Source organism: Halomonas sp. AOP25-F1-15 (assembly GCF_052378675.1).
In the GTDB taxonomy this organism is placed as follows: domain Bacteria; phylum Pseudomonadota; class Gammaproteobacteria; order Pseudomonadales; family Halomonadaceae; genus Vreelandella; species Vreelandella casei.
Map to the genome: position 1 here is coordinate 115343 of NZ_JBQSXV010000004.1, position 57671 is coordinate 173013.

Annotated in this window: 50 protein-coding genes, 3 tRNA genes and 1 pseudogene (2 of these 54 running past the window's edge); 15 read left to right on the forward strand and 39 right to left on the reverse strand. The window is 54.1% G+C overall.

Going from position 1 to position 57671, the window contains the following annotated elements:
- A protein-coding gene (locus ACT3TF_RS08885; protein ID WP_442347253.1) for a GFA family protein crosses the window boundary here: on the forward strand, window positions 1-219 show its 3' portion. Its footprint begins 42 nt before the window's first position; the window shows 219 of its 261 coding nt (coding positions 43-261); the start codon falls outside the window, past its left edge; the stop codon is at window positions 217-219.
- Here ACT3TF_RS08885 and ACT3TF_RS08890 read toward each other — a convergent pair.
- Window positions 103-987, reverse strand: a complete 885-nt coding sequence (locus tag ACT3TF_RS08890) for a LysR family transcriptional regulator (protein ID WP_444672054.1) — start codon at window positions 985-987, stop codon at window positions 103-105. The genes ACT3TF_RS08885 and ACT3TF_RS08890 overlap by 117 nt on opposite strands.
- A 108-nt stretch (window positions 988-1095) precedes the next feature.
- Here ACT3TF_RS08890 and ACT3TF_RS08895 point away from each other — a divergent pair, with 108 nt between their 5' ends.
- The gene (locus ACT3TF_RS08895; RefSeq protein WP_444672055.1) at window positions 1096-1935 is read left to right on the forward strand and encodes an SDR family oxidoreductase; all 840 of its coding nucleotides are present in this window, start codon (window positions 1096-1098) and stop codon (window positions 1933-1935) included.
- 144 nt (window positions 1936-2079) lie between these two features.
- Window positions 2080-2385, forward strand: a complete 306-nt coding sequence (locus tag ACT3TF_RS08900; RefSeq protein WP_444672056.1) for a hypothetical protein — start codon at window positions 2080-2082, stop codon at window positions 2383-2385.
- 318 nt (window positions 2386-2703) lie between these two features.
- Here the strand turns inward: ACT3TF_RS08900 and ACT3TF_RS08905 are convergent, their stop codons facing one another.
- Complete coding sequence (locus ACT3TF_RS08905) at window positions 2704-3285, reverse strand: DedA family protein (RefSeq protein ID WP_444672057.1); 582 nt, start codon at window positions 3283-3285, stop codon at window positions 2704-2706.
- 250 nt (window positions 3286-3535) lie between these two features.
- Between ACT3TF_RS08905 and ACT3TF_RS08910 the strand changes: the two genes are divergently transcribed.
- On the forward strand, window positions 3536-3829 hold the full coding sequence (locus ACT3TF_RS08910; protein ID WP_444672058.1) for a hypothetical protein: 294 nt from the start codon (window positions 3536-3538) through the stop codon (window positions 3827-3829).
- 48 nt (window positions 3830-3877) lie between these two features.
- Here the strand turns inward: ACT3TF_RS08910 and ACT3TF_RS08915 are convergent, their stop codons facing one another.
- The 4 genes from ACT3TF_RS08915 to guaB all read right to left on the reverse strand — a co-directional run bounded on the left by ACT3TF_RS08915 (window position 3878) and on the right by guaB (window position 11462).
- On the reverse strand, window positions 3878-4990 hold the full coding sequence (locus ACT3TF_RS08915) for a Fic family protein (RefSeq protein WP_444672059.1): 1113 nt from the start codon (window positions 4988-4990) through the stop codon (window positions 3878-3880).
- Between the two features lie 521 nt (window positions 4991-5511).
- Window positions 5512-8187, reverse strand: a complete 2676-nt coding sequence (locus tag ACT3TF_RS08920; protein ID WP_444672060.1) for an NACHT domain-containing protein — start codon at window positions 8185-8187, stop codon at window positions 5512-5514.
- A gap of 131 nt (window positions 8188-8318) precedes the next feature.
- Window positions 8319-9896, reverse strand: a complete 1578-nt coding sequence (gene guaA / locus ACT3TF_RS08925) for a glutamine-hydrolyzing GMP synthase (protein WP_444624493.1) — start codon at window positions 9894-9896, stop codon at window positions 8319-8321.
- A gap of 96 nt (window positions 9897-9992) precedes the next feature.
- On the reverse strand, window positions 9993-11462 hold the full coding sequence (gene guaB, locus ACT3TF_RS08930; protein ID WP_096281950.1) for an IMP dehydrogenase: 1470 nt from the start codon (window positions 11460-11462) through the stop codon (window positions 9993-9995).
- Between the two features lie 196 nt (window positions 11463-11658).
- On the opposite strand from guaB, the gene xseA reads away from it, so the two are divergent.
- The gene (gene xseA, locus ACT3TF_RS08935) at window positions 11659-12999 is read left to right on the forward strand and encodes an exodeoxyribonuclease VII large subunit (protein ID WP_444672061.1); all 1341 of its coding nucleotides are present in this window, start codon (window positions 11659-11661) and stop codon (window positions 12997-12999) included.
- Between the two features lie 9 nt (window positions 13000-13008).
- On the opposite strand, the gene ACT3TF_RS08940 is transcribed toward xseA, so the two are convergent.
- Window positions 13009-13926, reverse strand: coding sequence for a LysR substrate-binding domain-containing protein (locus tag ACT3TF_RS08940; RefSeq protein ID WP_441686355.1), 918 nt, complete (start codon window positions 13924-13926; stop codon window positions 13009-13011).
- 99 nt (window positions 13927-14025) lie between these two features.
- Between ACT3TF_RS08940 and ACT3TF_RS08945 the strand changes: the two genes are divergently transcribed.
- Window positions 14026-15018 (forward strand): YeiH family protein, encoded by a 993-nt coding sequence (locus ACT3TF_RS08945; protein ID WP_444672062.1) that lies wholly within the window; start codon window positions 14026-14028, stop codon window positions 15016-15018.
- On the opposite strand, the gene argA is transcribed toward ACT3TF_RS08945, so the two are convergent.
- The 3 genes from argA to ACT3TF_RS08960 form a co-directional block, all read right to left on the reverse strand.
- Window positions 15015-16328: an amino-acid N-acetyltransferase gene (gene argA / locus ACT3TF_RS08950; protein WP_444672063.1), complete on the reverse strand. Its 1314-nt coding sequence runs from the start codon at window positions 16326-16328 to the stop codon at window positions 15015-15017. The two genes, ACT3TF_RS08945 and argA, sit on opposite strands and share 4 nt — an antisense overlap.
- Before the next feature lie 222 nt (window positions 16329-16550).
- Window positions 16551-17816: an inorganic phosphate transporter gene (locus tag ACT3TF_RS08955; protein ID WP_096281955.1), complete on the reverse strand. Its 1266-nt coding sequence runs from the start codon at window positions 17814-17816 to the stop codon at window positions 16551-16553.
- A 10-nt stretch (window positions 17817-17826) separates the two neighbouring features.
- Window positions 17827-18507 (reverse strand): TIGR00153 family protein, encoded by a 681-nt coding sequence (locus ACT3TF_RS08960; RefSeq protein WP_096281956.1) that lies wholly within the window; start codon window positions 18505-18507, stop codon window positions 17827-17829.
- Window positions 18508-18644: 137 nt separating this feature from the next.
- On the opposite strand from ACT3TF_RS08960, the gene ACT3TF_RS08965 reads away from it, so the two are divergent.
- Entirely contained in the window at window positions 18645-19559 is a 915-nt protein-coding gene (locus tag ACT3TF_RS08965; RefSeq protein WP_444672064.1) for a CYTH domain-containing protein, read from the forward strand.
- 32 nt (window positions 19560-19591) lie between these two features.
- A complete protein-coding gene (locus ACT3TF_RS08970; protein ID WP_444672065.1) occupies window positions 19592-20488 on the forward strand; it encodes an ion transporter in 897 nt (298 codons plus the stop codon).
- A gap of 85 nt (window positions 20489-20573) precedes the next feature.
- Here ACT3TF_RS08970 and ACT3TF_RS08975 read toward each other — a convergent pair whose 3' ends face one another.
- The 3 genes from ACT3TF_RS08975 to ACT3TF_RS08985 all read right to left on the reverse strand — a co-directional run bounded on the left by ACT3TF_RS08975 (window position 20574) and on the right by ACT3TF_RS08985 (window position 23235).
- Window positions 20574-21350: a 5'-nucleotidase, lipoprotein e(P4) family gene (locus ACT3TF_RS08975; RefSeq protein ID WP_096281959.1), complete on the reverse strand. Its 777-nt coding sequence runs from the start codon at window positions 21348-21350 to the stop codon at window positions 20574-20576.
- Window positions 21351-21539: 189 nt separating this feature from the next.
- A complete protein-coding gene (locus tag ACT3TF_RS08980) occupies window positions 21540-22163 on the reverse strand; it encodes an L-threonylcarbamoyladenylate synthase (RefSeq protein ID WP_096281960.1) in 624 nt (207 codons plus the stop codon).
- 157 nt (window positions 22164-22320) lie between these two features.
- Window positions 22321-23235, reverse strand: coding sequence for a PHP domain-containing protein (locus ACT3TF_RS08985; protein WP_444672066.1), 915 nt, complete (start codon window positions 23233-23235; stop codon window positions 22321-22323).
- A 207-nt stretch (window positions 23236-23442) separates the two neighbouring features.
- Here ACT3TF_RS08985 and ACT3TF_RS08990 point away from each other — a divergent pair, with 207 nt between their 5' ends.
- Together ACT3TF_RS08990 and mnmC are read left to right on the forward strand one after the other, a co-directional pair.
- On the forward strand, window positions 23443-23742 hold the full coding sequence (locus ACT3TF_RS08990) for a YciI family protein (protein WP_444672067.1): 300 nt from the start codon (window positions 23443-23445) through the stop codon (window positions 23740-23742).
- A gap of 242 nt (window positions 23743-23984) precedes the next feature.
- Entirely contained in the window at window positions 23985-26024 is a 2040-nt protein-coding gene (gene mnmC, locus ACT3TF_RS08995) for a bifunctional tRNA (5-methylaminomethyl-2-thiouridine)(34)-methyltransferase MnmD/FAD-dependent 5-carboxymethylaminomethyl-2-thiouridine(34) oxidoreductase MnmC (protein WP_444672068.1), read from the forward strand.
- Here the strand turns inward: mnmC and ACT3TF_RS09000 are convergent.
- The 4 genes from ACT3TF_RS09000 to ACT3TF_RS09015 all read right to left on the reverse strand — a co-directional run bounded on the left by ACT3TF_RS09000 (window position 26018) and on the right by ACT3TF_RS09015 (window position 31645).
- On the reverse strand, window positions 26018-26293 hold the full coding sequence (locus ACT3TF_RS09000; RefSeq protein ID WP_193062733.1) for a YheU family protein: 276 nt from the start codon (window positions 26291-26293) through the stop codon (window positions 26018-26020). The genes mnmC and ACT3TF_RS09000 overlap by 7 nt on opposite strands.
- The gene (gene ligA / locus ACT3TF_RS09005) at window positions 26293-28338 is read right to left on the reverse strand and encodes an NAD-dependent DNA ligase LigA (RefSeq protein ID WP_444672069.1); all 2046 of its coding nucleotides are present in this window, start codon (window positions 28336-28338) and stop codon (window positions 26293-26295) included. Before ligA ends, ACT3TF_RS09000 begins: the two co-directional genes overlap by 1 nt.
- 143 nt (window positions 28339-28481) lie before the next feature.
- Window positions 28482-30275, reverse strand: coding sequence for a cell division protein ZipA C-terminal FtsZ-binding domain-containing protein (locus ACT3TF_RS09010; RefSeq protein WP_444672071.1), 1794 nt, complete (start codon window positions 30273-30275; stop codon window positions 28482-28484).
- Window positions 30276-30775: 500 nt separating this feature from the next.
- Window positions 30776-31645 (reverse strand): LysR family transcriptional regulator, encoded by an 870-nt coding sequence (locus ACT3TF_RS09015; protein WP_441686623.1) that lies wholly within the window; start codon window positions 31643-31645, stop codon window positions 30776-30778.
- A 99-nt stretch (window positions 31646-31744) separates the two neighbouring features.
- Between ACT3TF_RS09015 and ACT3TF_RS09020 the strand changes: the two genes are divergently transcribed.
- A complete protein-coding gene (locus ACT3TF_RS09020) occupies window positions 31745-32914 on the forward strand; it encodes a mandelate racemase/muconate lactonizing enzyme family protein (protein ID WP_193062741.1) in 1170 nt (389 codons plus the stop codon).
- A 25-nt stretch (window positions 32915-32939) separates the two neighbouring features.
- Here ACT3TF_RS09020 and smc read toward each other — a convergent pair whose 3' ends face one another.
- The 10 genes and pseudogenes from smc to ccmA all read right to left on the reverse strand — a co-directional run bounded on the left by smc (window position 32940) and on the right by ccmA (window position 43321).
- Entirely contained in the window at window positions 32940-36434 is a 3495-nt protein-coding gene (gene smc, locus ACT3TF_RS09025; RefSeq protein WP_444672072.1) for a chromosome segregation protein SMC, read from the reverse strand.
- Window positions 36435-36524: 90 nt separating this feature from the next.
- Window positions 36525-37400, reverse strand: a pseudogene (gene ccmI / locus ACT3TF_RS09030) (c-type cytochrome biogenesis protein CcmI); the annotation flags it as partial.
- A complete protein-coding gene (locus tag ACT3TF_RS09035) occupies window positions 37397-37867 on the reverse strand; it encodes a cytochrome c-type biogenesis protein (RefSeq protein WP_096281971.1) in 471 nt (156 codons plus the stop codon). The pseudogene ccmI and the gene ACT3TF_RS09035, both read right to left, overlap by 4 nt.
- A complete protein-coding gene (locus ACT3TF_RS09040) occupies window positions 37858-38385 on the reverse strand; it encodes a DsbE family thiol:disulfide interchange protein (protein WP_096281972.1) in 528 nt (175 codons plus the stop codon). The genes ACT3TF_RS09035 and ACT3TF_RS09040 overlap by 10 nt, the downstream gene beginning before the upstream one ends.
- A complete protein-coding gene (locus ACT3TF_RS09045; protein ID WP_444672073.1) occupies window positions 38382-40391 on the reverse strand; it encodes a heme lyase CcmF/NrfE family subunit in 2010 nt (669 codons plus the stop codon). The genes ACT3TF_RS09040 and ACT3TF_RS09045 overlap by 4 nt, the downstream gene beginning before the upstream one ends.
- 51 nt (window positions 40392-40442) lie before the next feature.
- A complete protein-coding gene (gene ccmE / locus ACT3TF_RS09050) occupies window positions 40443-40907 on the reverse strand; it encodes a cytochrome c maturation protein CcmE (protein ID WP_096281974.1) in 465 nt (154 codons plus the stop codon).
- Window positions 40897-41085 (reverse strand): heme exporter protein CcmD, encoded by a 189-nt coding sequence (gene ccmD / locus ACT3TF_RS09055; protein ID WP_444672074.1) that lies wholly within the window; start codon window positions 41083-41085, stop codon window positions 40897-40899. The genes ccmE and ccmD overlap by 11 nt, the downstream gene beginning before the upstream one ends.
- Window positions 41085-41852: a heme ABC transporter permease gene (locus ACT3TF_RS09060; RefSeq protein ID WP_096281976.1), complete on the reverse strand. Its 768-nt coding sequence runs from the start codon at window positions 41850-41852 to the stop codon at window positions 41085-41087. The genes ccmD and ACT3TF_RS09060 overlap by 1 nt, the downstream gene beginning before the upstream one ends.
- 14 nt (window positions 41853-41866) lie before the next feature.
- Window positions 41867-42535, reverse strand: coding sequence for a heme exporter protein CcmB (gene ccmB / locus ACT3TF_RS09065; RefSeq protein WP_444672193.1), 669 nt, complete (start codon window positions 42533-42535; stop codon window positions 41867-41869).
- Window positions 42536-42700: 165 nt separating this feature from the next.
- A complete protein-coding gene (gene ccmA, locus ACT3TF_RS09070; RefSeq protein ID WP_096281977.1) occupies window positions 42701-43321 on the reverse strand; it encodes a cytochrome c biogenesis heme-transporting ATPase CcmA in 621 nt (206 codons plus the stop codon).
- A gap of 308 nt (window positions 43322-43629) precedes the next feature.
- Between ccmA and ACT3TF_RS09075 the strand changes: the two genes are divergently transcribed.
- Complete coding sequence (locus ACT3TF_RS09075) at window positions 43630-44019, forward strand: LexA family protein (RefSeq protein ID WP_225734309.1); 390 nt, start codon at window positions 43630-43632, stop codon at window positions 44017-44019.
- On the forward strand, window positions 44019-44642 hold the full coding sequence (locus ACT3TF_RS09080; RefSeq protein ID WP_444672075.1) for an IMPACT family protein: 624 nt from the start codon (window positions 44019-44021) through the stop codon (window positions 44640-44642). The genes ACT3TF_RS09075 and ACT3TF_RS09080 overlap by 1 nt, the downstream gene beginning before the upstream one ends.
- 104 nt (window positions 44643-44746) lie before the next feature.
- Here the strand turns inward: ACT3TF_RS09080 and ACT3TF_RS09085 are convergent, their stop codons facing one another.
- The 3 genes from ACT3TF_RS09085 to ACT3TF_RS09095 all read right to left on the reverse strand — a co-directional run bounded on the left by ACT3TF_RS09085 (window position 44747) and on the right by ACT3TF_RS09095 (window position 48245).
- Entirely contained in the window at window positions 44747-46069 is a 1323-nt protein-coding gene (locus tag ACT3TF_RS09085) for a sodium ion-translocating decarboxylase subunit beta (protein WP_096281979.1), read from the reverse strand.
- A gap of 12 nt (window positions 46070-46081) precedes the next feature.
- Window positions 46082-47896, reverse strand: a complete 1815-nt coding sequence (oadA, locus tag ACT3TF_RS09090) for a sodium-extruding oxaloacetate decarboxylase subunit alpha (protein ID WP_441684401.1) — start codon at window positions 47894-47896, stop codon at window positions 46082-46084.
- 91 nt (window positions 47897-47987) lie between these two features.
- Window positions 47988-48245, reverse strand: a complete 258-nt coding sequence (locus ACT3TF_RS09095) for an OadG family protein (protein WP_444672076.1) — start codon at window positions 48243-48245, stop codon at window positions 47988-47990.
- A 139-nt stretch (window positions 48246-48384) separates the two neighbouring features.
- Between ACT3TF_RS09095 and ACT3TF_RS09100 the strand changes: the two genes are divergently transcribed.
- Complete coding sequence (locus ACT3TF_RS09100; protein ID WP_441684399.1) at window positions 48385-49362, forward strand: tRNA dihydrouridine synthase; 978 nt, start codon at window positions 48385-48387, stop codon at window positions 49360-49362.
- 149 nt (window positions 49363-49511) lie between these two features.
- Here ACT3TF_RS09100 and ACT3TF_RS09105 read toward each other — a convergent pair.
- The 9 genes from ACT3TF_RS09105 to ACT3TF_RS09145 form a co-directional block, all read right to left on the reverse strand.
- Window positions 49512-49588 (reverse strand) — tRNA-Arg (locus ACT3TF_RS09105).
- Between the two features lie 44 nt (window positions 49589-49632).
- Window positions 49633-49709, reverse strand: a tRNA-Arg gene (locus ACT3TF_RS09110).
- A 15-nt stretch (window positions 49710-49724) separates the two neighbouring features.
- Window positions 49725-49817 (reverse strand) — tRNA-Ser (locus ACT3TF_RS09115).
- 122 nt (window positions 49818-49939) lie between these two features.
- Window positions 49940-50128, reverse strand: coding sequence for a carbon storage regulator CsrA (gene csrA, locus ACT3TF_RS09120; RefSeq protein ID WP_096281982.1), 189 nt, complete (start codon window positions 50126-50128; stop codon window positions 49940-49942).
- Between the two features lie 188 nt (window positions 50129-50316).
- Complete coding sequence (locus ACT3TF_RS09125; RefSeq protein WP_096281983.1) at window positions 50317-51567, reverse strand: aspartate kinase; 1251 nt, start codon at window positions 51565-51567, stop codon at window positions 50317-50319.
- Window positions 51568-51664: 97 nt separating this feature from the next.
- The gene (gene alaS / locus ACT3TF_RS09130; protein WP_444672077.1) at window positions 51665-54274 is read right to left on the reverse strand and encodes an alanine--tRNA ligase; all 2610 of its coding nucleotides are present in this window, start codon (window positions 54272-54274) and stop codon (window positions 51665-51667) included.
- A 224-nt stretch (window positions 54275-54498) separates the two neighbouring features.
- Window positions 54499-54963 (reverse strand): regulatory protein RecX, encoded by a 465-nt coding sequence (locus tag ACT3TF_RS09135; RefSeq protein ID WP_193062764.1) that lies wholly within the window; start codon window positions 54961-54963, stop codon window positions 54499-54501.
- A gap of 9 nt (window positions 54964-54972) precedes the next feature.
- Entirely contained in the window at window positions 54973-56046 is a 1074-nt protein-coding gene (gene recA, locus ACT3TF_RS09140) for a recombinase RecA (protein ID WP_193062766.1), read from the reverse strand.
- 90 nt (window positions 56047-56136) lie between these two features.
- Window positions 56137-56670: a CinA family protein gene (locus ACT3TF_RS09145; protein ID WP_096281987.1), complete on the reverse strand. Its 534-nt coding sequence runs from the start codon at window positions 56668-56670 to the stop codon at window positions 56137-56139.
- 136 nt (window positions 56671-56806) lie between these two features.
- On the opposite strand from ACT3TF_RS09145, the gene mutS reads away from it, so the two are divergent.
- Window positions 56807-57671, forward strand: partial view of a DNA mismatch repair protein MutS gene (gene mutS, locus ACT3TF_RS09150; protein ID WP_444672078.1) — the start only. 1697 nt of this gene lie beyond the right edge of the window; the window shows 865 of its 2562 coding nt (coding positions 1-865); it begins with the start codon at window positions 56807-56809; the stop codon falls past the right edge of the window.

The following is a 57671-nucleotide window of genomic DNA, read 5'->3' on the forward strand; positions in this document are numbered from 1 at the left end:
ATCGTGGCCAATGGCGAGCCGCTCCGGGTAGGTATTTGCCACTGTATGGATTGCCGCAAGCATCACGGGGCGCTTTTGTATGCGGCCACCGCTTGCAGTAGGTCACTCTCGCAACAGATCAATAAAGGCCCGCAAGCTGGGCGGTACATGGCGGTTATTGGGGTAGTAAAGATACAGGCCAGCTATGTAAGGGCACCAATCCTCAAGCACCGTTACTAACGTCTCATCGCGAAGCGCTACGTGTGCATAAGGTTCAGGCACATAAGCGATGCCCAACCCCGCCACGGCCGCCTCTACCATCAGCTGGCTGCTATCCAGCGTCATGGCTCCCGGCACATCGACCACCACCTCTTGGCCGTGCTGCTGGAATTCCCAGCGGTAACGTTTGCCACTGGGCAGCCTCTGCCTGATGCATTGATGCAGGGCGAGCTGATCGGGCGTCTTAGGTATCGGCTTGCCCTGTAAATAACCAGGCGAGGCAACGGCAAGAAACCGCAGCTCTCCGCCGACAGGCACGGCAATCATATCCTTGGGAACAGCTTCCCTTAGCCTTATCCCGGCATCGAACCCTTCCTCGACAATATCGACCAGCCGCCCTTCTGCCACCAGATCAAGCTCGACATCCTGGTAAAGCGTTAGGAAGCGGGGCACGACACGCTCAAGCAACAGGCGAATCGCCGCTTCGCTAGCGTTAATCCTTAACCTCCCCGTGACCTTACCTTCAAGGCTTGAGGCTTCTTCCAGCAGAGTGTCCAGCTCGCCCAAGAGCGGGCCCAAACGCAAGAGTAAACGCTCACCACTCTCGGTCAACGAGACACTCCGCGTAGTTCGATGTAGTAGCCGCGTACCCAATCTGCGCTCAAGGGTTCGCAGGGTATGGCTTAGCGACGACCGACTAACGCCCATTAGATCAGCCGCACGGCGAAAGCTCTGGTGTTCAGCCACCGCTTTAAACGCCTTAAGGTCCGCTAACGTCGGCTTGCTCATTGGTGAACACCCCTCACTAACTTGTCTCAATTGTTGAGTATTCTATTAACAGTAATACTGGCCTAGCCTATCTCTCGCAACACTTAATCACTTCACGGGAGATAATAAATGGCTAAAACCTGGCTGATTACAGGCACCTCGACCGGCCTTGGCCGCCTGCTTACCGAACGCCTGCTCGAACGCGGCGACCGCGTGGTCGCCACGCTACGCCGACACGGTTCGCTGGACGACCTGCTGGCCAAGCATGGGGAGCGCCTTTACGTGGTGAACTTCGACGTGACCGATACGCAGGCAATGAGAAAGGGCGTAGCGCAAGCCTTTGCCGCCTTCGGTCGAATCGATGTGGTGGTCAGCAACGCAGGCTATGGCGTGTTTGGCGCCGCCGAAGAAGCCACGGATGAACAGATTGAGCGGCAGATAGCGACCAATCTCACCGGCTCGATTCAATTGATTCGGGCGGTGCTACCCCACCTGCGCGAGCAAGGAGGTGGGCGTATCGTGCAGGTATCGTCGGAAGGCGGTCAAATCGCCTACCCGTGTTTCAGCCTTTACCACGCCAGCAAATGGGGTATCGAAGGGTTCGTCGAGTCGGTCGCGCAAGAAGTCGCACCCTTTGGAATCGACTTCATCCTTGCCGAACCCGGCCCCACCGCCACCCAGTTCGGCGAGGCGCTGGACCGCACGCACCCCATGCCCGTGTATGAAGAAACACCCGCGGGCGAAACGCGCCGTGCGTTGGCGTCGGGGGCTTTCGCCATTAAAGGCGATGCGATTAAAACCGTGAACCGCCTCATCGACACCGCCGACCTACCCTCTGCCCCGTTTAGGCTGGCATTGGGCAGCACGGCCTATCACTCCATTAGCCAAGCGCTGACGCAAAGGAAGAATGAACTGGAGGCAAACAAACCGCTGACGCTGGCGGTCGATAAAGATGCGTTCATCGAATAGAGCGTGCCCTACACAGCGGAGAAAATGAGCCGATTAAGGTTGATAGTCAGCTCATGGACGATGGTATGGGCAAAAAGTTATTATCCAGCTAAATACTTTTCTTGCCGACTTCATGCACTTTCATCTTCTCTGACTGGACACGCTATGCATAATCTATGGATTCCCGTCGTCGCCATTTTCGCCGTTGCTGCCCTGGTATTCGGTAGCCAGGCCTACTCCGAGGCCCAGCGTGATGCCCACATCGCCGCGATCATAACGGAACGCCTCGACAGCCAGGCACCGACCGAGATCTTGAACCTGAAGCGAGTCAACAAGGGCTATGGGGTGTGCGGCGACTACGAGCTCTCAGGCGCCGAGTCCGGTCACTTCTACTACAACAGCGCCACCAAACGCCTAGCGCTGGGCACCGATGACCCGCTGTATCAAGACAACTGCGGGGGGCGTCTCTGAGGGTCTCTTAGAACCTTTTCACGATCTTTTGAGCGGTAAACGTCGCGCCATAATGGCCGCGCTTAGGGAATAGAACCGCACTGATTGCCGCTCTGACTGAGCCAGCGCGAATCAGCCCATCCAGTCTCTGTGGTGGTTGGTTAAACCACGCAGTTCAGCTTCCAACTGTTCACGGGGCGGCGCTTCAAAATGGACAGTAGGCCGATCAAGCCGCCCCGACACCACTTGCACCGAGTGAACGCCTCGCAGCTCGCCTGTCTATCTCGTGCTGAGGCGCAAACGATAGAGTAATGTCGCGCTCTTGTGGATGCAGCGAGTTCAATCGCGCGTCGTCAAGCGTTGAGCTCGTCTCCGCCGGGCAGCCACCACGGCCACTACCGCGACGCAAAGGATGGCGGCAACACCCGCCAGCACAAAATGGGAAAGACTGCTCAGCCGCTCAAAAAGTGGCGCGACTGCCTGACCACACACATAACCGAGCGTGACCCAGGCCGTTGACCAGATCAACGCCGAAAGAGCATTGAGTAGGATAAATCGTGGCCAAGGAAAGTTGGTCGTGCCGATGGTCACCGCACCGGCCATGCGTAGTCCGTAAAGGAATCGCAAGGAGAAAGCGAAAACGTTCGGGTTGGCGTTGAACGTCGTCAGTACACGCCCACCTGCTGCGCTACCCTGAACCGAACGAACGATAGCGCTATTGCGCCACCCATGTCCCAGCAGGAAGAATAGTTGATCCGCAAGGAAAGAGCCCAACGCAAGGGAGATGATAGCGGGCCAAAATCCGATCAGGTGCTGATGAGACATGATGCCGCCAAGCATCGCGACGCCTTCGCCCTCCAAGCTCGCCCCCACGAACAGGCCGAAGCTGCCATAATCGGCCACAAAATGGTCAAGCGTCATTTGCGTTCATCCATAAAGTTACCCCGGAACCGTGGGCGCCATATAAACGCCATCTCTATCGCGATTCGGGATGATGCGGAGGTTAAATAAGGCTTTTGGGCGGTAGGCAGCTTATTTAATCTGCGAGTCGCGTTCAACAGCAACTCAGCCCACAACAACCCGTAAAGCTGAACCAGCAACCCGTGATTGTCCTGCTAAATACTTTTCCTATTGGCATCATACACAACCACACCTACTCACTGGACACGCCATGCATAACCCATGGATACCCGTCGTCGCCATTTTCATCGTTGCAGGCCTGATATTCGGTGGCCAAGCCTACTCCGAGGCCCAGCGTGATACCCACATCGCCGCGATCATAACGGAACGCCTCGACAGCCAGGCACCGACCGAGATCTCGAACTTGAAGCGAGTCAACAAGGGCTATGGAGTATGCGGCGACTATGCGCTTTTACGCGCAGAGTCCGGTCACTTCCCCTACAACAGCGCCACCAAGCAACTAGCGTTGGGCACCGATGCCCCGCTGTATCACGACAAATGCTAGGGCGTCTCTGACTAACCCCTTGGAACCTATAGTTCTCAACAGGCAGCCCTAATCCACCACCACGGAGTAACGCGTGCTGCGCCCGCCGCCGGGAAGCTTAGAAAGGCAGCCTTTTTCCAGCAGCTCGGCTAAATCTCGCGTTGCGGTGGCTTTACTCACTTTGGCCAACGATTGGTACTTACGAGCGTTGATGCCCTGCTCAAACTCCTCCCCTGCCGTATCCAACAAACGATTCAGCACCTTGATTTGCCGTTCATTCATCACGGTGGTGGCATGTCGCTGCCAGAAGGTGTTTTTCATGAGTACACGGTCGATTCTTAACAGCGCTTGCTCAAGCGCCTCTTTCAGCGTGTCCAGAAACCACAACAACCACGGCGTAATATCAAGGCTGCCTTTCTGAGCGCTTTCAAGGTGATCGTAGTAAGCATGGCGGCGAGACATAATGGCTGCGCTCAAGGAATAGAAGCGGACGGATTGCCGTTCTGCTTGGGCTAGCGCGCGATCTGTCACCGCGCGGGTAACGCGCCCGTTGCCATCATCAAAGGGATGCAAGGTAATCAACCATAGATGGGTTATGCCAGCGCGAACCAGCCCATCAAGCCCCTGAGGCGGCTGGTTGAACCAAGTAATAAAGGCATCCAGCTCAGCCTCCAGCTGCTTACGGGGCGGTGCTTCAAAATGCACAATAGGCTGATCAATCCTTCCCGACCCTACTTGCATGGGGTGATCACCACGCAGCTCGCCTACACGTACATTGCCAAGCACGCCGGGGCCTTGCACAAAAAGCATGGACTGCCAGAGGCACAACTGTTCGCGGGAAAGCGGCTCATCCAATTGATGCGTGGATTGCAGCAACAGCTCGACCAGCGCTTCGGATTCGGGTGTTGTTCTGGCAGAGACACCGGCCTGCTCTAACCCCAACTGGCGAGCAACGGAAGACCTCACAGAGCCAACGTCCAGGCGCTCACCTTCGATTTCACTGGTACGAATAGCATTCTGGATTAGCGCATCCATCTCCACGTCCAGATCAGCCTGGCCGTGGACAGCCTCGGTTTTACCCAACACCCGGCCTTGCAGTAGCCGCACGGCATCCAACGTAGGCCGAAGTACAGATTCGTCCCACTCAAAATGCGGCCAATGTCGCTGTTCCCAGATATACATGAGCCGACTGCCCACCTATTCAGATCATATTATGAGCCGATTATGGATTATATTCGGCTCATGGGCTAGTGATGCAACTTTGATAGGCTAGTTATGGAACAACTAGTGGTAACTGTGTCTGCTTTAAAATCCGAATAGCGTCAATTGCGAGCCGCTTCGGATAGGATTTTGTCACTGTATGGATTGCCTAAAGCATAATGATGCACTTTTCTTTGCAGCTCTATGCAGCTGCCGATTGCCCCAAACAAGCAGTCATTATCGAAGGTGAAGCGCACCACTACCAAGGGCGCTATTTCTGCCTAGTATGAGGTTCATCAATTTTGGGTTAGTGAGGAATAAATGGAAAATAATCTACGCACACGGGATACAAATAATTAGTTGGATCCAGTGCGCGCGCATTATGGCATTCACTTTGGACAATGCCCGTCATAATACCTTGTTATTAACACAAGAAAACAATAACTAAAAATTATCGACTAAAGCAAAACCTATACGGTTTAAAATAAGATATTCATAAAATCCTATCTTATAAGGTCATTGGGATCATCCCAGTCATCAAGATAACTATCTTCGTAAAGACCAGCTTCAAAATCGCTTAGACTACTGTAATTATTAAAAATCTCTAAATGTCTTGGCCTTTTACTCTTAGTAGTGTTTTTTATCATAGCATCGAGTGTTATACGAGCTCTTTTTACACTTCCATATTTATTATAACAATTTTCTATCAAAGAACAAAAATCATTTTCTTGAGCATATAAGCATAGAGCCCCCCTCCACCAATCATCAAACAAAAGATCAAGTATATCTACTTCTCTATTAGAACTAATTTCTTCTGAAGCCAAATGTTCTTGATACCTAAAATGCCCAAACGTGTAGCTATCCGAATGAGAATCGTAAATAATAACATTACAAGGATCAATTAAATCAACAACGCAACTTTCCAACAATTGCTTATTAAAACTTTCACCAAAATCAGATTTTATATATTTTATAATTTCGTCTTTCTGCATACTCCTTACACCTTTTTTATGCATATAAAATGCTATTTTCTTTGCGCATCGTCTAAGCATATCGCTAGTATTTTTTTGTCTATTTATTTTTTTATGAACATCATAATCTCCAGTTAACAAACGCAATCTTTGCGAATATATTTCATTTTCTGTAGAAGGTGCATCAATACCTTTTTCTACTAATGAACAAGTTATAGTCGCTAAAAGTGGAGTTCTTATATTTTCAAATATATCTTTTTTCTCTATAGCACTAATTAATTTATTGGCTTGAGCACTATCATCAAACCATCCATTAATAAATCTTATAAGTTGAGGCTTCGTAAACGGGAGTAACGTTATACCTAAGAAACTTATATCTTTCAAATAACTTACGCAGTCTCTACTTGATACTATCAACTGAAGATTAGGCTTTTTTGACTTCAAACTAGATATTTCTAAAAGTATATTAGGAATAGTATTATAAACCTCATCCAGACCATCTAGAATTAGAGTCCCGCCTAGCGAAAAAATATTATTTACTTCTCGAATATTTTCTTTATTGACAATTAGACTTTTGCTCATAAGAACTAATGAGGCTATTAAACTATTTTCTAAAATAGTTACACTTTTATTTGATTTTAAAAAACTATTATATTTAGAAACCAAGCTATTGAGTGGAACATAAATAACTTCAGGCTTGTCTTTTTTAGCATACCTACTTGCATACATTTTTAAGGTTGTTGTTTTACCAACTCCTGCTCCCCCGTATATAGCAATATCATGTTTAGTTTCAAATACATCATGGGGAGAAATTGATACTCGATCCTTACCTGACGCACTAACTTTAAAGTCTACTGCTTCATTGAGAAAGCTTTCACTACTTCTAATATGCGATAAAAAAGATAATGAGCTTTCTATCTCTGAAAGAAAATCCTTCAAATCTAGAAAATTCATAACTCGATTATTAATATCTTCAACTCCATTAAGATATCTTTCTCTTATAGATTTAACTCTATCGTCAATCACTTTAAAATCAATTTCCAGCTTATACAAAGGAGCAGGTACTTTTTGATCTTTAAAAAAATTCAGCTTTTCGCCAAGTGAGTTTCTTTTAGACAAAAGATCAACAAACACATCTAGCTCTTTATAAAAAACTATCGACTCTTCTTTTTTACTTATTTCAAATTTTAAATCAACACATTTATTTGAATCATAAAAAAACTCAATTTCAGAAATAATTTTCGATCTTCTTTTATATTCATTTTCCTCAAGACTAAGCCTTTCAATTTTACCACTAAAATTCAGCTCTTCTTTTTGCTCTTTAATTTTAGACTGCAATTTATTGTTTAAATCTAATATTTCTTTTTCTATTGAATCAACCTCCTGAATTATATTTTTATTTTCTATGGATTCATAATCCTCCTTCCACTTTTCAAAAACACTCTCTATCTCAGACACATCTTGTGTCAATACAGAAATATTATGGCTCTCTTTCAGCAATAAAATTTCTTTTCTTGTCACCCCCCATGAATCTTCAAATATATTTATCGTATCTTTGACAAGAACAACATTTAAGTGAAGAAGAAGATTGCTATCAAAGTAGCCTACAAAAAAACTTAAATCACTATAGTAGTCGTTAAAAATAACTTTATTCTCACTTTTGAGCGCTTGTAGCAACTCTTCATTATTATCTAGCCTAGTGGAATACTGAGTTAACTTTTCGCCCATTGGAAGAAGCTTTTCAAGAAGCTCTGGCTTATAATCTCTTATATCATTGATTATTTGCACTCCATCATAAGGTCGCACCTCTATTGGCAAACCTATCATCTGAGACATTACTTCATCAAGAAACCTAGTCTTTATTTGCTCAGGGCATGCTAAATAAACGAGATTAGGCTTTAACTCATTTCCTTCATTATCTTTTACAGTTGTAGTACAGCACTGTCTCAATTGATGTACTAATGAGGTAAACTTCGCGCCATCAAACGTTTTCTGAGAATTGCCTATTTTTTTAGATTGAATATAAACTACAAACATTTCTTTCATAGGCGGTATACGTCGCTGAGCTATTAAATCTTTACCTTTTTCGTATGGCCCACCATTAAATTCTACTCTTTCGTAACCCATTGCCTCAAAAAGAGGCTTTAATATTTCTTTAGTAAACTCATCTTCACCTAAAGCAACTAGTGACTCCAAAATTTTTCCCATTACAAAACACCTAAAATCATTTTTATAGAGCTCTGATACTACTCAAAAACTGTGGATAAATTAATATATCAATAAAAATAAAAAAACCCGCCTAGGCGGGTTTATAAAGCAAAGAGCTAGCGAGTAAGCACTCACTCCCACTCAATAGTAGCAGGCGGCTTGCTGGAGACGTCATAAGTCACCCGAGAAACCCCACCCAGCTCATTAATAATCCGGTTAGAAACCTTCTCCAGCAGCTCGTAAGGCAGGTGCGCCCAGCGGGCGGTCATGAAGTCGATGGTTTCTACTGCGCGTAGCGCGATGACCCATTCGTAGCGGCGGCCGTCGCCGACTACGCCTACGGATTTCACCGGCAGGAACACGGCAAACGCTTGGCTGGTTTTTTCATACCAGCCGGAGGCGCGCAGCTCTTCTATGAAGATAGCGTCGGCGTCGCGGAGGATGTCGGCGTACTCTTTTTTGACTTCACCCAGAATACGCACGCCTAGGCCGGGGCCGGGGAACGGGTGGCGGTAAACCATATCGTAGGGCAGGCCGAGTTCCAGGCCGAGTTTGCGCACTTCGTCTTTAAACAGTTCGCGCAACGGCTCGACCAGCTTGAGCTTCATGGTTTCCGGCAGGCCACCCACGTTGTGGTGGGATTTGATCACGTGCGATTTGCCGGTTTTAGAGGCGGCGGATTCGATCACGTCCGGGTAGATGGTGCCTTGGGCCAGGAACTCGACGCCGTCGATTTTATTGGCTTCTTCATCGAACACGTCGATAAAGGTATTGCCGATGATTTTACGCTTGGCTTCCGGGTCGCTTTCGCCTTTCAGCTTGCCTAGGAACAGGTCTTCGGCGTCTACGCGGATCACCTTCACGCCCATATGCTTGGCGAAGGTTTCCATGACCTGGTCGCCCTCCTGCTTACGTAACAGGCCGTTGTCGACGAATACGCAGGTCAGCTGCGTACCAATCGCTTTGTGCAGCAACGCAGCCACAACAGAGGAATCGACACCGCCGGAAAGGCCGAGCAGTACATGGCGGTCGCCCACTTGGTCACGTACGCGCTGTACCTGGTCTTCGATGATTTGCGCAGGCGTCCACAGCTTCTCGGCTTTACAGATATTCAGCACGAAGTGCTCAAGAATGCGCTGGCCTTGCAGCGTGTGGGTCACTTCCGGGTGGAACTGTACGCCATAGAACTGCTTCTCTTCCCACGCCATAGCGGCAATCGGGCAGCTGGGGGTGGAAGCCGTTACGGTGAAGGTATCCGGCGCCTTGGCTACCTTGTCGCCGTGGCTCATCCACACGTCTAACAGAGTCTTGCCGGAAGCGGTGTCTACGTGGTCTTTAATGCCGTTGAACAGCGCATTGTCGACGTCGATCTGGATCTGCGCGTAACCGAACTCGCTTTGGTTGGAGCCTTCCACTTTACCGCCCAGCTGCTCGGCCATGGTCTGCATGCCGTAGCAGATGCCAAACACCGGCAGGCCCATTTCGAACACGCACTGCGGCGCACGCGGGGAGTCCAATTCGGTCACGGATTCCGGCCCACCGGCGAGGATGATGCCGTTAGGATTGTACTCGCGGATCTCTTCTTCGGTGATATCGAAGGCGCGGACTTCGGAGAACACTCCGATTTCGCGTACACGGCGGGCGATCAGTTGGGTGTACTGTGAGCCGAAGTCGAGAATCAGAATCTTATGGGCGTGAATGTCACTCATGGCGGGGTCTCGGTTAAGCGGTGTAGGTGCCGCTGGTAAGGCCAAAAAGCAAGCGGCGGGGCAAAGCCCGCCGCGCCATCTATCTAAACGTGCTGGTTAGCTCACCCGGTAATTGGGAGCTTCTTTGGTGATCTGCACGTCGTGAACGTGAGATTCGGCCATACCAGCGCCGGTAATTTTGACGAACTCTGGCTTGGTACGCATTTCTTCGATGTCGTGACAACCGGTGTAGCCCATGGAGGCGCGCAGGCCGCCCAGCATTTGGTGCACAATGGCGGTCATCTGCCCCTTGTAAGGTACGCGACCTTCAATACCTTCCGGCACCAGCTTCTCAACACCTTCATCTTTGCTCTGGAAGTAGCGGTCCGAGGAGCCTTGCGTTTGGGACATAGCGCCCATGGAACCCATGCCACGGTAGGCTTTATACGTACGCCCTTGGAACAGCTCAACTTCACCGGGCGCCTCTTCCGTACCCGCAAACATGCTGCCCAGCATCACAGTGCTGGCGCCAGCGACGATCGCCTTGGCGATATCGCCAGAATAACGTACGCCGCCATCGGCAATCAGCGGGATATTAAACGGCTTAAGCGCTTCCGCAACGTTGGCAACCGCGGTGATTTGCAGCACGCCAACGCCGGTCACGACGCGCGTGGTGCAGATAGAACCTGGGCCGATACCGACCTTAACGGCGTCTGCACCGGCTTCAGCCAGCGCAACAGCGGCTGCGGCGGTGGCGATGTTGCCGCCAATCACCTGCAGGTCAGGATAATGTTCTTTCACCCAGCGCACACGATCAATAACGCCTTTGGAGTGGCCGTGGGCGGTATCGACTACCAGCACGTCAACGCCTGCTTCAACCAACGCTGCGATGCGGTCCGGCGTTTCAGGGCCGGTGCCCACCGCGGCACCTACCAACAAACGGCCATCGCTATCTTTAGCGGCCATTGGGTAGGTGCGGGCTTTTTCGATATCTTGGAAGGTCACCAAACCGCGCAGGTGAAACTCATCGTCAACGATCAGCATTTTTTCGATGCGGTGTTCGCGCATTTTGGCTTTGCTGACTTCAAGCTCGGTGCCTTCGGCCACGGTAATCAGACGCTCACGCGGGGTCATGATATCGGCCACGCTGTCGCCTACGTTGGGCTGAAAGCGCATGTCGCGTTCAGTCACAATACCGACCAGCGTTTCGCCTTCAACCACCGGGAAGCCCGAAAAGCCGTACTCTTTCGCCATGCTGAGCAGGTCTTCCAGCTTCGCTTTGGGGCTAACGGTGACCGGGTCTTTAACAATGACGCTTTCGTGCTTTTTGACCTTACGCACTTCGGCTGCTTGCTGAGCGACTGCCATGCTCTTATGAATAATGCCGATACCGCCTTCCTGAGCCATGGCAATCGCCAGGCGGGCTTCGGTAACGGTGTCCATCGCGGCAGAAACAAGGGGAATATTGAGCGAGAGATTGCGGGTCAGGCGAGTTTTGAGGCTGACATCCTTGGGTAGAACGTCGGAGAAGCCAGGAATGAGGAGTACGTCATCGAACGTAAGCGCTTCTTGGGCCATACGTAGCATAGCGGCAACACCCTGATGGAAGAGGAGAAGTGGGGCGTGAAAGGTTAATGGCCTATTATAGCGTTTTGAGGGCCGCCCCAGCAATGCGGAGACGCTAGCAAACTGCGACCAATGGCTAATCCGTTTTTTATGACGGCTTAATGATAGGCTTAACCTGCTGTTATTTATTTGCGATTCGGCTTTTTGAGATTAAATCATGCCAGAGACTCCCCAGGCGCTTTCCGTTAGCCAACTCAACCAGCGTGCCAAGCAGACGCTTGAGCGCGATGTAGGCGAAGTGTGGGTAGAGGGCGAGCTTTCTAACGTCTCTCGCCCGGCATCGGGCCATGTCTATTTCACGTTGAAAGATGACCGGGCGCAGATTCGCTGCGCGCTGTTTCGTCAGCGGGCGCGGTTTGTGTCGGCCCCGATGCGCGATGGTGATCAGGTGAAGCTGCGTGGGCGGGTGTCGCTGTTCGAACCGCGCGGCGATTATCAGCTGATTGCCGACGCGGTGCAGGCAGCAGGGCTGGGTGAACTACTGGCGGCGTTTGAACGCTTAAAAGCGCAGCTGGAAGGCGAAGGCGTGTTTGCCAATACCCGCCCACTGCCCTTCCCACCGCGTAAAATTTTAATCTTAAGCTCTGCCACCGGAGCGGCCATTCGTGATGTGCTGGCAGTGCTGGAGGCCCGCTGGCCATTGGCAGATGTCACGCTGATTCCCGTGCCAGTGCAGGGAGCAGAGGCTGCACCGGCGATGATCTCGGCGCTGGCCCTGCTCAATCGCCAGGCGCGACTAGATCCTGAACGCGATGTGATTCTCATGACCCGCGGTGGTGGGAGCCTTGAAGACCTGTGGGCGTTTAATAACGAGCATTTGGCGCGGGCGATTTTCCATTCCCGGCTGCCGGTCATGTCGGCGGTGGGCCATGAGGTCGATGTCACCCTGGCGGATTTTGCCGCGGATATGCGCGCCCCCACCCCTTCTGCCGCTGCCGAGCGCTTGGTGCCCGATCAAAACACCTTTAAGCGCCAGCTTGAATATCAGCACAGCCGTTTGCTGCGAGCGATGCAGGCACGCCTGGAACGCGATAGCCAACGCCTAGATACCCTGCGCGCCAAGCTGCGCCACCCCGGCGAGCAGCTTAACCGTCAGCGCCAGCATTTAACTGGCCTTAATCAGCGTTTGAATCGCGCCATGCAGCAAACGCTCGACCAGCAAAAAGCGCAAGTAACACAGCTGAGCAGACGGTTAACCAGCCAGGATATGACGCGCCTGCACCGTGCAGAAAAGGAACGCGTCAGCCAGCTGCAGCGCCGCCTGGGTACGGCGATGCAGCGCCAGCTTGAGAGTCGACAGGCAAGGCTAACCAGCGCTGCGCGGGAGCTCAATGCAGTCAGCCCACTGGCCGTATTGGGGCGAGGCTATGCGATTGCCCAGGATGAACAGGGCCAGGTGGTTCGACGCGCGTCGGATACCCAGCCAGGTCAAAAGCTCACCGTGAAGCTTGCGGAAGGCAGATTGAATGTCGAAGTTAAGCGGCGCTTAAAATCCTAATACTCTTGGCTAATAGTGAATATTAGCGTAGGGGAAATTGCCGTCGTCCAGCAAGAACACTTTGAATGCCTGCCATAGCGGGCTTCGATATCGCTCCGGATGCCAGACCAAAGAAAAAGATCTGGAGAGTGTCAGTTTACTCTCAAGTGCCACTAACTCGCCGCGCTGAAGCTCGCCCACCACGCTAAGATATGACAAACAACCCAGCCCAAAGCCTGCCTTGACCGATTGCTTGATAGCTTCGCTCTGACTGAGTTCCATACGCACCTGCAGCCGCTCAACGTGATGCAATACTGCGGATTCAAACACATCTCGAGTCCCGGAGCCGGGCTCACGGAGAATCCATGCAGCCTGGTCCAAGTCGGCGTCATCCAACTGTTTTTTCTGCGCCAAAGCATGCCCAGGTGAGCAGATGATCACCATCTTATCTTTATGCCACGCCTGGCTGACTAAACGTGATTCGTGGCACACCCCTTCTATCAAACCGATATCTGCATCAAAATGCAGCAAATCTGTAATGACATCACTCGTATTACGAAGTCTTAAGCGCAGGTCCACTTCCGAGTGCTCATTACAAAAATGACCTGCTAGAGGAGGCAGTAGGTAAGTACCGATAGTCGTGCTTGCCGACACCATAAGTGTTCCTCGCAACCCACCTTCAGGCTCCTCAGCAGCGGCGATGAATTCAGCCATACCATCAAGCAGACGCTCGGCTCTAGGCAAAAGGGATCGTCCTAAATCGTTGAGCCGTAACCGGCGACCCAGCCGCTCAAAGAGATCAACCCCTAATTGCCGCTCGAAATCAGCCAGTGATTGGCTGGTGGCTGATTGAGACAAGCTTAAGCGCCGAGCCGCGGCAATCACAGTGCCATCCTGAGCGACACAAACAAAAACCTGGAGCTGGCGAAACGTTACATGCGGTGTCATACATCGGCTCTACCGAATAGCTATATTATTATTAAATGTTAATGCATAAACTTATTTCTTAATAGACTAACCATAAATCCATATTAAAGGCATTAACTCATGTGGCAAGGCCTACTTCTCTGTAGCGCATTAACGTTTGCAGGCTTTGTACTGACCTACCTGCCCTGGCTAGCATCCAGCGGCATCAGCCCATTAGTGACCGCATTGCTCTTGGGGCTGATAGCAGGCAACCTGCCACTGGCACGTCATTTTACGCGTACTCAGCCAGGGCTGGACTTTGCTACCCGCTGGTTGCTTCGAGGCGGGGTCGTACTTTTCGGTTTTTCATTGACGGTACAACAAGTCTTTGCACTAGGGCCGTGGGCGTTGCTGCTGGATATAGTCGTGGTCTGCACTGTCTTAGTCGTCGGCTATCAAATCGGCACTCGGCTACTGGGGATGGATCGCGAAACGACGCTACTGACCTGTGCAGGCAGTGCTATCTGTGGTGCCGCCGCAGTCCTGGCCACTGAAACTACCATTCGTTCTAAGCCCGCTGCAGCGTCTATCGCAGTAGCAACGGTAGTGCTGTTTGGTACGCTAGCAATGTTTATCTACCCCTTGCTGTATCCACTGACGGGGATGAGTGAAGGGCTCTATGGCGTTTATATTGGGGCAACCATTCATGAAGTGGCTCAAGTCGTCGCCGCAGCCGATGCAGTGGGCCAAGCAGCGCTCACTAATGCCGTTATCGTCAAACTCGTCAGAGTGATGTTGCTCATTCCCTTCCTGCTGATTATCGGACAATGGTGGAGTCAACAGCATGCCTCTGAAGCGGGCATTAAAACCGGGACACTGGTTGTGCCCTGGTTTGCCTTCGGCTTTATGGCTGCAGTTGGCGTTAATAGCCTCGTAGCGCTACCCAGCGCCTTGGGTCAGACGCTGGCGCTCGCTGGGCAGATGGCATTAGCGATGGCCATGGCCGCCTTAGGTTTCGGTACACGAATAGCAACGCTCGTCGAATTAGGTATTCGTCCCTTTATTCTAGGACTCATACTATTTGTGCTGTTATTGGTCGGCGGCGGCTTGCTCAGCCGGCTACTCATGGGCTAAGCCAGTGCTTTCACCAACACTTTCGATTTGCGCGCGTGGTTGTAGGCCTCACGTTTAAGCGGTGGCAAATCATCTAGGCTGGCAGCGTGAAATCCGCGTTCAACAAACCAGTGCGCGGTATGCGTAGTGAGCACGAATATCTCGCTAAGCCCCCGCTGGCGGGCGCGACGCTCTAAGGCTTCCACCAAGCTTTCGCCGCGCTCACCGCCACGGTAGCTGTCGTGTACCGCCACACAGGCCAGTTCGGCAATGCGCGTCTCGGTGAACACATGTAGCGCCGCGCAGCCAATCACCATGCCGTCGCGCTCAATGACCATGTAGTCATCGATGTCGTGCTCTAGGCGTTCTCTTGAGCGCGCAACCAGCATACCGCGGCGCTCTAATGGCTCTAGCAGCTCCAGCAAGCCCGTCACATCGTTGAGCGTGGCCGGGCGCAGCTGTTCGTAGCGATGCTGAGTAATCATGGTGCCCACGCCGTCGCGAGTAAAAAGCTCGCCCAGCAAAGCGTCATGGTTGCGCCAGGAAAGGAGATGCGTGCGCGCTACACCCTGCCGTGCCGCCGTGCAGGCGGCCTGTAAATGGCGGGCTAATTCACTGCCTGGCAATGCGGCGTTTAAACGCGGTTCCGCTTCTGCCGGAGAAAGCTGGCGCAGCAGTGCCCCACACTCATCATCTAAGCCTTCGGATTCACCGAGCAGAATCAACTTATCGGCCTTTAGCGCCACGGCGGCGTGCTGGGCGACTTCGGCGGCATCCAGATCAAACACCTCGCCCGTACTTGAAAAACCCAGCGGTGGCAGCAGCACTAACGAGCCCTTCTCCAGCAGGCCTTCAATGGCGCTGGCCCGCACGCGACGCACTTCCCCGCCATGGTCAAAGTCCACACCTTCTCTTACGCCGAGCGGCTTGGCGGTCACGAGATTGCCAGAGATCACGCTAAGCTCAACGCCGTGCAGCGGCGTGCTGGGCAGCCCAAGGGAAAGCCGCGCTTCTAACCACAGCCGTTGGTGCGCGGCGACTTGCTCCACGTGCATCATCACGGCGCGGTCGGCGACCCAGCGGCCATCAATACGCGTGGGCTCAACGCCCGCCGTCGTTAAGGCTTCCTGTACCTGAGGGCGAGTGCCAAACACCACGACCAAGCGCACGCCCAGCGTATGCAGTAGCGCTAAATCTTGAATCAGCTGCTCCCCGCGGCCAGAGGCCATCGCTTCGCCTTCAATTAAGATGACAAAGGTTCGCCCCCGGTGCGCATTAATGTAGGGGGAAGCGTTACGAAACCAATCAACAAAGGGGAAGCGCGTATCCAAGGGCCGCTCTCCGGCAGCAGGTGAAAGAAACAGGCTGTTATCACGTTCAACTGGGCTACTTTAACAGAGCATAAAAAACAGCGGCACCTTCAATTGCATATCTGCTAATTCTCATGCAGATCGCGATGAAGAGTGCCGCCTTTATTTTCATGCCTGCTTGGCTGATTTAGCCGAGCCGATTTACCAGAACCAAGTTAATAAGACCAAGCTAGTAGAGCCGGCCTAGCCGAACATGCCTTTAAACATAAAGAAGAACAAAATAGCCAGGCCTGCGCCCGCGGGTAGCGTAATCAGCCACGAAATAGCAATGGTGCCAATCACGCGCAGGTTAAGGGCGGCCATGCCGCGCGCTAAACCAACCCCCAGCACAGCGCCAACCAGGGTATGCGTCGTTGAGATAGGCAAGCCGGTACCCGAGGCCAATACGACGGTGCTTGCGGCAGCCAGAGTGGCGGCAAAACCTCGGCTTGGGGTGAGTTCGGTAATGCCGGTACCCACTGTCGCTATCACTCTGTGACCGTAGGTCACAAGGCCTACCACGATCCCCGCACCGCCCAACATAAGCACCCACCAGGGCACTAACGCAGCACTGTCGATCACGCCGTCGCTACGTACAACGCTAATGACTGCGGCCAGAGGGCCCACTGCGTTCGCTACGTCATTCGAGCCGTGCGCAAACGCCATTGCACAAGCGGTGAAGATCATCAGCACGCCAAACACGCGTTCAACGTTAGCGTAGCCAAAGTGGTCGTTCGCATTTTGCTCGAACTTAATGCGTCGCTGCATAACGATGCCCAGGCCCATAATGGCGATGCCGAGCACAATCGAAAGCAACAAGCTTTGCCCAAAGCTGAGATTCAAACCTACGTGCGACAAGCCTTTGGTCAGCGTGACCATCGAGACAATAAAGCCCACCAGGAAAACGTAACCGGGTACGTAGCGCTTAGCCGCTGCAAGCGGGTCGCTGCTTTCAAAAATCAGATGCTGAACAGACTTAAAGAGGACATAGGCGATGGTACCAGCGAGCAGCGGCGAAATGAGCCAGCTAGAGGCAATTTGACCTACCTTGCCCCACGCCACCGCATCAACCCCCAGGCCCACCGCGCCAAAACCGACGATAGCACCCACGATAGAATGCGTGGTAGACACCGGCCAGCCGCGTGCTGAAGCAATCAACAACCAAATGGCGGCAGCTAACAGTGCCGACAACATGCCGTAAACTAATAGCTGAGGATTGGCTTCTAATAATTCGGGGTCGAGTATCCCACCGCGAATGGTGGCGGTGACTTCACCACCGGCGAGCCATGCGCCTAGAAACTCAAAGATAACGGCAATAAGGATGGCTTGCTTGATGGTGATCGCTTTCGACCCCACCGAGGTTCCCATGGCATTGGCTACATCGTTTGCACCAACGCCCCAAGCCATAAAGAAGCCGAACAAACAGGCCAGGATAATGAAGATTTCACCGTGCTGGGCAATAATCAGCATACAAGTCCCCTTAGCGGGCTGTCAGAATCTGTAAGCGGCTACCCACGCGCTCGGCGCGGTCAGATAATTCACCCACCCATTCAATGATTTTATAAAGAAAAATCACATCGACGGGTGGCAGCTGACTTTCAAGCGCGAACAGTTGGCGACGAATAGTCACCTGCTGGTCATCGGCCTGGTGTTCGAGAATATGCAGTTCACGGATCATTCGATGCATGACGTCAGCGACGTTACGTCCAAAGCCTGACTCAAGCAGATCTTTGAGCTCTTCCAATGCCTGACGGGCTTGCGCAACACAAGCAACGCTTGTGCGGATATAATCGCGCATCGGTTCAGCCAGCTCATCCGGCACACGCATTTTACGGCCCATCATGATGCCGGTAATGTCGCGCACCTTATTGGCGATTTTGTCCTGTACGCTAATGAGATCAAGCAGATCAGACCGCGACACCGGTAAAAACATGGTGTTGGGCAGGTTCAATCGCAACTCAGTTTTCAGCGTATCAGCGTCATGCTCTAAGCGGGTGACGTTTTCGCGCAGCTCAGCCGCTTTGATCCAGTCGTCTGCCAGGGTTGCTTCGAAAAACGGCAACAGCTGGTCGGCACATTCGTTTGCCTTGACGATATGGGCCAATAACGGCTGGAATGGCGAGCGGCCAAACATCGAAGAAAAAGGATTGGAGGTAACCATAATGCCTTTTAGCCTGTTTTCGGAAAGCCTGGAAATGGCGGCGCCAGTATAAAGAGTGCGCTCGCCGCCGTCATGAAAAGTTCATAAATGTAATCAAATATTCATCTATATGTCACGATAGCGAGGTGGCGATTGCCATGAAAACCCCCATTCCTCTAGAAGTAGAGATTAAGCTGGCACTCCCCCCCACGGGGCCGGCTGCGCTAAGCCAACATCCGCTTCTGGCTTCAGTTCCCGCCTCTCAACACACATTGACCAACACCTATTTCGATACCCCGTCAGGCGATTTAGCCAATGCGCGCATTGCCGTTCGCCTGCGCGAAGTCGATGGTAACGTGCTGCACACTGTCAAAACAGCCGGCCAAGGTGGCGGCGGGCTTTCTCAACGCCAAGAGTGGGAGTGGCAAGTTCCTGGCCCGCAGCTGGACCTCACGGCGCTTGCCAAGCTACCCCCTTTTCAAGGCCAGCTTGCGCAGGCGCTAACGTCACTCGTCCCGACGTTACGCACTGACTTCACGCGGCGCTGCTGGCAGTTAACCAGCGGCCTTTCAAGCACCGCTGCAACCGAGACTGACAACCATATTGAGCTGGTATTGGATGAAGGCGAGATTATTAGCGGTAGCTACCGCACGCCTATCTGTGAAATAGAGCTTGAGTTAAAACAGGGCGAGCCAGAGGCGCTTTGGACATTGGCACTGGCGCTTGCTGAGCAGGTTCCTCTGCGCCCATCAGACAGCAGCAAAGCAGCGCGCGGCAATATGCTAAGTGCCCAACACTGGCCGTTACCCGACGCGCAAACCCCGGCGCAATGGCTGCACCGCGCCACGCTGGCGCTAGATGCCTACCATGACAGCCAGCAAACAAGCTTTATAGCAAAAGCCCACCAGGCGATCAAAACGCTGGCGGAACATCCTGAGTTAGATGCCACTGCACGCACTTACGCCCAGGCACTGCCGAGCGCCCTGGACGCCCAAGGCCAGCCACAGGCCGCTTACGGCAGCGCGGCGTTAGCACTCGCCTATCGCTTGGCGTACCAAACCGCGCTACGCTAGCGCTGAATGAGTGCCCACTTCAGGATGACGCAATGAATTTTCACCTAACGCCAGCCACGGAAGGCCTGCGTAGCCGCCTGTTTCATATCATATTCGAGTCCGACACACCGGGGGCGAAAGCATTTGATATCGCCTTGATTGTGGCCATTTTGGTGAGCGTCGCGGTGATTCTGCTGGGCAGCATTGAAATTTATGCTGAGCGCTACGGGGACATATTTTTCTACACGGAATGGGTCCTGACGCTGCTGTTCAGCATTGAGCTGCTCGTTCGCATCTATTGCCTGGAACGTCCTCTTCTCTACCTCAAAAGCTTTTATGGAATCGTCGATTTAATTGCGATTTTACCTACTTGGCTCGTTCTTTTAGTACCCGGCGCCCACGCACTGGTGATTGTGCGGCTACTACGAGTACTGCGTATTTTCCGTATTTTTCGCTTGATGGCGTTTGTCGGTGAAGCCAACCTACTAATCGATGCCCTGAAGCGCAGCTTGCACCAGATTCTGCTGTTCTTCTTCTCTATTTTGATGGTGGTGACGCTATTTGCGGCCTTGATGTACACCATCGAATCGCCGGAGGCAGGCTTCACTAGCATTCCCATGTCGATGTACTGGGCTATCGTTAGCATGACGACGGTGGGTTATGGCGACATCGTTCCTGCGACACCGTTAGGCAAGGCGATCACCATGGTGCTGATGTTACTCGGCTACTCGATTATCGCCGTGCCCACCGGTATTTTCTCGGCACAGGTGATTCGCTCGATACGTGAAGATCGCCACTCGGAAGAAACCTGCCCCGGATGCGGGCATGAGCAGCATGACAAACGCGCACGCTACTGCATGCGCTGTGGTACCTGGTTAGACGAGGACAGCGAAGACCCGCGCAAGAAAGACGAACAAACGCAAGATGAAGAAAAACAAGACGAAGACTAAAACGCGCCCCAGGATAACGAAACCTGGGACGCGCAGTTCTCTTTTACTGAGGTAACAAGAGATCAAGGGGCTGGAGTATTAAGGATCACTCCGCTTCGAGCGGCGCGTCCCAGGCATCTAACTCGGCCTCACTCCAAGCACCGTAGGTCGCATTGGGGAATACAATCCAATCCTTGCCAAAGCGCTCTGCATTATCGTTTACAAGCTCGTGCTGCTGGGCAAGGTCGGCACCTGCAAAATCATCCGCAAAATCGTGCAACGAATCGCCTAACTGCATGACCAGCGTGTGACTCTCAACCACCTCCGCGCGCCGTTCTTCTTTAGCAGGCCCCAGCAGCATCACGCTCTGCTCAGATACTTGGGGCAGCGCTAACGCGTCTAGCGTGGCGATTGTGTCGGCCTCATTCTCCTGGTAGCGATCAGAAACGTAAAAAATAGCCACGCCCTGCTCATCCGCGTAATCCAGGAACGCTTTGGCGCCCGGCATTAAACGCGGCTCACCTTCACGCTCCCAGTGCTTCCAAGTATCCCAAGCGGTGTAGTCGTGGCACGCCTGCATGTCGCGAACCAGCAGCGCGCTATTGTCCAGCACCGTTTCATCCAGGTCTGTCATGATGGCTAAGCCGTCGCTGCCACCATGAGCTTCAATTTGATCTTTGAGTCGGTAGGTGGCGAGAGCAAAACCCTGACGCTGAAGGGCTGCGGCTTCAGCAGACTGCTGTTGATAGCGTAGGCCCATCGCATAAGCTTCCTGGGCACACATTTCTGCGTCATCGCTATCCGCGTGGCTGGTCAGCGGTAGAGCGGTAAGGCTGGCTAAGGCAGCAAAGGTGCAGAGGCGAGAAGTGAAAAGCATCTTCATTGAATGATCTCCTGGGCTAGGTGATCTCAAAAAGACGAGGCGACTCCGCGCCTTAAAGGATCACGATTTATTATCGAAAAGAATCATTAGGATCATATTTTATTTTCATTGAACAATCAAATAACTAAAAAAAGACAAACCGCCACCTCGATCATGCTACGAGCCGGGGATTTGCCTTGAAGAGAGCTTTTAGCCTACGAAAGGAGCAATATCGCCCCGCCCTTCACGAATGATTTTGGGCGGCAGCTCGCGCAGATCAATAACGCTTGTTGGGTCTAAGTGGCAGGCGCCGCCGTCAATAATGGCGTCCAAATGGGCGCCAAAACGCTCGCGAATCTCTTCCGGGTCGTTCATGGGCAATGTCTCTCCCACCGGAATTAGCGTCACGCTCATCAACGGCTCACCCAGCGCGGCTAATAGCGCATGAGTTATGCGGTGATCCGGCACGCGCACGCCAATAGAACGCCGCTTAGGGTGCAGCAATAGACGAGGCACTTCAGAGGTGGCATCCAAAATATACGTATAAGGCCCTGGCGTGTGAGCTTTCAGCAGCCGAAAAACGTCGTTGTCGACTTTGGCGTAAGTGCCGATCTCTGACAAATCAGAGCACACCAGCGTAAAGTTGTGCTTGTCGTCCAGCGAACGCAGCCATTTGATTTTCTCAACCGCTTTTTTCTCGCCCAAATGACAGCCCAGGGCATAGCCTGAGTCGGTGGGATACGCCACAACGCCGCCCTTACGAATGATCGCAATAGCCTGGTCGATTAGACGTTTCTGGGGATTTTCTGGGTGAATCTGAAAATACTGGCTCATGAAACTGCTCCTGTCCTTAAACCCTATCCTAAAATCCTATCTTAAACCCTATTCATACAGCATAGCTGACCTTGCGGTGACGTGGCCCAGTCTTTACAAGTAGGTCTTTACCAGCACGCCTTTAAAAGCACATCACTACCGCCCGACAAACACCGGCCTAGGCGCTTGCCAGCAGGCCGGGCTGCGCGTCACGTAAATGCTGTAACCGCGGGTGCTGCCATATGGGAGAGGCAGCCGTGCGTGGCACTAGGCTCATACTGCCTGGCGCCGCATGGCTGCCGGGGAAGTGAAAGTCGCTGCCGAGAGAGGCGTAAAGCTCACGCTCAGCAAGCTGGCGGGCTAAATCGCGGGTGCTGTCTGAGTTCTGCTGGCCGCTGACCAGTTCAACCGCTTGCCCGCCTGCTGCCTGAAACGTGTCCATCAACAAACCACGCTTGCGCCGCGTTAAGCCATAGCGCAGCGGATGCGCAATCACAGCGACGCCACCAGATGCCACCACCCACGCCACCACCTGGCTAATTTCCGGCCAGTGAGCTTTGACATCGCCCTTCTTGCCGCTGCCCAGGTAGCGCTTAAAGGCGCTTGACCAATCGGGCACTAGGCCTTCAGCGACCAGCGCACGGGCAAAGTCTGGGCGTCCCAAGGGGCGGTCGCTACCAGCCTGCACACGCGCTTTTTCCAGCGCGTTGCTTAAACCCACTTTTTCCAAGCGTTCGGCAATCACTTCTGCACGCTGAATACGCGCATCACGCTGCTGAATCAAGCCTTCGACCATCGCCCCCTGCAGGCCGCCGGGCATTAGTGCCACGACATGAATATTAATGCCCTGCCAGCGTGTGGATAACTCACACCCAGCGACAAGGCACAGCCCCGCTTGCTCAGCCGCGCGAGCCGCTTCGTCGATGCCGTCCATGGTATCGTGGTCAGTCAGCGACATATGCGTTAACCCACGCTCTGCACACAGCGTTACAAGCTCAGTGGGCGTTAGCGCGCCATCAGAAGCGGTGGAGTGCATGTGCAAATCAACCGGGTAGCGCTGATCGGCATCAAAGGTATACGGAAGTTGAGGCATAAGATGACGCCGTGTGGCCAGTTTGTCAGAATGAGCATTGGGAAAACTGAAATGCTGTTCAGTCGTTACTTAACCGCTCCCTGTCTGTCAGAAACGGTATTTCAAAGTAGCATGTGAGAACGGTGCGTCAGATATGGTGCGCGCTTATAATCACATGGTCAATTAGCGCTACCGTCGCAACCTCGTCTAATCAAGGAGTTATACTCAATGCTGTATGCCATTCTTAGTGAAGATGTCGCCAATAGCCTAGAGCGTCGACTGACGGCTCGCCCTGATCATTTAGCCCGCCTAGAAGCACTACGCGATGAAGGCCGCTTGGTGTTGGCGGGCCCTCACCCTGCCATTGATGCTGAAAACCCGGGTGAAGCAGGGTTTTCAGGCAGCTTGGTCGTGGCAGAATTTGACAGCCTGGAAGCGGCTAAAGCCTGGGCCGATGCCGACCCTTTCATGATTACCGGGGTCTATGCCAAAGTCGTTGTGAAGCCATTCAAAAAAGTGCTGCCTTGATTTTAATAGCCCCCTATGGGTGTTCGTCAGGCTGGCACAAAGTTCTTCACAGTGCCTGTGGAAAACTCTGTGCAAACCCGGCGGACGCTTTTCGCTAAGCCAGAGATAGCGCTGCTATCAACACTTTGATCACTTTTTAACCATCGGTTGATCACTACGTCATCATCGACGACATCACCACTACTATCACTACTATCACTACTATCACTACTATCACTACTATCACTACGAAGGATGCCTGCGTGGCCCAACGTCCAACCGCTTTGCCCCTCCTCGCGGCGCTAACCACGCCCACACTTACCTGGAATGAAGACGGTGCGCCCCGCTCAGCAGCATTTGATGATATCTATTTTACCCGTGGCGATGGCCGCGCTGAGACGGAACACGTGTTTCTCGGTGCCAATCATCTTCCTGAACGTTTTGCCAGCTGGACGTTGGCGCGCCCTTTTGTCATTGGCGAAACGGGCTTTGGCACAGGGTTAAATATGCTCTGCGCCTGGGCGTGCTTTGAACAACACGCGCCTCCTAATGCTCGGCTGCATTTGTTATCCACCGAAAAATATCCTCTTGATCGCCTGGCGCTTGAGCGTGCCCTAGCCGTTTGGCCCTCACTGGCTGCTTATACGCAGGTGCTGTGTGCCCAGTGGCCGGCCGCCGTCAGCGGCATTCATCGCCTGCACCTAACCGAGCGAGTTACCCTCGACCTGCATTTTGGCGATACCACAGAGCGTTTAGAACAGCTGGATGGCCAGGTAGATGCCTGGTTTTTGGACGGCTTTGCGCCTTCCAAAAACCCTGACATGTGGCACCCGGCACTGTTTAACGCCATGGCAGCACGTTCGCGCCCCGGCGCTACCTTTGCGACATTTACCTGCGCGGGCATTGTGAAGCGTGGCTTAAAAGCGGCAGGCTTTCACTGGCAAAAAGTACCGGGCTATGGCCGTAAACGAGAAATGCTGGCGGGCAGTATTGAGTCGCCGCCCAGCGATCAGCGGCGTGAGAAAACTCCCTGGTTTACGCCGCCCTCTATTGAAGTGGCTAAGCACGTAGCAATAATCGGCGCGGGGCTTGCGGGCAGTAGCGTGGCGGCGGCGCTAGCGCGGCGCGGCGTTCAGGTGACGGTCATTGAGCGTGAGGCCCCTGGTGCGGGCGGCTCCGGCAACCGTCAGGGCGCGCTGTATGTGAAGCTTGCCGCAGAGACCAACCATCAAAGCCGCGTTTATCTCGCCGGGCTGCTCTATAGCCAGCGCTGGCTGGCCCAGCAGCGTTGCACACAGCCGCTGTCTGCATCTCCTTTATGGCAACCTTGTGGCGTCATTCAACTCGCTAGTGGCGATAAAGAGGCGCTTCGCCAGCAGCGCTTTATTGAGCAGCACCCGCTGCCTAGCGAGGTCGTCTCTGCGATGCAAAATCCTGCGCTAACCGATGCGGCGTCGCTGACTATTAACGCGTCTCACGGACTATTTTATTCGCAGGCGGGCTGGGTGCGGCCTAAGGCGCTATGTGAGCACTTGCTGGGCCATTCGAACATCACACTGCTGCAGGGCGACGCCGCATCGTTTGATCGCAAAGACGCTGATTGTGCTTCTGGCCAGGGCTGGCAGATTCATTTAGCCGATGGTCGCATCGTGGAGGCGGATCAGGTCGTGGTTGCCAGCGCCCATTTAGCCAACCGCTTTGCGCAAACCTTGGCGCTACCACTGCAATCTGTGCGTGGTCAGGTCAGTGAAATCAATCTACCCGAACAGGTGGCAGGCCCTAGCCGCGTGATATGTGCCGGTGGCTATGTCGCGCCGGCATTGGATGGCGTATTAACCTTTGGCGCAAGCTTTGTGCCCAACAACGCCACCACCGATGTGTCAGCGGCCGACCACCAGCGCAACATTGACGAGCTGCGTCAAACGCTGCCCGCCCTGGCTGAAGAGCTAGAACAGGCGGGCATTAATCTTAGCCCTGAAAACCTGCAGGGCCGGGCAGCGGTGCGTGCCGCGAGCCCAGATAAAAGCCCCTACGCAGGGCCGGTGCCGGTAGCGGATACGTGGCGGGCCGACTATTGCGTGCTCAGCAAAGATGCCACTCGCGTGCCGAACAAGCGTGGCGAGCATCATAGGGGGCTGTGGATAACCACCGCGCACGGCTCGCGGGGCTTGGCCAGCGCGCCGCTATGTGCCGAGCTGATTGCTTCGCGGCTGTGCGATGAGCCAATGCCTTTAGAAGTACCGCTGGTTGATCACCTGCATCCAGGACGACGCATTATTAGCGCGATTATCCGCGCTCAGTAGTCGCCTTCCTCTTCATCGTCGGCCACGTCACGGCCAAAGGAGCGCCACTGAGCTAGGGTCATGACTTCGGTCATCTCTAGCTCCAGGTCATGCGCAATGATGAGTTCATTGCGCGACAGCTGTTTTTTCAGTTCGGCGACCCAGCCGTGCATGCCCTCGCCAGTCGTGTCGGTCGTATCGTAACCCTGGCGGGTAACGAAGGCCTCCAACAGCGCATTCAACGTTTCTTCTGGCAGCATTCGTGCGGGTACTTCAATAAATCGGCCCATTAGCGCTGTTCCCACTCTGCCAAGCGTTCAATAAAAGTAGCCTCGTCGATGACGTCAACGCCCATCTGCTCGGCTTTCGTCAGTTTGCTGCCAGCGGCTTCGCCAGCGACCAGGCACGTGGTTTTTTTCGAAACACTGCCTGCCACTTTGGCCCCCAAAGCCTGCAAGCGTGCCTTACCTTCGTCGCGGGTCATGCTTTCCAGCGAGCCGGTCAGTACCCAGGTTTGCCCTTCCAGCGGCGTAGGGCCTTGTGTGACGACCGCTTCTTGCCAAGTAATACCGGCGTCGCGCAGTGCCGCAATGGTTTCCTGGTTATGGGGCTGACGAAAAAAAGTATGCACATGAGCAGCGACAATGGGGCCAACATCGCCCACGGCTTCCAGCGCCGCCAGCTCTGCCGCCTGAATAGTTTCAAGCGTACCAAAATGATTGGCTAGGTTAGCCGCCGTTGCTTCGCCCACTTCGCGAATACCCAGCGAGTAAATAAACCGCGCAAGCGTGGTCGCCTTAGCATTTTCAAGCGCGCTGACCAGGTTGGTAGCGGATTTTTCACCCATGCGCGGCAGACTTTGCAGCTTTTCAACCGTTAAGTGAAACAGATCCGCCGGCGTTTTGACCCAGTCAAGGTCCACTAGCTGCACAATCAGCTTTTCACCTAAGCCATCAATATCCAGTGCTTTGCGGCTGGAAAAGTGTTTCAGCGCCTCTTTACGCTGGGCAGCGCAGTATAGGCCGCCCGAGCAGCGCGCCACCGCCTCACCTTCAAGCCGCTCAATTTGTGAATCGCACACCGGGCAGTGCTCAGGAAAGATAATGGCTCTAGCGTCCGCCGGCCGCAGCTCCGTATGCACCCGAACCACCTGTGGGATCACATCGCCAGCGCGGCGAATCGACACCGTATCCCCGACCATCACATCTAAGCGGCTGATTTCATCAGCGTTATGCAATGTTGCATTCGATACCGTCACGCCCGCCACGCTAACAGGCTCCAGCCGCGCGACGGGCGTAATTGCCCCGGTGCGCCCCACCTGAAACTCCACATCGTTAAGCGTGGTGACTTCCTCCTGGGCTGGAAACTTAAATGCCACCGCCCAGCGCGGGGCCCGGGCGACAAAGCCCAGCTCTCGCTGATGGCGCAGGTCATCAACCTTAATCACTACACCGTCGATATCAAAGCCGAGGCTATCGCGCTGCTCGCCTAGCTTCTCACAGTAGTCGGCGACCGCTTGCGGGCCTTTGACGACTTTCAGCTCACCACTCGATCGAAAACCCCAATCTTTCAATCTTTCCATTTGCCGGCTGTGTGTTGGTATTACACTGTCATCCAAATTTGCCATATCGATTCGGGCAACTTGATAGGCGTGGAATTCTAGCGGACGTTTTGCGGTAATCCGCGGATCTAGCTGGCGTAAGCTGCCGGCAGCGGCATTGCGCGGGTTAGCAAATACCTTGCTGCCTTCTTCTCGTGCGCGCTCGTTAAGCGCTTCAAAACCCGTATGGCGCATAATCACCTCGCCACGTACTTCCAGCAGCCCAGGCACGTTGTTGCCCAGCAGCTTCAGCGGCACCGAGCGCAGCGTGCGCAGGTTAGAGGTAATGCCTTCACCGCTACGGCCATCGCCTCGCGTCGCACCGCTCACTAACCTGCCTTGTTCGTAAACGAGCGACACGGCGGCGCCGTCAAGCTTAGGCTCGCAGCTAAAGGTAATTTCATCGGCAGCACATTCCAGGCGATCAGCCACACGCTCGGCAAAAGTGAGGATATCTTCGCGGCTAAAGGCGTTATCCAGCGACAGCATGGGAATGGCATGCGCCACAGACAAAAAACCGTCCGCCGGGGCGACACCCACCCGCTGGGTCGGCGAATCGCTGGTAATTAGATTTGGATAACTGGCTTCCAACTGCTGTAAACGCTGTAGCTTGCGGTCGTAGTCGGCATCCGTCAGTGTCGGTTCATCCAGGATGTAGTAACGGTGATTGGCCTCATCCAAGGCGACGCGCAGTTGGTTTATCTCTTCTCGTGGCTGAGAATCAGAGTGACTCATTAGAATGGGTTCCAGTACTAGCGAATAGCGGCAGCAAAAATGCAGAGCATAAAGAAATAAAAATAGAGAGCGTAAAAATAGTGCGTATTGAACAAAAACACCCGCCCTCTGAAAGAAGGCGGGTGTTAGACAGCTAGCGCGAATTAACGTGCTTGCATATGGCGATGCAGTCGGTGTCGGCGTTCAAATTCACGCACACGCTGGCGGGCGAATTCAATCGTTTGTGCGGTCATAACGCTGCGATTTTCATCTTTCAGCTCACCGCCCATATGACGAACCAGCACCATGGCCGTCTCGACCATCGCCTCAAACGCAGCGGAGCTGTCGACAGCGCCGGGCAGCGGCATCAGCAGCGTTACGCCGGGGGTCATGAACTCACCCATTTCTTGAATGGGGAAAGTGCCTGGCTTAACAACGTTAACCATCGAGAACTGTAGCTCGCTGTCTTCGCTTTCAGTCTCAAAGCGGTGGAAAATGCCCATACCACTGCTGTAGCGCAAACCACACACCATCATGAGTTCAAGCAATTTACTGCCATCAAAGCCGTCGGGATCACGCGACAGTACGCTGATAACCACTACTTCTTCAGCGCTGGAAAGCGTTTCTTTCGCGTGCTCGCCATTGACGTCATGACGTAAGGCTTTTTCTAACGTGGGATGAACGCGAACTCTCTGATTGGACTCTCGCTCACTAGCGGCCCGTTCATCAAAAGACTCGTCGCTGGCGTACTCGTCGCGCTCATCTGCGTGGTCATAACTTTCTTCATAAGCGAAGGAGCTTTCCGATTCGTGACGCGCCTCTTCTTCAGCGATACGCTGCTGTGCTGCCAGTCGATCAGCTGCCGCGGCGTTGGCAGCGACTTCGCGTGCCTGCGCCTGTTCTTGAGCTAGTCGAGCACGCTCAGCATCAGCGGCCTCTTTAGCCTCACGACGCTGTTCAGCTTCTAACACCTTGCGCTCGGCCTTCTGTTTTGCCAACGCTTTATCGCGAATGGCTTTCTCAGCTTTTTTACGCTGGCGGTCTAAACGACGCTCAATGAGACGACGTTTAAACGATCGGCCCATACCTTCAAAATCAACAAGACGATATTCGTCTACCTGATCATCGTCTAACTCTTCCTGCTCGCCCACGGTATCAGAGCGCAGCTTACGACGCTTTGGTGCAACGTCGCTAAAAGCGTGTTTTGCAAACGCGGCATCTTCCGGCTCGGCACGTAGCACGTTCTCGCGCTCGGACTGCACCGGAGCTTCGACTGGTTCACTCGCGCTTATACCCGCACTTGTAGTAGGAGTCTCAGCAGTCATAGGCTCAGCAGGCGTCGTCACTACTTCTGGCGCGATGGGTTCTGAAACAACCGATTCTGTTGCCGGTACCTGAGCAGTAGATGATGTTTCAGTAACCGATGGCGTTTCGGCAATAGAAGCCGTCGCTGGTTGTGCAGTCTGCGGCGCTGTAAAAGAAACACTGGGCTCGCGGCGCTCATGTTCAGGCGCTGTATCAGCAATGTTGACTCGATGACTAGCCGTCGGCGTATTGACCTGAGGTGCTGCGGGCGATGCTTTAGCAACCGCTAGCGCTTCTGCTTTCTCGGCTTTCTCGGCTTTACGCTTAGCGACCTTAGCCGTGGCTGAGCGCCTAAACTCAGCAAGTACTCGTGAGGCACCAGGATGCTCTTGACGTTCTAACTTTGGCTTACTTCCTAATCCGCTATAATCTGCAGGCTTAACAACTCGGGCGCCACCGTTAGGAAGCTCCCAATTGATCTCGGCTGCTTTAGCAGCATCATCAGGGTCTTCTAGCTGACTAGCTGAAAGATCCTTCTCTGCCTGATCAAGGCGAGGTACACGACGCTGTCGTTGAAGTCTTCGCACACCATCTATAACGATGAGCGATACCAACGCCAGCCCTAAAATAATTAGCCACTCTCTTAGTTCCATGTCGAACGTTCCATGGTCATCTTGCCGGTTGCTAAGGCACTGTGTCTAAAAATTCATGCCTAAATAAAGGTAACGGCGATTAAATAAATACTTGCCATTAATACCACCAAGCATAGCGCGAATACTATGAAAAGGGCCACTTTTTACTCTATTTCGCACAATTTTTGCACATTAGCAAAGCATTGGCACGGTTAAAAGCAAAAAAATAGACCTTAACTTCAAACAAAAGTGCAACGAGCATTTGATCAAGGCTTTTTAAGCCGCTTTATATAGAACCCGTAGAAGCAAGAAAGGATGAATTAATCTTAGGAAATCGCACTACCACTTCCTCATTAAACATGCTTATCACTTCAAGCTTCAGCCTCTATCTTTAAGCTCCTTAAGGGCCCCAAGATCAACTTTAATAGAGGTAATATAGTTAAGTTGAACACTTTAGGACATTTTTTTACACATCTAAGTTAATGTTTATGAGCCTATGATTAACAAACCGCTGTTTAAAATTACAGCTTATTCCAAAATACTTCAGCCGCCGCACTTAAGGGGCCAACGGGGCGGGTAAGATGTATTTGTAAAGTAATATCCCATCTTTCGTCCAGCGCACGGACTAAGCGACCATCGCTAATCTCTTGCTCTGCAAGGCTTTTTGGCAACCACGCCACCCCCTTTCCCTCCAGCGCCATGGACATTAACACCGCGGCTAAGTGGCTACTAAACTGTGGTTTAACGGCCAAAACCGCGGCTTTGCCATATAAACGATGGGCCACAATACGGCCTAGGCCCGATGCTTCGGTGTAAGCCAAATAAGGCAGCTGATGAGAGGGAATTTCTTGACTTACGTGTCGACTCATCAACGCAATCAGGGTGTCTTCCCCCACCTGCTTGCTAATAAACAGCCCCGGGGCCAAGGGTGAAGGCACGGCAGGATGTCGGTGGCAGAGCAAAAAAGGCACCTCCCCATGCACCAGTAACTTTTCACACCCTGCCATGCTATCGGAATGAAGACGAATGGCCTCAATCGGAGCGCCGTTATCCACCTGGCGAATCCAGCGCGGGAAAAACGTAAACGAAAGCGAGTGCGTCGCGGCAAAAGGAAGCGTTTTGGCCATATGCCCAGCCACTTCCTGCGCCTCGGTGCGCAGCCGATAAAGGCGGCTCGTGGCTTCAGACGCGTCGGTTAAAATATGCCGCCCGGCTTCTGTCAGCGTGGTGCCTTGCGGCGTTCGCACGAACAGGCTCACCCCCATCCACTGCTCAAGTGAACGTATCCTGCGGCTAAACGCTGGCTGGGTAATATGACGAGCGTCTGCAGCACGCACGAAACTACCGTGCTCCGCTAGGGCGATAAAATCTTCAAGCCAAACAAGCTCCATAGGCAATGCCATTTCAGCATGGGGTTGCCCAGTAATAGCATTGGTTGGCTTGAATTACCACGGTTATTGTTAAGCACTAAATCGATAGAGGAATGCCTTATGCGCATCGTTGAAATCCGCGAAAAAACTGTTTCCATTGCGTCACCCATCGCCAACGCTTATATCGACTTTTCTAAAATGACGTGCTCCGTGGTCGCCGTAGTGACCGACGTAGTACGTGACGGTAAGCCGGTGATTGGCTACGGGTTTAACTCGAATGGACGCTATGGACAGGGAGCGCTGATGCGCGACCGTTTTTTGGATCGCATTAGCGAAGCGGACCCAGAAAGCCTTATCGATCAAGAGAATAACAACCTTGATCCGTTTGCTATCTGGAAAGCCTTAATGACCAACGAAAAGCCCGGCGGCCACGGCGAGCGTTCCGTTGCGGTAGGCACAATCGACATGGCCGTTTGGGACGCCGTGGCTAAAATCGAAGGCAAACCACTCTATAAGCTGTTGGCCGAACGTTACCGTAACGGCGTTGCCGACGATAAAGTGTGGGTGTATGCAGCGGGCGGTTATTACTATCCCGGTAAAGACCACAGCAAACTACAAGATGAAATGCGCAGCTATTTAGACCGCGGTTATAACGTAGTCAAAATGAAGATTGGCGCAGCACCGCTTGAAGAAGATTTACGCCGCGTTGAGGCCGTAATTAAGGTTGTGGGTGATGGCAGCCGCGTCGCCGTTGACGCTAACGGCCGCTTTGACCAAGCCACCGCTATCGCCTATGCCGAAGCGCTAAAGCCTTATAATCTATTTTGGTATGAAGAAGCTGGCGATCCGCTTGATTACGCTCTTCAGGCAGAGCTTGCTAATCATTACGACCTGCCTATGGCGACCGGCGAAAACCTGTTCTCGCATCAAGATGCACGCAACTTGTTACGCCATGGCGGCATGCGCCCTGACCGCGACTTTGTTCAGTTTGACTGCGCACTCTCTTACGGCTTAGTTGAATACATGCGTACGCTGAAGGTAATGGAAGACCTGGGCTGGTCATCGCGCCGCGTCGTTCCCCATGGCGGCCACCAGATGTCATTGAACATTGCGGCCGGCCTGCATTTAGGTGGCAACGAGTCGTATCCGGATGTTTTCCAACCTTTTGGTGGTTTCGCTGACGGCATTCAAGTTGAGAATGGCTATGTCGGCCTGCCGGATATCCCAGGTGTAGGCTTTGAAGCGAAGTCCAAACTCTACGCGGTCATGCGCGAACTAGGTGAGGGCTAAGGGTGAGGGCTAAGCGCGAAGGCGCTTAATCAACCAGTGCGGCCGCCTCTTCAATACCTACCGAGACTAGTCTCGATACGCCGGGCTCTTGCATGGTCACCCCCATCAAGCGCTCGGCGGCTTCCATGGCAATTTTGTTGTGGGTGATGTAAATAAACTGAACGTTCTCAGACATTTCTTTCACCAGCTTGGCGTAACGCCCAACGTTAGCGTCATCCAGCGGAGCATCCACTTCATCTAGCATACAAAAAGGCGCGGGATTAAGCTGGAAGATCGCAAACACCAGCGACAATGCCGTCAGCGCTTTTTCTCCGCCTGATAGCAGATGAATAGTGCTGTTCTTCTTGCCCGGTGGGCGGGCCATAATCGCCACCCCCGTTTCCAACAAATCATCGCCCGTCAGCGTTAACCATGCCGCACCGCCGCCAAACACACGCGGAAACAAAACTTGCAGCCCGGCATTAACCTGATCAAAGGTTTCCCGAAAGCGTATGCGCGTTTCTTGATCAATGCGCTTAATCGCTCTCTCTAACGTTTCCAGCGCCTCGGTAAGTTCAGCGTGCTGCGCCTCTAAATAATTACGTCGTTCAGCCTGCTGATCATACTCTTCAATCGCGGCAAGGTTGATTGCCCCTAAGCGGCGTATCTTATCGGTGGTACTTTCCAGACGCTCTTGCCAACTCGTTTCAGTGGCCTCCTGAGGCAGCTGTTCGGCAAGCGTTTCAGCGTTATGGCCTAATTCTGCCAACTGCTCATCTTGAGTGGCGGCTTTCAATGCCAGCGCCTGCACGTCCATGCGCCGCTGCTGTAGCTGCTCGCGGCTCTGTTCTAGATTGCGCTCATGCTGCTGGCGGGCAAGCTCATCATTGCGCAGCTGTTCTGCCAGCGCTTGAGCCTGCTGGCGAGTCGCGTTTAAGCGCCCTTCCTGCTGCTCACGCTGCTGTAGCAGCTCTTCAAGCTCTTCGCCTGCCAACTCATCGGGCTCAATCAGCATTTCCCGAGACTCTTCCAACTCGGCAATGCGCAGCGATAGGCGTTCTTCAGAGTCGCTTGAGCGGGACTGCTGCGAGCGCAGGCTAGCGCGCTCGGCATTTAAGCGTTCGCGCTCAAGCGCCAGCGCCTGCTGCTGTGCTTTAAGCGGCGAATGCTGCTGGGTCAGCTGGTCACGCTGTTCACGCAAAAAACGGCGCTTCTCCGAGGCCTGCTCGCGGCCTTCTGCGGTGCTTTCCAGCTGCGCCATCGCCTCGTTCCAGCGTGCGCGCTGCTCATCTAAAGTAAGTACTAACTCCGCCTCATCCTCTTGCAACTGGGCAAGCTCTGCATCTAGCTCCGTCGCGCGGCCGGCTAAATGCTCAAGGCGCTGAGCGAGGCTACGCTCTTTTACCGCTAGTTGCTGCAAGCTAGCGGCGTGATTGCGCTCCTGCTCAGCCTGCTGATCGCGGGCCTGATCTAGCGACTCAATGGTCTCACTGGCGGCTTCACACTGCTCTTCGGCCAGCGCTAGCGCTTCTTCTTCGCTCTCACGACGCTCATTGAGCTCGGCGTAGCGTCGACGGATAAGCAGCAACCCATCAATACCCTCGCCGTTGGCCTGTTGATGCAGCCAGCCACGGCCCAGCCAAACGCCGTCGCGACTCACCACGCTTTCGCCAGGGGCTAGGTGCGCTACCTGCTGCTGCGCCTCGGCAGCCGTTTCCGTGTAGTGAACACTTGCTAACCATTCGCTCAGTGCTCCCGCGCCTTTTACCAAGCTATCCAGCCGTTGGCCCGCGGTTGATGGTGCTGGCGACGCTTGATCAATCAAACACCAGTCGGTGGCCAGCGCATCAGGCAAGGCGGCGAGCTGATGGCTAGCGACCAGGCGAGCATTAAGCCACGGCGCTAGAAGCCAAGAAGTAAGCGCTTCCCAACCGGGCGTCACTTGAAGCACCTCGCCCAGCTGAGGCGCCTGTTCGAGATCCAGCGCTTCCAGGCGAGCCCCAATATCAGGGTCATGATCCGCCAGGGCCGCATCCATCAGCGCTTGAAGGGATGCAAGCTCCCCTTGTCGCTGGCTTAGTGCAGCACGCTGTTGATCCCGTGACTGGGAGGCCTGTTGATACGCTGCTTTAGCATCGCTGTAGCGCTGCTGCCACTGGTCGCGCCCGGCGTGAAAGCCGTCAGCCTGCTGCTGAGCATCCGCTAGCTGCGCGTGGCACAAAGCGTGCTCATCGCGCAGCTCGGTGAGATCAGCCACCTCGCTGCGCTGCTGACGGCGGCGCTGGTTTTCAGCCTGCAAGCGCTGGATCCGTTGCTCAAGATCCCGCAGTTGATCCTGGCTTCGCTCAGCATCGCGGCTGGCATCGCGCCAGCGCGTTTCAGCGTCGGCCCACTGCTGCTCGACCGCTTCCAGCGCTGGAGAGGCATCGGCCAGCGATTGCTCCAGGCGCTCAAGCTGCTCTTCCAATGCGTCGTGTTCAGGCTGCAAATCGTCAAAGCGTTCATCAATCGCGGCTAAGCGAATCTGATCACCTTCGCTAACGCGCCGCTGCTCGTCTAACTCACCGCGGGCGGTGGCGATATCGCTGGCCAGCTGCGCTTCACGGCTGCGGCGGTGGGCCTGGTCTTGCTCCAGCCGAGCAATGCGCGTGGTAGTTTCAAAGAACTGCTGCTGATGATGATCGAGTACTTCAGATAGCTCGTCATGTTGCTCGCGGGCTTGTTCCAGCCGTGTTTCGCATTGGCGAACGCCAAAGACATCTTTTTCAACGGCGATTTCCAGCTCGCGAACGCGATTTTCTTGATGAGACTGTTCGACGCGCAGAGTTCGGCCGCGTAATAGCGCAAGCTCACCTTTGAGACGATACTCCAGCTGTTTCAACTCTTGATAACGCTTGGCGGCTTCAGCCTGGCGCTTAAGCCGATCTAACTGTTTATCCAGCTCTTCGCGAATATCGTTAAGACGTTCCAAATTCTCCTGGGTCCGCCGCATGCGGTTTTCGGTTTCGCGGCGGCGCTCTTTGTACTTGGAGATGCCCGCGGCTTCTTCTAGCGTCGAACGTAGATCATCGGGGCGAGCTTCAATCAGGCGCGAAATCATGCCCTGGCCGATAATCGCATAGGATCGCGGCCCCAGGCCGGTGCCCATAAACAGATCGGCGATATCCCGACGCCGGCACTTTTGGCCGTTGAAGAAATAGTTGGACTGACCATCGCGGGTTACGAGTCGTCTAACGACAATTTCAGCATACTGGGCATAGATACCGCCCATGCCGCCGTCGCGATTATCAAATTTGAGCTCGATGGATGCTTGGCTGATAGGTTTACGGCCGGTCGAGCCGTTAAAAATAACGTCGGCCATGGATTCGCCGCGCAGCGTTTTCGCCGAAGATTCGCCCATCACCCAGCGCACGGCGTCAATAATATTGGATTTTCCACAGCCGTTGGGCCCTACGATGGCGGTCATATTGCCATCAAAAGGCACCGTCACAGGGTCGACAAAGGACTTAAAGCCGACTAAGCGTATGGAGGTTAAGCGCATAGCAAGGCCACGCCTTGGTTATTCAAAACAGAGCTGCTCAACAAACGGCTATTTAAGTGCATGGCTGTTCACTACTTCGTCGACGTTTTCTTCAGGCCCTTCGGAAGCCGCACTCATGCGCTCTTGGGCGATGCGAATAGCCTCTCGCAGCGAGGCGGCGGTATCCGTATCGGCACTATTAGCGACCGCGCGGCGCCAGCGGTCAATCGCTTGTTCGTAATCGCCATTATCAAAGGCGTGCAGACCCAACATCCCTAGTACGGTGGGCTCATTCGGGTCTTTGGCCAGCGTTTCATCGACCAGCGCCTGTACCTCATCGGTAAGCTCTCGCCCGGCCATAAAAAAACGAATCTGTGCGAGCTGAGCCAGCAGCGGTGGAAGACGCCCTTCAATCTCAATCAGGCGCTCCAAGGCACCAACGGCCTGAGGCATCTGCCCCGTTTCGCGATAAAGCGGAAACAGCGTGCCCCACACATTGGGATTGTTCGGCTGGCGTTCCGCCTGCAATTGCATACGCTCAATATACATATCAAGCGACCCTTCCGGGTCTTGCTGCACGGCTTGCCGCACCGCCAGAAGTATTAGATCGCCTTCAGCGCCCTTTTGCTGATACCACACCACGCTAACCGCCACCACCGCTATCATTATCAGCGGCACCGCTAAACGCCCGGCGTGGGCAGGTTTAAGCGGGCGCTGCTCGCGCACGGCAGTGTCTTCCAGCAGGCTACGCTCTAGCTCCAAACGGTCTTCTTCAAAGCGTTCGACATCAATGTCGCCACGCTCATGTGCAGCTTCTAGCGAGGCAAGACGACGCTTGAAAATAGCGACATTCTGTTCGTCGGAGACGTCGTTGGCTTCAAACTGGCGCTGCTGCTCATGCAGTGCACGCGCATTCCTGAGCGGCGATACTAACAGCCATAGCGCAGGTAGCAATAAAACGGCAATCGCAATCCAAAGCAGCGTCATGAAGGCCTCTTACGGTTAATCAGCGCTTCAACACGCTGGCGCTCTTCCGCACTTAGCGCTTTGGAAGAGGCATTACGGCGGGCGCGGATCATCAGTAAAACCACCAGCGCTCCCAGCATTACCAGCGCAATGGGCAACCCCCAAAGCAGATACGTGCGGTTCTCTAAGCGCGGATTGTACAGAATATACTCACCAAACCGCTGCACCATATAATCAACAATTTCGATATCCGACCGGCCTTCTTGCAGCAGCTGGTAAACGCGATCGCGCATGTCTGCGGCAATCGGCGCGTTAGAGTCACCGATGGCCTGGTTTTCACACAGCGGGCAGCGCATGGCGGCGGTTAAATCGTGATAACGCGCCTGCATCACCGGGTCATCAAATTGACGCAGCTCAATCCCACCCGCCGCCGCACTAGAGGCAACGATCATTATCAGCATTGCTGCAACGGCACGCATTAACGCCATTTTTCCACCTCCGGAAGAATCCGCTCGCGCACGTCATCCGGTGATATATAGCCTTTGTGGTGATAGCGAATCACACCGTTGGCATCGACAATAAACGTTTCCGGCGCACCGTAAACGCCAAGATCAAAGCCTAGCTCGCCCTGGGGATCAAAAATATTGGCCTCAAACGGGTCGCCAAATTCGTTGAGAAACGCTAAGCCCTTCTCGCGGATATCACGATAGTTGACGCCCATCATACGAACGTCGTGATCCGCTAACTCTAAAAGCTGCGGCATCTCTTGCTTGCACGCGGGGCACCACTCGCCCCAGACGTTCACCAACGTCACCTCGCCTTCCAGCAGCGTTTGGTCAACGCGCTGATGTTCATCGCGCAGCGTGACTGCCTCAAAGCTTGGGAACGGCCGCTCCATGAGCGCTGAATCGCGCTGCGAAGGGTCCAGCGACAAACCTTTGTAAAAGAACAGGGCTAAGCCTAAAAAACACAGCGGCAGCAGTAATAGCAGTAACCGTCGCTTCATAGTGTGACCTTCTGCGCAGCATAGCGCTGGGCGGTCGAAGCGGGTATATCACGCGCTATGGCGACACGGCGATAGCGCTTATCGAGCACTGCAAGCACTCCGCCAAAGGCCATCAATAAGGCGCCCAGCCAGAGCCAGCGCACAAACGGCTTGTACTGAACACGCATTGCCCAGCTACCGTCGCCCAGGTCTTCGCCCATTGCCACGTATAGGTCGCGAAATAGCCCCGGCCGCAGGGCGACCTGGGTCATCGGCATACCCGTCGCTAGATAAAGACGCTTTTCAGGGCGCATAGTGAAGCGGCGCCCTGACTCGCCGCGCTGCACCTGAATTATCGCAGTATCGGCCAAAAAGTTAGCACCGCGACGCTCGGTCAGTTCGCTCATGGTGAACTGATAGCCCGCTACTTCTACCGTGGTGCCTGGCGACATGCGCACGTTGCGTTCAATGTTGTAGTTAGAAACAACGGTCACACCAACAATGGTGACAGCTACGCCCACGTGGCCCAGCACCATGCCCCAGTAGGACAGTGAAAGCTTGCGTAACCCCGCAGAAAACGAGCGGGCATGACGGGTTTTATCAACAATATCGCGCAGTATCGGCAGCACAACCCACAGCGCAGAGACAATGCCTAGAGAGACCAAAAGATTCCACTCGCCGCGATATAGCAGCGGCATTACTGCCCCAATGATCAGCGCCGCAGCGCCCGCCCACCAAAGCTTACGGATAAGGTCTTTAGCCGCCATACCTTTCCAACGGGCGGCCGAGCCAAGGCCCATAAACACACACATCATCACGGTTAATGGCACAAACAGCGCGTTAAAGTAAGGCGGCCCCACGCTGATTTTTCCAAGGTTGAGAGAATCTAGAATCAACGGGTAAACGGTGCCGAGTAAAACAGTCACGGTCATAATGACGAGAAACACGTTATTGATCAGCAGCAGCGCATCTCGGGAGAGCCAGTTGAAGCCGATGCTATGGCTCACACGCGGTGCGCGCAGAGCGAACAGCAGCAGTGACAGCGTTACCGTAATGGCTAACAGAATCAAAATAAAGAGCCCACGGTCGGGGTCGTTGGCGAAAGCGTGCACGGAGGTTAATACGCCGGAGCGCACTAGAAAAGTCCCCATCAGCGACAGCGAAAAGGTCGCAATCGCCAGCAGCACAGTCCAGCTTTTAAAGGAGCCGCGTTTCTCGGTCACCGCCAGCGAATGGACCAGCGCGGTACCGGTTAGCCAAGGCAGCAGTGAGGCATTTTCAACGGGGTCCCAAAACCACCAGCCACCCCAACCAAGCTCGTAATAAGCCCACCAGCTGCCCAGCGCGATTCCTACGGTCAAAAATGCCCACGCTACATTGGTCCAAGGCCGCGCCCAGCGAGCCCAGGCCGCATCTAGTCGACCGCCCAGCAGCGCCGCGATAGCAAAGGCGAACACCACAGAAAAGCCCACATAGCCCATATAAAGCATTGGCGGATGAACGATAAGCCCAATGTCCTGCAGCAGCGGATTCAGATCAGCGCCATCGGGCGGCATATTGGGCAGCAATCGTTCGAAGGGATTAGAGGTGATCAGAATAAACAATAAAAACCCACCGCAAACCATGCCCATTACGCCCATCACTCGGGCGACCATATCCCGCGGCAGGCTACCGGTGAACCTACTCGCGGCAAACCCCCAGCCTGCCAGCATCAAGCTCCACATCAGCACCGAGCCTTCATGATTGCCCCATACCGCACTGAATTTGTAATACCAGGGCAGCAGCGAGTTGGCGTTATTGGCCACGTTCGCCACGCTAAAATCGTCGAGCATATAGCTTGCGGTTAAACAGCCGTAGGCAATGGCGACAAACAAAAACTGCCCCGCCGCCATCGATTGGCCGTAGGCCATCCATAGAGGCCGCCGCGTCGCCGCGCCGGCAAGCGGCATCACTGCCTGCACCACCGCCATGAGCAGCGCAATAATCAGCGCAAAGTGGCCAATTTCAGGAATCATTGTGATGAACATGTGCACTCCGAATTGGCACTGGCTGGTTGGCAAGCAGGCGCAATCGCACCATTACTTGTCGGCGGCACTGGTCTGATAGTCGGCAGGCGAATAACCCGCCTCTTTCAACGCCTGGGCCACTTCCGGCGGCATGTAATTTTCATCATGGCGAGCGAGGACTTTATCGGCGTACAAATGGCCGTCGGCCTGAAGCTCACCCACCACTACCACGCCTTGGCCTTCACGAAAAAGGTCGGGCAAAATTCCGCTGTAAACGACCTGAAGATCATCGACATAGTCCGTAACGGTAAATTCGACGTCCAGGCTGTCAGGATCGCGGGCCACCGAACCTTCTTTGACCATCCCACCGGCACGAATTTGTCGCGCCATGGGGGCATCACCCTGGGCGATCTGTACCGGACTAAAAAACAGATTAATATTAGCGCGCAGCGCGTACAGCGTTAGCCCCACGGCGATCGCCGCCAGCGACACCAAGCCTAGGATAACCCACAGCTTCTGTTTTCGTTTAGGCGTCATGACGTACTCCTTTCGAGCGCCTGGCGCGCCGTCTCAAGACCCTAAGCAATTGACGCTGTTCAAGGCGCGCATGCCAAGCGCTGGCGAGCAGCAGCGCCGCCGTGACACCCCAAGCAGACCAAACGTAAGGTGCATGGCCACCCATGGCGAGAAAGTCAGAAAAGGAAGTAAATGCCATTAGCGCGCCTTCTTCGTTGCAGTGCTCAACATCGGGTCTGTCAGCAACTCTTGCACCCAGCGTTTACTGGCTTCTCGCCGTAGAATCTCGCTACGCGTGCGCATTAACGTTATCGCAATAAAGAAGCAGTAAAAACCCAACAGCATAATGACCAACGGCAGCCACATTTGTGTAGGCATGGTCGGGCGCGAGGTTAACGTAAATGAAGCCGTCTGGTGCAGGGTATACCACCAATCAACCGAATACTTAATGATGGGAATATTGATGACACCCACCATCGTCAGCACCGAGGCTGCACGGGACCCGCTATCGCGCCGGGTAAACGCGCTGCGTAAGGCGATGACCCCGATATACAGAAACAGCAAAATCAGCATAGAGGTGAGCCGCGCATCCCACATCCACCAGGTACCCCAGGTAGGCACGCCCCACACAGCACCGGAAAACAGCGCCACAAAGGTCATCACCGCCCCGAACGGCGCCATCACTGTCGCCGCCATGTCGGCCACTTTAATTTTCCAAACCATAAACACCAGGCCCGACACGGCCATAGCGATAAAAATAGATTGGGCTAAAAAAGCAGCCGGCACGTGTACATAAATAATCCGAAAGCTGTTGCCCTGCTGATAATCCGCAGGCGCAAATGCCAGCCCCCATAGTGAACCAACGACCAACAGCAGCACCGCTGCAGCCCAAAACCACGGCTGCATCTTGGCACTCATGCCATAGAACCACCGAGGCGATCCCAGCTTATGTATAAAGGCCCACATAGCGTGTTCTATCCTCAACCGTTAATACTAATGCGCAGCGATGCGGCAATCGCCCACGGCGCCAGCATAAGCGAGGCGGCAAGCAGCGCGCCCAAAATAGCTAAATGTGCGGCAACACCGCTACCGACAATAGACGCCTGCACCGCGCCCACCCCAAAAATCAATACCGGGATCGTCAGCGGCAGCACCAGCAGCGAGAGCAGCACGCCGCCGCGCGCCAGGCCGACGGTTAACGCGGCGCCAATCGCGCCAATCAAACTCAGGCTGGCCGACCCCAGCGCAAGCGACAGCGCTAGCACGGCGTAGCTGCCGGTGGGCAACGAAAGCATAACGCCTAATAGCGGCGCTATCAGCGCTAAGGGCAAGCCAGTTAGCAGCCAGTGAACGGCCACTTTTGCTAGGCTTAGCGCGGCCAACGAGTGCGGGGCCAGCAACAGCTGCTCAAGACTACCGTCGTCATAGTCGCTGCGAAACAGGCTATCGAGTGACAGCAGCGCGGCTAATAGCGCCGCCACCCAGAGCAAGCCCGGTGCAATAATTGCCAACAGCGCAGGGTCGGGCGAAATAGCCATTGGAAACAAGGTAATCACGAGCGCAAAGAACACTAAAGGATTAAGAATTTCACCGCGACGGCGAAGCAATAGCGTTAAATCACGCAGCAGCGTGGCTTTTACCGCGATCATTAGCCCGCCCTTATGGTCGAGCAATGGCGCTACTGGGCCGATCGCCGAACTATCCAAACAGTTAGGCGCTGAAGGCTGTGAAGCGCTGCTGGAAGCGTAGCTCAGCGGGCGGCTTGAAGGACTTTCTGAAGAGCCATTGGACGTGCTATGCAACGCGGTCTCCTTCTACCCCAGCGCTACCTGCCTCAGCAGCGGCGAGGCGGGCAGATCGTGGTGTGTGGTGACGAGTACGCAGCCACCTGCCTTTGCATGCGCAACAAGCTGTCTTTCAAGATCAGCAATGCCGTTACGATCAATCGCGGTAAAGGGCTCATCCAATACCCACAGGGCTCGCGGCGTCAGCGTTAACCGCGCCAATGCCACTCGCCGCTGCTGACCCGCCGACAGCTGCCCGGTAGGCACTTCTTCAAAACCTGCCAGCCCGATGCTTTCAAGCGCATTCAAGCGCTGTTCCTCGTCGTCTTTTTCACCGCTCAGCGCCTGATACCACGCTAAATTTTCTAGCGGCGAAAGCCCCAACTTTATGCCGGGGGCATGCCCCAAATAAAGCAGGTTAGCAAGAAAGTGGTCACGAGCCTTGCTCATTACCGTGCCATTCCAGAAAAGCGCGCCCTGATAGTCGCTGAGCTGCCCAGAGAGGATCTTGAGCAGCGTTGTCTTGCCGCAGCCATTAGGCCCTTCAATACGCACGACTTCACCGCTATGAATATCCAGATCCAGCCCTTTAAATAGCCAGCGGTCATCACGTTCACAGCCAAGTCCTCGGGCTTGTAGATGCAGGCTCAAGCGTCACTCCAGGCACATTGATTTCGCATCGAACTCTACACGGAAAGCTCCTTTCTCGCCACTTGCACAACCGGCCATCAACCAGTGGACAACGGACTCCAATGATCAATAAGACGAATTACCACTAGCACTGTATGCAAAAACAGGCCTATACTAAAACCACTGTATGGAAAGACATGTTTTGTGCGATTCAGCGTCGCCTGCACCGCTAAAGCGATTGCCTGCAGTCAATGTTTAAGGTCGCTATTTTCAAGTTCACTACGCATGAACGAAGCCTAACCAGCCGGCGTAGCAATGGAGATTCCCAAATGACGATATCAATGGCAGCATCTACCGCTACGCTCACTCACAGGCAACCACTACCGCGCCCTTATGCATTGACGTCTAACGTTACGCGGCACAATACCTATGCGCTTAAAGTACGCGGCAATGCGATGCGCGATTGCAACTTATTCGATGGCGATGTCATTATTATTCGGCGCTACCAGCACGATACCCAAACAGAAACCGCCGTTGCCGAAATCAATCAGCAGAAAATAGCGCTGAAGCAGCTCTCCATAAGCCGTTCTGGCGTACAGCTATGGCCAGAAGATGCGCTTCAGCCAGCGCTTTTTTTGCATAATCGGGATATTCAGGTGCTTGGTATGGTGATGGGTGTTGAACCTCATGTGAGCAAGTCTGCTATTACGGAGCATTAATGCGTTACCGGGTTCCCAAACTGCCTGCATCAATATGGCATACGGCTGACATTGACGTAGAAAAGAGCCAATTTATAACCTGGATATGTTGCGCCCCTGACATTGGTGCGTTCAGCGCTCTACTCAATGCCGCTAAAACGGCACACCCCAATGCGAGCCATCACTGCACTGCCTACATTGCAGGACCACCGGGCGAGCAGAACTTCATTGGCTTTTCTGACGATGGTGAGCCTGGCGGCACCGCCGGCAGGCCGATGTATCAGGTGCTGCAAGGCAGCCAACTTGGCCACATTGGCTGTGTCGTCATTCGTTATTTTGGTGGTACAAAGCTAGGTACCGGTGGATTAGCTCGCGCCTACGCCCAGGCAGTCAGCCATGCGCTTGAGACACTGCCCACCTGCGAGATCATTGAACGCGATATTTACACTCTACGGCTGAGCTTTGCCCATGAAGCGATTGCTCGCGCCTGGTGCGAAGAACGTGATGTTCCTATTGAGCAAGCCGATTACGATGGAAACGGCGTCCGCTTAGCCGTTGGCTGGCCACGCGACTGCCCGCTCGACTTTTCCCCACTGGAAAACCGCTTAAAGAGCACGATTGAGTTTCATACCGCCCCTCCATAAAAAACGCGACAGCTGAAATTTTCAGCATGCCGCGCTCTAATCGCTAGCGCTTCAACTCTGCGCTAAAAACGGTCTGATGACGCACCTTGATACGCGTGGGTTGATTAGCCCAGGTATTTAATCATTACCCCGGCAGCTACCGCTGATCCAATCACCCCGGCCACGTTGGGCCCCATGGCGTGCATCAATAAAAAATTATGCGGATTGGCTTCAAGCCCTACTTTATTAGCCACCCGGGCCGCCATAGGCACAGCGGAAACGCCGGCGGCGCCAATGAGCGGGTTGATGGGCATTTTACTCACCAGGTTCATGAGCTTGGCCATTAATACCCCGGCAGCCGTACCAATACCAAAGGCGACAATACCCAGCCCGAGTATCCCCAGCGTCTCAAATGCCAGAAAGCTCTCGGCCATGAGTTTAGAGCCCACGGACAAACCTAGAATAATCGTTACGATATTGATCAGCGCATTTTGCGCGGTATCCGACAAGCGTTCGACCACTCCACATTCACGCATCAGATTACCAAAGCAAAACATTCCCAGAAGCGGTGCGGCATCGGGTAAAAACAGCGCAACCAAGATCAACAGCATCAGCGGGAAGATGACTTTTTCCAGCCTAGACACCGCCCGTAGCTGCGTCATTTTGATTTGACGCTCTTTTTGAGTGGTTAAAAGACGCATGATCGGCGGCTGAATCAAGGGCACCAATGCCATATATGCATAGGCTGCCACGGCGATCGCACCCAGCAGCTCCGGCGCTAGCACGCTTGATACGTAGATAGACGTCGGGCCATCCGCGCCACCGATAATACCAATAGCGGCCGCCTGATTAAGCGAGAAATCCATCACCCCCATGGAGGTGAGCACTACGGCGCCAAACAGCGTGGCAAAAATACCAAACTGAGCGGCCGCACCTAAAAAAAGCGTGCGCGGATTGGCCAGCAAGGGGCCAAAATCGGTCATGGCACCCACGCCCATAAAGATAATCAGCGGCGCAATACCCGAGCCAATCGCCACTTTATAGAAGTTATACAGCATACCGTCGCTGTAGCCGACGCTCGTGGCAATGTCTCGCGCGGCACGTAGCTGGTCTGGCGCAACGCCATCGTGGGCGATCACTTTCAGCGATTCTCGCCATGTTTCAAGACCGCTAACAGGATCTAGCGTTGCGCCTAGCGCTGCTGCTATCTGCTGCAGCACCACAGGTTTAGCAACGTCAATGGCCTGATCTAACGCTGAAAGCGCCAGCCCTGCTTCGGGTATGTTGGCAAGAATGCCACCAAAGCCAATCGGCACTAACAGCAGCGGCTCAAACTTCTTATAAATGGCCAGATAGAGCAGCAATAGTCCCACTAAGATCATAGCCGCCTGGCCAAGCTCAAGGTTATACAGCCCCGAGCCTTCCCATAAGGTTACTAATTTATCCATTACCGAGCGCCCTTAGAGTTCGATCAGCGTATCGCCTACGGCGACGCTATCGCCTTCGCTGACGTTAACCTTAGACACAGTGCCTGCGCTGCTAGCACGCACTTCGGTTTCCATTTTCATCGCTTCCAGGATAATGACGACATCACCATCAGCGACCTGATCGCCAGGACGCACATTCACTTTGAAAATATTGCCTGCCAGCGGCGCATCGATGCTTTCCCCGCTAGGCACAGGTGAAACCTGAGCAGCGGCGGTCGTTGCGCTTACCGCTTGCTCCTGCACCTCGCCTAGCTCGCCCCCTTCAGAGACTTCCACCACGTAGGCTTTGCCATTGAGCTTAACGGTATAGGTTTCTGAGCCACTGTTCGCGGCTGAGGGCTTACTTTCCACCGGGGCAGACTCTTTATTGGCGCTCGCTTGGGCCGCTTGAGGCACGGGTTCAAAAGCATTCGGATTGTCGCGATTCTTCAAAAACTTCAAACCAATCTGCGGAAATAGCGCATAGGTCAGCACATCGTCGGTGGCCTGCTTACCCTCTGCAAGCCGGATACCGTCCGCACTGGCCTTCTCTTTGAGCTCCGTAGCCAGCCTGTCCATTTCAGGCGCAAGATTATCTGCCGGGCGGCAGGTAATCGGCTCACCGCCCTCTAACACGCGCTTTTGCAGCTCAGCGTTAAAGGGCGCAGGTGCCGCGCCGTACTCACCTTTAAGCAGTGCCTGCACTTCTTTGGAAATAGACTTGTAGCGCTCACCCATCATCACGTTCATGACGGCCTGCGTACCGACAATTTGTGAGGTTGGCGTAACCAAGGGAATAAACCCCAGGTCTTCACGCACACGTGGAATCTCGCTCAGTACGTCGTCGAGCTTGTCTCCAGCGCCCTGTTCTTTAAGCTGGGCTTCCATGTTGGTCAGCATGCCACCCGGCACCTGGGCAATCAGAATGCGCGAATCGATCCCCCGTAGAGAGCCCTCAAAGGCGGCATATTTTTTACGTACTTCGCGGAAATAACCGGCAATGTCTTCCAGCAGTTCAAGATCTAAACCGGTATCGCGGTCGGTGTCTTTTAGCATCGCGACCACCGACTCGGTAGGGCTATGGCCGTAAGTCATCGACATCGAAGAGATAGACGTATCAACGTTATCAATGCCCGCCTCGACTGCTTTTAGAATGGTCGAGGTTGAGAGGCCGGTCGTGGCATGGCAATGCAGGTGTATCGGGATCGACAGCTCTTTCTTCAGCCGAGTGACAAGATCAAACGCCGTGTAGGGCGTAAGCAGCCCCGCCATATCCTTGATAGCCAATGAATCTGCACCCAAACCGGCAATGGTTTTAGCGAGATCGACCCAGCTATCCAGGGTATGTACCGGGCTCACGGTATAAGAAATGGTGCCCTGAGCATGGCCTTCGACATTACGCACCGCCTGAATGGCACGCTCAAGGTTGCGCGGATCATTCATCGCATCGAAGACACGAAAAACATCCACACCGTTGGTTCTCGCCCGCTCGACAAACTTATCGACGACATCATCCGCATAGTGACGGTAGCCCAGCAAGTTCTGCCCACGCAATAACATGGCCTGGGGAGTATTCGGCATCGCCTCTTTTAACGCACGGATACGCTCCCACGGGTCTTCGCCCAGGTAACGAATGCAGGCGTCATAGGTGGCACCGCCCCATGTTTCCAACGACCAGTAGCCAACCTGATCAAGCTTTTCAGCGATCGGCAGCATATCGTCCAAACGCATGCGCGTTGCAAACAGCGATTGATGGGCATCGCGCAGCACGACATCGGTAATGCCTAGAGGGCGTTTTGTTTCGTTCATGGTCTTGGCTCACAGTTGAGAATTGTAAGTTTGTAGTAAAAATAACAAAAAAATAGCCAAAAAGTAGCTTTAATGAAAAAAAACTAGAAAGTTAACTACGTCGTGTGGAGCGATAACGGTGCACTGCAGCACTGATGACGGCCATGACCTCGTCATCCGGCGAGGAAGATGCAGAAGAACTTAGTGACTTTCTACCCATATCCGCAGCGGCAGGCCCCGGTTGAAAGTGGTCAATCAGCTTTGACATCAACGTGACGCTGACCACTAAAATAGCAAGAAAAACAAACACTACCCCCATTCCGAGCGCCATCAACGCTAGCCCGTCCTGCAATAGCTCTTGATCCTGCATAAGACGCTCTCCTTCGTTTATAAATGCTGCTCACAGACATATGATTACGCCACTGCAATGAAAGGCGCTTGGCGCAGTAAGGGGAATACACTAACCTGCCACACCCAGAATAGAATGCAATGGCGCGATAGTGGAAGTCATGGTTGTTAATTTACTACATAACGGAAGAATTGGCCTAGCCCCCATGGAGGGGGTAATCGATGCGCTCACCCGCGATCTCTTAACCCGTCAAGCAGGATTTGATTGGACCGTGACGGAGTTCGTGCGCGTGGTTGATGCATGCTTGCCGCCGCGGGTGTTTTATAAGCACTGCCCGGAGCTTGCTCAACCGCCAGTGGCAACCCCAAGCGGTATTCCGGTACATCTACAGCTGCTCGGCTCTGACCCTCGCGCTCTGGCAGCCAACGCGCGCCAAGCGCTCCATTTAGGCGCAGTGAGCGTTGATCTTAATTTCGGCTGCCCCGCCAAGCTGGTCAATCGACACGACGGTGGCGCTGCACTGTTACGCCAACCGGAACGTGTCTACCAAGCGGTTAAAGCCGTTGCTGACGCGCTGGACGGCGAGATCCCGGTGACTGCCAAGATTCGCCTAGGCTTCTCTAATCGGCGCTTAGCGGTGGCCTGCGCGCAAGCGACTGAAGCAGGCGGTGCGGCGCATTTGGTGGTGCATGCACGCACCCGTGACGAAGGCTACCGCCCACCGGCGCACTGGGAATGGATAGGCAAGATTCGTCGACATGTCAGCATCCCGGTGGTCGCCAACGGCGATATATGGACGCTTGAAGATTACTGGAAAGCACGCACGCTCTCGGGATGTGATGACGTCATGCTTGGACGCAGCGCGCTGGCAGACCCCTGGCTTGCACCGCGCATTCGCCATTGGCAGACAACCGGTGAGCGGCTGCCTGAAAGCAGCTGGGCGATGCGCGCAAGCGTACTTCAAGAGTATGCCGCCCTACAGCGCCAGCACCTGCCGGACCGCGTCGTCGTCTCTTTAGTGAAGCAGTGGCTTGCCCAAATGCGTCAAGGCAGCAACGAAGCTAACCAGAACTTTCAACGCGTTAAACGTCTCACCGACTTAGACCATTTGCTCGACAGCCTTGTGGTCGATGCTTAAACAAAACGAATGGCCAAAAAAAGCGCCCAGCCGCAAAAGCGGTGGGCGCTACACACGATCGCAAGACCGGGGCGCGAGCCATTTCCGGCCAGGCTACAAACAGGCTTGAAACAGAAAACCCGCCCTCAAGAGAGAGCGGGTTTAGAATCTGGTGCGCCCGGGAGGATTCGAACCTCCGACCCCCTGATTCGTAGTCAGGTACTCTATCCAGCTGAGCTACGGGCGCGTAATAACTGCACTTATCTTTACTGCATGTTGCTAACTAAAAAGTGGTGCGCCCGGGAGGATTCGAACCTCCGACCCCCTGATTCGTAGTCAGGTACTCTATCCAGCTGAGCTACGGGCGCATACTTAGTGTGCATTGGCGGAGAAGGAGGGATTCGAACCCTCGATAGGGCTATAAACCCTATACTCCCTTAGCAGGGGAGCGCCTTCAGCCACTCGGCCACCTCTCCTTAACGGCACGGCGCGAATATTACCGATTTAGGTTACTTCTGTCCAGCCCTTGGCCGATTTTTTTTCGCGCTGGCCTTACCTTACGCTCAAAACATCACATAATGATGTGCGGGCGTAAGCGTCACTCCACTTCGTTTTCGCTATTCTTTTCACGCTGAATGCGCTGATAAATCTCTTCACGGTGAACCGATACATCTTTCGGCGCATTAACGCCGATACGCACTTGATTACCTTTCACACCTAGCACCGTGACGGTCATTTCATCACCGATCATCAGGGTTTCGCCAACACGGCGAGTTAGGATGAGCATGGCTGATCTCCTTTTCAGACGTTTTACTGCGGGGCATATCAGCCGAAGGCAATACCACGATAGCTACACGGTATTGCCTACCACAAAAAGCATCGGCTCCTTGATACCTTAAATCTCCCGCTGAAAGAAAGCTCACCACCACACGGCAGTAAGTACTTCTTTAGCGTAGAAGAGTTAAGAGATTAGTGTTACTCAGACTCGACATCTGCTTTATCTAAGCCAAACGCTTTGTGTAGCGCATTGACGGCAAGTTCCATATGTTTCTCATCAATCACTACCGAAATTTTAATCTCGGAGGTTGAGACCATGCGAATATTGACGTTTTCATCGGCCAGCACGCGGAACATTTTCGATGCCACGCCCGCATGGGAGCGCATACCGACACCGACGAGCGATACTTTAGCGATATTATCATCGCCGCGCAGCTCACCGCCTCCCAAATCAGGAATCACCGTCTCTTCGAGCAGCTTTTTGGTAGCCTTGTAGTCACCTTTCGCGACCGTAAAGGTGAAATCGGTATAGTCACCGGCGGGGGCCACGTTCTGCACGATCATATCGACTTCGATATTGGCATCGGCAATAGGACCAAGAATACGCGATGCTACGCCGGGCACATCAGGCGTGTTCAGCAGGGTCAGTTTGGCTTCATTTTTGGTGAAGGCGATACCGGAGATTAGGGGTTCTTCCATTGCGTCCTCGTCTTTGTCTGCTTCTGCAACAATTAGGGTACCGGGGCCGTCTTCAAAGCTCGACAGCACCCGCAGGGGTACGTTGTACTTACCGGCAAACTCTACTGCGCGAATCTGCAGTATTTTTGAGCCCAGGCTGGCTAGCTCAAGCATTTCTTCAACGGTAATACGTTCTAAGCGCTGAGCCTTTGAGCATACGCGTGGGTCGGTGGTGTATACCCCATCGACATCGGTGTAAATTTGACACTCATCGGCACCTAGCGCTGCGGCCAATGCAACCCCAGTGGTATCGGAGCCACCACGCCCTAGAGTGGTAATATTGCCGTTTTCATCAACACCTTGAAAACCAGCAACCACAACGACCTGGCCGGCATCTAAGTCCGCTTTTAGGTCGTCGGTCTCAATGCGCTGAATACGGGCCTTGGTATAGGCGCTATCCGTATAAATACCCACTTGCGCGCCGGTATGCGACGTTGCTGGCACGCCAATCTGCTGAAGCGCCATCGCGAGTAGTGAAATCGTCACCTGCTCGCCGGTAGACAGCAGCATGTCCATCTCGCGCGGGGCGGGCTCTTCATTCAGTGCCTGGGCCATGTCCGTTAGTCGATTCGTTTCGCCACTCATGGCAGAAACCACGACCACCACCTGGTGGCCTTGATCACGGAAACCTTTGACCTTTTCAGCCACGGCCTTGATGCGCTCGACAGAGCCCACCGAGGTGCCGCCGAACTTCTGTACGTATAGTGCCATATGCCGTTTTTCCTATGCGTTCGGAAATGGAGGATGAAATTTGTCGTACATATCTAACGACAAGGCCGGTAGCAATTCATGCTACCGGCCCTGGTGTTTAGTTAAGCGTGTTTTCTAGCCATAGAGGTACGCTCTTCAGCGCATCCGGCAGCGCGTCGGGCTGGCTACCTCCAGCCTGAGCCATATCGGGGCGACCACCGCCCTTTCCACCCACAAGCGAGGCAACATGATTGACCAGCTCACCGGCTTTCACGCGACCAGTCAGGTCTTGGGTCACGCCGGCAATGAGACTTACTTTGCCGGCTGCCTGATCGGCAACGCCAAGAATAACCACGCCGGAACCTAGCTTGTTCTTAATCTGATCAAGCATGCCACGCAGATCTTTTCCGGACACACCGTCTAGCTGGGTCGCCAACAGCTTAACCCCTTTGATCTCTTGGACCTGGCTAAGCATATCGCTGCCCGCGGCGCTGGCAAGCTTAGCTTTGAGCTGCTCAAGCTCTTTCTCAAGGCTGCGGTTACGCTCAACCAGCGACTCTACCCGCGCTTCGACCTGCTCTGGCTTGGTTTTTAAGCGATCACCCAAGCGCCCCAGGCAGGCTTCCTGCTCACGGAAGTAGGCCAGCGCGTTTTCGCCGGTAATCGCTTCAATACGGCGTACGCCCGAAGCAATGCCCACTTCGCTCATCACGTGACAGCAGCCTATATCGCCACTGCGCGCCACGTGGGTACCGCCACAAAGCTCAATAGAAAAGTCGTCAGAACCGATAGTCAGTACGCGCACGTTCTCTGCATACTTGGCTTCAAACAGTGCCGCTGCGCCTTTGGCTTTGGCCTGATCCAAGCTCATCTGCTCGGTTTTGGTCGCAGCGTTAGCCAGAATCTGCTCGTTGACCAGCCGCTCTACTTCCGCCAACTGTTCAGCCGTCATCGGTTCAAAGTGGCTAAAGTCAAAGCGCAGGCGTTCAGCGTTAACTAGCGACCCTTTCTGCTGCACGTGATCACCCAGCACCATGCGCAGCGCTTTATGCAGCAGGTGAGTGGCCGAATGGTTGCGAATAGTTGCAGCGCGCAGGCTGGCGTCTACTTCGCCACGCACGCTGGCACCGACGCTCAACGCGCCTTCCACCATCACACCTTGATGCAGATGATGGCCGCTCTGCTTTTGGGTATCCATTACCTGGAAGCGCCCGCCGTCTACGTACAGATAGCCAGTGTCGCCTACCTGTCCGCCCGACTCGCCGTAAAATGGCGTACGATCCAACACTATCGTGCCTTTTTGGCCGGCCTCGAGTGCAGACAGTGCATTGCCTTCACTGTCGACCAGCGCCGTCACTTTGGCCTGATCTTCTAAGCGGTCGTACCCGGTAAAGGCTGTCTCGCCATCCAATTCAATGGATGCACTGTAGTCGGCACCAAACTGACTGGCCGCTCGGGCGCGTTCGCGCTGCGCTTCCAGCTCACGCTGAAAACCGTCTTCATCGAGGGTGACACCACGCTCCCGGCAAACATCCGCCGTCAGGTCAAAGGGGAAACCATAAGTGTCATAAAGCTTAAACACAGTTTCACCCGACAGCACGTTACCATTCAGCTCAGCCAGCGCTGCATTCAATAGCCCCATACCGTGATCCAGCGTACGGGCAAACTGCTCTTCTTCTTTCAGTAGCACGCGCTCGATTTGACCACAGGCTTCGCGCAACTCTGGATAGGCATCGCCCATTTCAGCGTCAAGCGCACCGACCAGCTTGTGGAAGAACGGGTCGACCGCACCTAGCTTATGGCCGTGGCGAATCGCGCGGCGAATAATACGCCGCAGCACGTAGCCGCGCCCTTCGTTGGAAGGCAGCACCCCATCGGCAATTAAAAAGGCGCAGGAGCGAATGTGATCGGCAATCACGCGCAATGAAGGCGTCGCCGTGTCCACATGGCCGGTTGCCTGTGAAGCTGCTTGCAGCAGGCGCTGAAACAGGTCGATCTCATAGTTGGAGTGAACACCCTGCATGACAGCAGCCACTCGCTCCAGGCCCATGCCGGTATCAATAGAAGGTTTAGGCAGCGGATTGAGCGTTCCCTGAGCATCGCGGTCAAACTGCATGAACACTAAATTCCAGATTTCAATATAGCGGTCGCCATCTTCTTCCGGACTACCGGGAGGGCCGCCCCAGACCTCTGGGCCGTGATCATAGAAGATTTCTGAGCTGGGCCCGCAGGGGCCGGTATCACCCATCTGCCAGAAATTGTCCTCATCCAGCTTGGAAAAGCGTTCAGGGTCAATGCCCACTTCATCCTTCCAGATGCGCTCAGCTTCGTCGTCACTGATGTGCACCGTTACCCACAGTTTTTCTTTAGGCAGCCCCAGCGTTTCGGTTAGAAACACCCAGGCAAAGCGAATAGCATCACGCTTGAAGTAGTCACCGAAACTGAAGTTACCCATCATTTCGAAGAAAGTATGATGACGGGCGGTATAACCGACGTTATCTAAATCATTATGCTTTCCGCCCGCGCGCACGCAGCGTTGCGCAGAAGTGGCGCGTACATACGGGCGCGGGTCGCGACCCAGAAACACATCTTTAAACGGCACCATACCGGCATTGGTAAACAGCAGCGTAGGGTCATTACCCGGCACTAGCGAGCTGGTTGGCACAATGGTGTGCCCCTGCTCTGCAAAGAAGGAAAGAAAGGCCTGTCTTATCTCTGCGCTTTTCATAGGGTATCCGTAACAAGAAAGCGTGGTGTCCCAGGGCGCTGTCACCGCTACCCTCAGGGGTCGCAAAGCAGCCATTATAGCGCAGTTGTCAAACGACTAAAGCCGCACTTAGTGGCAGAAATGCAATCAAAAAGATGCACAAGCCTATTAGAGCGCCATTAGAAATGTAAGAGACGATGTGGTTATACGCAGAAACGAAGATATTTCAGGCGCCTAAGAAGGCGTTAAAGGCAGGAAAGTGCGTAACGTATTTGTTCAAAATCGAAGCCACGGCTGGCTAAAAAGCGCTCTCGCCTGGCGCGCTCTTTGGGTGTTTCGCCCGCAGACGTAAAGCGCCGAGCCAAGGTTTCGCGCGCCAACTCAAACCAGTCAACCTGCTCGTTCGCCACCACCGACTCAAACGCAGCGCTAAGCGTTTCTTGGTCGACGCCGCGCTGGCGTAGCTCACCCTTAATACGGATAACGCCCTGACCACGCAAAATACGTGAGCGCACAAAGCTTGCAGCAAAGCGTTCGTCCGACTGGAACCCTTGCTCGATCAGCGTATCCAGACACTCATCAATGGCAGCGGGCTCAAAGGATTTTTTCGCCAATCGCTGTGCCAGCTCAGCGCGCGAATATTCGCGCCGAGCCAGCAAGCCGATGGCGATCACTCGTGGCGTAGCATCACGCTGCGAGGCAAACGCCATTAGGGTGCCTTATAGCAGATCGTCATCACCCGCATCTGCGTCAACCGCTGCCTCTACAGACGCCTCTTCCTTTTCCTTCTTGGGGTCCGGCTTGGCCAGTAACTGCTCGCGGATTTGCGTTTCGATTTCAATCATAATCTCAGGATGCTCTTCCAGATACAGCGCTGAATTAGCTTTACCCTGGCCTATTTTCTTACCCTTGTAGCTGTACCAAGCACCGGCTTTATCGACGAGGTTACACTGCACGCCCAGATCAATAACTTCGCCCGCGTGATAGATACCCTTGCCGTAAAGAATCTGGAATTCAGCCTGGCGGAACGGCGGCGCCACTTTGTTCTTGACCACTTTGACGCGGGTTTCGTTACCGGTGACTTCATCACCAACCTTAACCGAGCCCGTACGGCGAATGTCGAGGCGCACACTAGCGTAAAACTTGAGCGCATTACCGCCGGTCGTCGTTTCAGGGCTACCAAACATAACGCCGATCTTCATACGAATCTGGTTAATGAAGATAACTAAGCAGTTGGCATTTTTGATATTACCGGTGATTTTACGCAGCGCCTGTGACATCAACCGCGCCTGTAGGCCAACGTGCGTATCGCCCATCTCGCCTTCGATTTCCGCACGCGGCGTCAGCGCTGCGACCGAGTCGATAACAATCACGTCAACACCGCCAGAACGCACCAGCATGTCGGTAATTTCTAGCGCTTGCTCGCCGGTGTCCGGCTGGGAAACCAGCAGGTCATCCAGATTAACGCCCAGTTTTTCAGCGTAGCTTGGATCAAGCGCGTGCTCGGCATCTACAAAGGCACACACTTTGCCCTGCTTTTGCGCCTGAGCAATCACTGAAAGGGTCAGCGTGGTTTTACCCGACGATTCTGGACCAAAGATTTCGCATACTCGTCCGTACGGCAGACCACCGATGCCGAGCGCGATATCCAGCCCCAATGAACCGGTGGAAACCGACGGCATGACTACACGCGGAGCGTCGCCTAGACGCATGACGGTGCCTTTGCCGAACTGACGGTCGATTTGGCTGAGTGCAGCGTTTAGCGCTTTAGTGCGGTTGTCATCCTGAGCCATTCAGTGATTCCTCATAACAAGCTGTATAATTAGCCAGTAGTATGCCAAAGATTCCGTCGTAAACAAATCCTCGACGACACTTTCTCACAATTATTTCGTATCGCCCGCATTTACCTGAGCATCCAAGCGCGCCACTAGCCCGGCTAGCGCCTGACGCACGGCCTGTTCACGCACTGCTGAGCGGTCGCCTGGAAAATGAAAACATTCCGCCTGCTGGGCATTGGCATCGCCCCACGCCAGCCATACTGTACCTACTGGCTTGTCCTCACTGCCACCGTCTGGCCCGGCGATACCGCTGACCGCAACGCCCAAGCCTGCACCACTTTCCCGGCAGGCACCAAGCACCATGGCGTTCACCACTTCTTCACTCACCGCACCATGCGCTGCCAGCATAGCGTCGGGCACGCCCAATAATCGGCTCTTCACCGGATTCGCATACGCTACATAGCCGGTCGTAAAATAGGCCGAGCTACCCGCAACCGCGGTAATCGCGCTGGCAACGCCGCCGCCCGTGCACGACTCAGCGGCGGTGACTTCTACCTTTAACTGCTGGCAAAGCCGCCCCAGCCGCTGAGCAAGCAGTGTTAAATCAAGATTTTTTAGGCTAGATACGCTGGTCACTATCGTCGCTCCTTCAAGTGAGTCGTCAGTTCAGCGTAGAATACTGCGTTTAGCTTTCTTAAAGAACTGACGCAAAGAAACCGCTCAAAGAACATGCCGTCGGTCGAGACGGCTTACGCTACGCTTAACCAGGACGCCCATGTCACAGGCCATCCCCGCTAATACGCCAATGATCACGCAATACTTAAAGATCAAACGTGAACATCCCGAGGTACTGCTGTTCTACCGAATGGGGGATTTTTACGAGCTATTTTTCGACGATGCTAAACGCGCCTCCGCGTTACTGGATATCACGCTTACCCAGCGCGGGCAGTCAGGCGGCAAACCTATTCCGATGGCTGGCGTACCCTACCACAGCGCTGAAGGCTACCTGGCACGCTTAGTTGCTGGCGGCGAGTCGGTGGCTATCTGCGAGCAAATTGGCGACCCAGCGACCAGCAAAGGCCCCGTTGATCGCCAGGTGGTTCGCATCGTCACCCCCGGCACGCTCCACGACGAAGCGCTGCTCGATGCGCGCCGCGACAACGTACTGGTATCCGTCTCCCCCGGCAAAGATAGCTGGGGCCTGGCATGGCTTGAGCTTTCCAGCGGCCGCTTCAACGTACTGGAAGTAGAGAGCGAAGCCGAAATGCTCGCCGAGCTTACGCGCCTATCGCCCGCTGAGCTGCTCGTACCGGAAAGCTTAACGCTGCCGGCTGCCTGGTCACAAAAACGCAGCCTGCGTCGTCAGGGTGAATGGCTATTTGATATAGACAGCGCTACCCGCAGCCTGTGTGATCAGTTTGAAGTCCAGGATTTGCGCGGCTTTGGCTGCGCGCATTTGACTACCGCACTGATTGCCGCAGGCGTATTGATCGATTACGCCCGCGACACCCAGCGCTCGCGACTGCCTCATGTCACTGCGATCAGCGTCGAAAATCGTGATGATGCGGTGGTCATTGACGCGGCCAGCCGGCGCAATTTAGAAATTGACATCAACCTCGGCGGCAATAGCGACAACACCC

Bases quoted from the DNA above. Each gene is read 5' to 3' on its own strand.
- ACT3TF_RS08890 (WP_444672054.1), bottom strand. From the start codon at position 987: ATGAGCAAGCCGACGTTAGCGGACCTTAAGGCGTTTAAAGCGGTGGCT.
- ACT3TF_RS08895 (WP_444672055.1), top strand. From the start codon at position 1,096: ATGGCTAAAACCTGGCTGATTACAGGCACCTCGACCGGCCTTGGCCGC.
- ACT3TF_RS08900 (WP_444672056.1), top strand. From the start codon at position 2,080: ATGCATAATCTATGGATTCCCGTCGTCGCCATTTTCGCCGTTGCTGCC.
- ACT3TF_RS08905 (WP_444672057.1), bottom strand. From the start codon at position 3,285: ATGACGCTTGACCATTTTGTGGCCGATTATGGCAGCTTCGGCCTGTTC.
- ACT3TF_RS08910 (WP_444672058.1), top strand. From the start codon at position 3,536: ATGCATAACCCATGGATACCCGTCGTCGCCATTTTCATCGTTGCAGGC.
- ACT3TF_RS08915 (WP_444672059.1), bottom strand. From the start codon at position 4,990: ATGTATATCTGGGAACAGCGACATTGGCCGCATTTTGAGTGGGACGAA.
- ACT3TF_RS08920 (WP_444672060.1), bottom strand. From the start codon at position 8,187: ATGGGAAAAATTTTGGAGTCACTAGTTGCTTTAGGTGAAGATGAGTTT.
- guaA (WP_444624493.1), bottom strand. From the start codon at position 9,896: ATGAGTGACATTCACGCCCATAAGATTCTGATTCTCGACTTCGGCTCA.
- guaB (WP_096281950.1), bottom strand. From the start codon at position 11,462: ATGCTACGTATGGCCCAAGAAGCGCTTACGTTCGATGACGTACTCCTC.
- xseA (WP_444672061.1), top strand. From the start codon at position 11,659: ATGCCAGAGACTCCCCAGGCGCTTTCCGTTAGCCAACTCAACCAGCGT.
- ACT3TF_RS08940 (WP_441686355.1), bottom strand. From the start codon at position 13,926: ATGACACCGCATGTAACGTTTCGCCAGCTCCAGGTTTTTGTTTGTGTC.
- ACT3TF_RS08945 (WP_444672062.1), top strand. From the start codon at position 14,026: ATGTGGCAAGGCCTACTTCTCTGTAGCGCATTAACGTTTGCAGGCTTT.
- ACT3TF_RS08955 (WP_096281955.1), bottom strand. From the start codon at position 17,816: ATGCTGATTATTGCCCAGCACGGTGAAATCTTCATTATCCTGGCCTGT.
- ACT3TF_RS08960 (WP_096281956.1), bottom strand. From the start codon at position 18,507: ATGGTTACCTCCAATCCTTTTTCTTCGATGTTTGGCCGCTCGCCATTC.
- ACT3TF_RS08965 (WP_444672064.1), top strand. From the start codon at position 18,645: ATGAAAACCCCCATTCCTCTAGAAGTAGAGATTAAGCTGGCACTCCCC.
- ACT3TF_RS08970 (WP_444672065.1), top strand. From the start codon at position 19,592: ATGAATTTTCACCTAACGCCAGCCACGGAAGGCCTGCGTAGCCGCCTG.
- ACT3TF_RS08975 (WP_096281959.1), bottom strand. From the start codon at position 21,350: ATGAAGATGCTTTTCACTTCTCGCCTCTGCACCTTTGCTGCCTTAGCC.
- ACT3TF_RS08980 (WP_096281960.1), bottom strand. From the start codon at position 22,163: ATGAGCCAGTATTTTCAGATTCACCCAGAAAATCCCCAGAAACGTCTA.
- ACT3TF_RS08985 (WP_444672066.1), bottom strand. From the start codon at position 23,235: ATGCCTCAACTTCCGTATACCTTTGATGCCGATCAGCGCTACCCGGTT.
- ACT3TF_RS08990 (WP_444672067.1), top strand. From the start codon at position 23,443: ATGCTGTATGCCATTCTTAGTGAAGATGTCGCCAATAGCCTAGAGCGT.
- ACT3TF_RS09000 (WP_193062733.1), bottom strand. From the start codon at position 26,293: ATGGGCCGATTTATTGAAGTACCCGCACGAATGCTGCCAGAAGAAACG.
- ligA (WP_444672069.1), bottom strand. From the start codon at position 28,338: ATGAGTCACTCTGATTCTCAGCCACGAGAAGAGATAAACCAACTGCGC.
- ACT3TF_RS09010 (WP_444672071.1), bottom strand. From the start codon at position 30,275: ATGGAACTAAGAGAGTGGCTAATTATTTTAGGGCTGGCGTTGGTATCG.
- ACT3TF_RS09015 (WP_441686623.1), bottom strand. From the start codon at position 31,645: ATGGAGCTTGTTTGGCTTGAAGATTTTATCGCCCTAGCGGAGCACGGT.
- ACT3TF_RS09020 (WP_193062741.1), top strand. From the start codon at position 31,745: ATGCGCATCGTTGAAATCCGCGAAAAAACTGTTTCCATTGCGTCACCC.
- smc (WP_444672072.1), bottom strand. From the start codon at position 36,434: ATGCGCTTAACCTCCATACGCTTAGTCGGCTTTAAGTCCTTTGTCGAC.
- ACT3TF_RS09035 (WP_096281971.1), bottom strand. From the start codon at position 37,867: ATGGCGTTAATGCGTGCCGTTGCAGCAATGCTGATAATGATCGTTGCC.
- ACT3TF_RS09040 (WP_096281972.1), bottom strand. From the start codon at position 38,385: ATGAAGCGACGGTTACTGCTATTACTGCTGCCGCTGTGTTTTTTAGGC.
- ACT3TF_RS09045 (WP_444672073.1), bottom strand. From the start codon at position 40,391: ATGTTCATCACAATGATTCCTGAAATTGGCCACTTTGCGCTGATTATT.
- ccmE (WP_096281974.1), bottom strand. From the start codon at position 40,907: ATGACGCCTAAACGAAAACAGAAGCTGTGGGTTATCCTAGGCTTGGTG.
- ccmD (WP_444672074.1), bottom strand. From the start codon at position 41,085: ATGGCATTTACTTCCTTTTCTGACTTTCTCGCCATGGGTGGCCATGCA.
- ACT3TF_RS09060 (WP_096281976.1), bottom strand. From the start codon at position 41,852: ATGTGGGCCTTTATACATAAGCTGGGATCGCCTCGGTGGTTCTATGGC.
- ccmB (WP_444672193.1), bottom strand. From the start codon at position 42,535: ATGATCGCGGTAAAAGCCACGCTGCTGCGTGATTTAACGCTATTGCTT.
- ACT3TF_RS09075 (WP_225734309.1), top strand. From the start codon at position 43,630: ATGACGATATCAATGGCAGCATCTACCGCTACGCTCACTCACAGGCAA.
- ACT3TF_RS09080 (WP_444672075.1), top strand. From the start codon at position 44,019: ATGCGTTACCGGGTTCCCAAACTGCCTGCATCAATATGGCATACGGCT.
- ACT3TF_RS09085 (WP_096281979.1), bottom strand. From the start codon at position 46,069: ATGGATAAATTAGTAACCTTATGGGAAGGCTCGGGGCTGTATAACCTT.
- oadA (WP_441684401.1), bottom strand. From the start codon at position 47,896: ATGAACGAAACAAAACGCCCTCTAGGCATTACCGATGTCGTGCTGCGC.
- ACT3TF_RS09095 (WP_444672076.1), bottom strand. From the start codon at position 48,245: ATGCAGGATCAAGAGCTATTGCAGGACGGGCTAGCGTTGATGGCGCTC.
- ACT3TF_RS09100 (WP_441684399.1), top strand. From the start codon at position 48,385: ATGGTTGTTAATTTACTACATAACGGAAGAATTGGCCTAGCCCCCATG.
- csrA (WP_096281982.1), bottom strand. From the start codon at position 50,128: ATGCTCATCCTAACTCGCCGTGTTGGCGAAACCCTGATGATCGGTGAT.
- ACT3TF_RS09125 (WP_096281983.1), bottom strand. From the start codon at position 51,567: ATGGCACTATACGTACAGAAGTTCGGCGGCACCTCGGTGGGCTCTGTC.
- alaS (WP_444672077.1), bottom strand. From the start codon at position 54,274: ATGAAAAGCGCAGAGATAAGACAGGCCTTTCTTTCCTTCTTTGCAGAG.
- ACT3TF_RS09135 (WP_193062764.1), bottom strand. From the start codon at position 54,963: ATGGCGTTTGCCTCGCAGCGTGATGCTACGCCACGAGTGATCGCCATC.
- recA (WP_193062766.1), bottom strand. From the start codon at position 56,046: ATGGCTCAGGATGACAACCGCACTAAAGCGCTAAACGCTGCACTCAGC.